57 protein-coding genes and 1 pseudogene are annotated in these 40,917 nt (G+C 69.7%); 47 read left to right on the top strand and 11 right to left on the bottom strand.

From position 1 onward, the window contains the following. Nucleotides 1-339: 339 nt before the first annotated feature. From ACFWY6_RS12775 to ACFWY6_RS12740, 8 genes are all read left to right on the top strand, one after another. Complete coding sequence (locus ACFWY6_RS12775; RefSeq protein WP_384688473.1) at nt 340-555, top strand: hypothetical protein; 216 nt, start codon at nt 340-342, stop codon at nt 553-555. A gap of 56 nt (nt 556-611) precedes the next feature. After that, nucleotides 612-1,076, top strand: a complete 465-nt coding sequence (locus ACFWY6_RS12770) for a hypothetical protein (RefSeq protein ID WP_384688470.1) — start codon at nt 612-614, stop codon at nt 1,074-1,076. Between the two features lie 39 nt (nt 1,077-1,115). Further along, nucleotides 1,116-1,649 (top strand): hypothetical protein, encoded by a 534-nt coding sequence (locus ACFWY6_RS12765; RefSeq protein ID WP_384688468.1) that lies wholly within the window; start codon nt 1,116-1,118, stop codon nt 1,647-1,649. Between the two features lie 88 nt (nt 1,650-1,737). Further along, nucleotides 1,738-2,091: a hypothetical protein gene (locus ACFWY6_RS12760; protein ID WP_384688465.1), complete on the top strand. Its 354-nt coding sequence runs from the start codon at nt 1,738-1,740 to the stop codon at nt 2,089-2,091. Then, the gene (locus ACFWY6_RS12755) at nt 2,088-2,363 is read left to right on the top strand and encodes a hypothetical protein (protein ID WP_384688462.1); all 276 of its coding nucleotides are present in this window, start codon (nt 2,088-2,090) and stop codon (nt 2,361-2,363) included. Before ACFWY6_RS12760 ends, ACFWY6_RS12755 begins: the two co-directional genes overlap by 4 nt. 90 nt (nt 2,364-2,453) lie before the next feature. Then, the gene (locus tag ACFWY6_RS12750) at nt 2,454-3,167 is read left to right on the top strand and encodes a hypothetical protein (RefSeq protein ID WP_384688460.1); all 714 of its coding nucleotides are present in this window, start codon (nt 2,454-2,456) and stop codon (nt 3,165-3,167) included. Nucleotides 3,168-3,401: 234 nt separating this feature from the next. Next, entirely contained in the window at nt 3,402-3,887 is a 486-nt protein-coding gene (locus ACFWY6_RS12745; protein ID WP_384688457.1) for a hypothetical protein, read from the top strand. A gap of 77 nt (nt 3,888-3,964) precedes the next feature. Then, entirely contained in the window at nt 3,965-4,108 is a 144-nt protein-coding gene (locus ACFWY6_RS12740) for an LPXTG cell wall anchor domain-containing protein (protein ID WP_384688475.1), read from the top strand. A 123-nt stretch (nt 4,109-4,231) separates the two neighbouring features. On the opposite strand, the gene ACFWY6_RS12735 is transcribed toward ACFWY6_RS12740, so the two are convergent. Beyond that, the gene (locus ACFWY6_RS12735; RefSeq protein ID WP_384688454.1) at nt 4,232-4,438 is read right to left on the bottom strand and encodes a hypothetical protein; all 207 of its coding nucleotides are present in this window, start codon (nt 4,436-4,438) and stop codon (nt 4,232-4,234) included. 127 nt (nt 4,439-4,565) lie between these two features. Here ACFWY6_RS12735 and ACFWY6_RS12730 point away from each other — a divergent pair, with 127 nt between their 5' ends. Further along, complete coding sequence (locus tag ACFWY6_RS12730; RefSeq protein ID WP_384688451.1) at nt 4,566-5,102, top strand: hypothetical protein; 537 nt, start codon at nt 4,566-4,568, stop codon at nt 5,100-5,102. 38 nt (nt 5,103-5,140) lie between these two features. Here ACFWY6_RS12730 and ACFWY6_RS12725 read toward each other — a convergent pair whose 3' ends face one another. Then, nucleotides 5,141-5,353 (bottom strand): hypothetical protein, encoded by a 213-nt coding sequence (locus ACFWY6_RS12725; protein ID WP_384688448.1) that lies wholly within the window; start codon nt 5,351-5,353, stop codon nt 5,141-5,143. 23 nt (nt 5,354-5,376) lie between these two features. Continuing rightward, complete coding sequence (locus ACFWY6_RS12720; protein ID WP_384688445.1) at nt 5,377-5,520, bottom strand: DUF6233 domain-containing protein; 144 nt, start codon at nt 5,518-5,520, stop codon at nt 5,377-5,379. A gap of 396 nt (nt 5,521-5,916) precedes the next feature. Here ACFWY6_RS12720 and ACFWY6_RS12715 point away from each other — a divergent pair, with 396 nt between their 5' ends. Further along, entirely contained in the window at nt 5,917-6,384 is a 468-nt protein-coding gene (locus tag ACFWY6_RS12715; protein ID WP_384688443.1) for a hypothetical protein, read from the top strand. Between the two features lie 6 nt (nt 6,385-6,390). On the opposite strand, the gene ACFWY6_RS12710 is transcribed toward ACFWY6_RS12715, so the two are convergent. The 3 genes from ACFWY6_RS12710 to ACFWY6_RS12700 all read right to left on the bottom strand — a co-directional run bounded on the left by ACFWY6_RS12710 (nt 6,391) and on the right by ACFWY6_RS12700 (nt 7,492). After that, entirely contained in the window at nt 6,391-6,630 is a 240-nt protein-coding gene (locus tag ACFWY6_RS12710; protein WP_384688440.1) for a hypothetical protein, read from the bottom strand. An 84-nt stretch (nt 6,631-6,714) separates the two neighbouring features. Beyond that, the gene (locus tag ACFWY6_RS12705) at nt 6,715-7,185 is read right to left on the bottom strand and encodes a hypothetical protein (RefSeq protein WP_384688437.1); all 471 of its coding nucleotides are present in this window, start codon (nt 7,183-7,185) and stop codon (nt 6,715-6,717) included. A 49-nt stretch (nt 7,186-7,234) separates the two neighbouring features. Then, the gene (locus tag ACFWY6_RS12700) at nt 7,235-7,492 is read right to left on the bottom strand and encodes a hypothetical protein (RefSeq protein WP_384688435.1); all 258 of its coding nucleotides are present in this window, start codon (nt 7,490-7,492) and stop codon (nt 7,235-7,237) included. A gap of 150 nt (nt 7,493-7,642) precedes the next feature. Here ACFWY6_RS12700 and ACFWY6_RS12695 point away from each other — a divergent pair, with 150 nt between their 5' ends. From ACFWY6_RS12695 to ACFWY6_RS12665, 7 genes are all read left to right on the top strand, one after another. Then, nucleotides 7,643-7,795, top strand: coding sequence for a hypothetical protein (locus ACFWY6_RS12695; RefSeq protein ID WP_384688433.1), 153 nt, complete (start codon nt 7,643-7,645; stop codon nt 7,793-7,795). Next, complete coding sequence (locus tag ACFWY6_RS12690) at nt 7,792-8,643, top strand: protein transporter Sec31 (protein ID WP_384688430.1); 852 nt, start codon at nt 7,792-7,794, stop codon at nt 8,641-8,643. Before ACFWY6_RS12695 ends, ACFWY6_RS12690 begins: the two co-directional genes overlap by 4 nt. Further along, nucleotides 8,643-8,813: a hypothetical protein gene (locus ACFWY6_RS12685; protein WP_384688427.1), complete on the top strand. Its 171-nt coding sequence runs from the start codon at nt 8,643-8,645 to the stop codon at nt 8,811-8,813. Before ACFWY6_RS12690 ends, ACFWY6_RS12685 begins: the two co-directional genes overlap by 1 nt. Beyond that, entirely contained in the window at nt 8,810-9,322 is a 513-nt protein-coding gene (locus tag ACFWY6_RS12680; RefSeq protein ID WP_384688424.1) for a hypothetical protein, read from the top strand. The genes ACFWY6_RS12685 and ACFWY6_RS12680 overlap by 4 nt, the downstream gene beginning before the upstream one ends. Beyond that, nucleotides 9,319-10,032, top strand: coding sequence for a hypothetical protein (locus ACFWY6_RS12675; RefSeq protein ID WP_384688422.1), 714 nt, complete (start codon nt 9,319-9,321; stop codon nt 10,030-10,032). Before ACFWY6_RS12680 ends, ACFWY6_RS12675 begins: the two co-directional genes overlap by 4 nt. 90 nt (nt 10,033-10,122) lie before the next feature. Beyond that, nucleotides 10,123-10,299 carry a hypothetical protein gene (locus tag ACFWY6_RS12670; protein WP_384688420.1) on the top strand — a complete coding sequence of 59 codons (177 nt, stop codon included), beginning with the start codon at nt 10,123-10,125 and terminating at the stop codon, nt 10,297-10,299. A 224-nt stretch (nt 10,300-10,523) separates the two neighbouring features. Further along, nucleotides 10,524-11,255 carry a DNA-methyltransferase gene (locus tag ACFWY6_RS12665; RefSeq protein WP_384688417.1) on the top strand — a complete coding sequence of 244 codons (732 nt, stop codon included), beginning with the start codon at nt 10,524-10,526 and terminating at the stop codon, nt 11,253-11,255. Nucleotides 11,256-11,468: 213 nt separating this feature from the next. Here ACFWY6_RS12665 and ACFWY6_RS12660 read toward each other — a convergent pair whose 3' ends face one another. Continuing rightward, nucleotides 11,469-12,098 (bottom strand): class I SAM-dependent methyltransferase, encoded by a 630-nt coding sequence (locus ACFWY6_RS12660; RefSeq protein ID WP_097230586.1) that lies wholly within the window; start codon nt 12,096-12,098, stop codon nt 11,469-11,471. Here ACFWY6_RS12660 and ACFWY6_RS12655 point away from each other — a divergent pair. The 24 genes and pseudogenes from ACFWY6_RS12655 to ACFWY6_RS12540 all read left to right on the top strand — a co-directional run bounded on the left by ACFWY6_RS12655 (nt 12,087) and on the right by ACFWY6_RS12540 (nt 31,605). Continuing rightward, a pseudogene (locus tag ACFWY6_RS12655) lies at nt 12,087-13,010 on the top strand (IS5 family transposase). The gene ACFWY6_RS12660 and the pseudogene ACFWY6_RS12655 overlap by 12 nt on opposite strands. 111 nt (nt 13,011-13,121) lie before the next feature. Continuing rightward, on the top strand, nt 13,122-13,589 hold the full coding sequence (locus tag ACFWY6_RS12650) for a DUF4429 domain-containing protein (RefSeq protein ID WP_384688412.1): 468 nt from the start codon (nt 13,122-13,124) through the stop codon (nt 13,587-13,589). A gap of 63 nt (nt 13,590-13,652) precedes the next feature. Continuing rightward, nucleotides 13,653-14,192, top strand: coding sequence for a helix-turn-helix domain-containing protein (locus tag ACFWY6_RS12645; protein WP_384688409.1), 540 nt, complete (start codon nt 13,653-13,655; stop codon nt 14,190-14,192). Continuing rightward, on the top strand, nt 14,179-15,456 hold the full coding sequence (locus ACFWY6_RS12640; RefSeq protein ID WP_384688407.1) for a PBSX family phage terminase large subunit: 1,278 nt from the start codon (nt 14,179-14,181) through the stop codon (nt 15,454-15,456). The genes ACFWY6_RS12645 and ACFWY6_RS12640 overlap by 14 nt, the downstream gene beginning before the upstream one ends. Beyond that, nucleotides 15,453-15,632: a hypothetical protein gene (locus tag ACFWY6_RS12635; RefSeq protein ID WP_384688404.1), complete on the top strand. Its 180-nt coding sequence runs from the start codon at nt 15,453-15,455 to the stop codon at nt 15,630-15,632. Before ACFWY6_RS12640 ends, ACFWY6_RS12635 begins: the two co-directional genes overlap by 4 nt. After that, nucleotides 15,613-17,190 carry a phage portal protein gene (locus tag ACFWY6_RS12630; RefSeq protein WP_384688401.1) on the top strand — a complete coding sequence of 526 codons (1,578 nt, stop codon included), beginning with the start codon at nt 15,613-15,615 and terminating at the stop codon, nt 17,188-17,190. The genes ACFWY6_RS12635 and ACFWY6_RS12630 overlap by 20 nt, the downstream gene beginning before the upstream one ends. Nucleotides 17,191-17,193: 3 nt before the next feature. Next, nucleotides 17,194-18,333: a phage minor capsid protein gene (locus ACFWY6_RS12625; protein WP_384688398.1), complete on the top strand. Its 1,140-nt coding sequence runs from the start codon at nt 17,194-17,196 to the stop codon at nt 18,331-18,333. A gap of 55 nt (nt 18,334-18,388) precedes the next feature. Then, nucleotides 18,389-19,087: a hypothetical protein gene (locus tag ACFWY6_RS12620; protein ID WP_384688395.1), complete on the top strand. Its 699-nt coding sequence runs from the start codon at nt 18,389-18,391 to the stop codon at nt 19,085-19,087. A 9-nt stretch (nt 19,088-19,096) separates the two neighbouring features. After that, nucleotides 19,097-20,299 carry a DUF5309 family protein gene (locus ACFWY6_RS12615; protein WP_384688392.1) on the top strand — a complete coding sequence of 401 codons (1,203 nt, stop codon included), beginning with the start codon at nt 19,097-19,099 and terminating at the stop codon, nt 20,297-20,299. Between the two features lies 1 nt (nt 20,300). Continuing rightward, the gene (locus ACFWY6_RS12610) at nt 20,301-20,594 is read left to right on the top strand and encodes a hypothetical protein (RefSeq protein WP_384688389.1); all 294 of its coding nucleotides are present in this window, start codon (nt 20,301-20,303) and stop codon (nt 20,592-20,594) included. Then, entirely contained in the window at nt 20,594-21,103 is a 510-nt protein-coding gene (locus ACFWY6_RS12605; RefSeq protein WP_384688386.1) for a hypothetical protein, read from the top strand. Before ACFWY6_RS12610 ends, ACFWY6_RS12605 begins: the two co-directional genes overlap by 1 nt. Before the next feature lie 8 nt (nt 21,104-21,111). Then, nucleotides 21,112-21,531 (top strand): hypothetical protein, encoded by a 420-nt coding sequence (locus tag ACFWY6_RS12600; RefSeq protein ID WP_384688383.1) that lies wholly within the window; start codon nt 21,112-21,114, stop codon nt 21,529-21,531. Further along, nucleotides 21,525-21,839, top strand: coding sequence for a hypothetical protein (locus ACFWY6_RS12595; protein WP_384688380.1), 315 nt, complete (start codon nt 21,525-21,527; stop codon nt 21,837-21,839). Before ACFWY6_RS12600 ends, ACFWY6_RS12595 begins: the two co-directional genes overlap by 7 nt. Continuing rightward, entirely contained in the window at nt 21,836-22,186 is a 351-nt protein-coding gene (locus tag ACFWY6_RS12590) for a minor capsid protein (protein WP_384688377.1), read from the top strand. The genes ACFWY6_RS12595 and ACFWY6_RS12590 overlap by 4 nt, the downstream gene beginning before the upstream one ends. Nucleotides 22,187-22,242: 56 nt before the next feature. After that, nucleotides 22,243-22,674 (top strand): minor capsid protein, encoded by a 432-nt coding sequence (locus tag ACFWY6_RS12585; protein ID WP_384688374.1) that lies wholly within the window; start codon nt 22,243-22,245, stop codon nt 22,672-22,674. 12 nt (nt 22,675-22,686) lie between these two features. Further along, entirely contained in the window at nt 22,687-23,157 is a 471-nt protein-coding gene (locus ACFWY6_RS12580; protein WP_384688371.1) for a phage tail tube protein, read from the top strand. Continuing rightward, nucleotides 23,157-23,657, top strand: a complete 501-nt coding sequence (locus ACFWY6_RS12575) for a hypothetical protein (RefSeq protein WP_384688368.1) — start codon at nt 23,157-23,159, stop codon at nt 23,655-23,657. Before ACFWY6_RS12580 ends, ACFWY6_RS12575 begins: the two co-directional genes overlap by 1 nt. A gap of 230 nt (nt 23,658-23,887) precedes the next feature. After that, nucleotides 23,888-25,966, top strand: a complete 2,079-nt coding sequence (locus ACFWY6_RS12570) for a hypothetical protein (RefSeq protein ID WP_384688365.1) — start codon at nt 23,888-23,890, stop codon at nt 25,964-25,966. A gap of 15 nt (nt 25,967-25,981) precedes the next feature. After that, nucleotides 25,982-29,314, top strand: coding sequence for a hypothetical protein (locus ACFWY6_RS12565; RefSeq protein WP_384688363.1), 3,333 nt, complete (start codon nt 25,982-25,984; stop codon nt 29,312-29,314). 12 nt (nt 29,315-29,326) lie between these two features. Then, nucleotides 29,327-29,848: a hypothetical protein gene (locus tag ACFWY6_RS12560; RefSeq protein WP_384688360.1), complete on the top strand. Its 522-nt coding sequence runs from the start codon at nt 29,327-29,329 to the stop codon at nt 29,846-29,848. Between the two features lie 125 nt (nt 29,849-29,973). Continuing rightward, on the top strand, nt 29,974-30,219 hold the full coding sequence (locus tag ACFWY6_RS12555) for a chaplin (protein WP_384688357.1): 246 nt from the start codon (nt 29,974-29,976) through the stop codon (nt 30,217-30,219). 121 nt (nt 30,220-30,340) lie between these two features. Beyond that, nucleotides 30,341-31,120 carry an N-acetylmuramoyl-L-alanine amidase gene (locus ACFWY6_RS12550; protein WP_384688354.1) on the top strand — a complete coding sequence of 260 codons (780 nt, stop codon included), beginning with the start codon at nt 30,341-30,343 and terminating at the stop codon, nt 31,118-31,120. 9 nt (nt 31,121-31,129) lie between these two features. Next, nucleotides 31,130-31,360: a holin gene (locus ACFWY6_RS12545; protein ID WP_384688352.1), complete on the top strand. Its 231-nt coding sequence runs from the start codon at nt 31,130-31,132 to the stop codon at nt 31,358-31,360. Next, nucleotides 31,357-31,605 carry a hypothetical protein gene (locus tag ACFWY6_RS12540; protein WP_384688349.1) on the top strand — a complete coding sequence of 83 codons (249 nt, stop codon included), beginning with the start codon at nt 31,357-31,359 and terminating at the stop codon, nt 31,603-31,605. Before ACFWY6_RS12545 ends, ACFWY6_RS12540 begins: the two co-directional genes overlap by 4 nt. Before the next feature lie 38 nt (nt 31,606-31,643). Here ACFWY6_RS12540 and ACFWY6_RS12535 read toward each other — a convergent pair whose 3' ends face one another. The 3 genes from ACFWY6_RS12535 to ACFWY6_RS12525 are packed head-to-tail and all read right to left on the bottom strand — an operon-like array spanning nt 31,644 to nt 33,290. Then, nucleotides 31,644-32,507: a helix-turn-helix domain-containing protein gene (locus tag ACFWY6_RS12535; protein WP_384688347.1), complete on the bottom strand. Its 864-nt coding sequence runs from the start codon at nt 32,505-32,507 to the stop codon at nt 31,644-31,646. A 23-nt stretch (nt 32,508-32,530) separates the two neighbouring features. Continuing rightward, nucleotides 32,531-33,058, bottom strand: coding sequence for a DUF6879 family protein (locus tag ACFWY6_RS12530; RefSeq protein ID WP_384688345.1), 528 nt, complete (start codon nt 33,056-33,058; stop codon nt 32,531-32,533). Further along, on the bottom strand, nt 33,030-33,290 hold the full coding sequence (locus ACFWY6_RS12525) for a hypothetical protein (protein ID WP_384688343.1): 261 nt from the start codon (nt 33,288-33,290) through the stop codon (nt 33,030-33,032). Before ACFWY6_RS12525 ends, ACFWY6_RS12530 begins: the two co-directional genes overlap by 29 nt. Nucleotides 33,291-33,876: 586 nt before the next feature. Between ACFWY6_RS12525 and ACFWY6_RS12520 the strand changes: the two genes are divergently transcribed. Both ACFWY6_RS12520 and ACFWY6_RS12515 read left to right on the top strand, forming a co-directional pair. Further along, a complete protein-coding gene (locus ACFWY6_RS12520) occupies nt 33,877-34,032 on the top strand; it encodes a hypothetical protein (protein ID WP_384688340.1) in 156 nt (51 codons plus the stop codon). A gap of 213 nt (nt 34,033-34,245) precedes the next feature. Beyond that, nucleotides 34,246-34,461: a hypothetical protein gene (locus tag ACFWY6_RS12515; RefSeq protein ID WP_384688337.1), complete on the top strand. Its 216-nt coding sequence runs from the start codon at nt 34,246-34,248 to the stop codon at nt 34,459-34,461. A gap of 561 nt (nt 34,462-35,022) precedes the next feature. Here ACFWY6_RS12515 and ACFWY6_RS12510 read toward each other — a convergent pair. After that, nucleotides 35,023-35,184 carry a hypothetical protein gene (locus ACFWY6_RS12510; protein ID WP_384688335.1) on the bottom strand — a complete coding sequence of 54 codons (162 nt, stop codon included), beginning with the start codon at nt 35,182-35,184 and terminating at the stop codon, nt 35,023-35,025. A gap of 6 nt (nt 35,185-35,190) precedes the next feature. Between ACFWY6_RS12510 and pepN the strand changes: the two genes are divergently transcribed. The 4 genes from pepN to ACFWY6_RS12490 form a co-directional block, all read left to right on the top strand. Further along, nucleotides 35,191-37,704, top strand: coding sequence for an aminopeptidase N (gene pepN / locus ACFWY6_RS12505; RefSeq protein WP_384688333.1), 2,514 nt, complete (start codon nt 35,191-35,193; stop codon nt 37,702-37,704). A 116-nt stretch (nt 37,705-37,820) separates the two neighbouring features. Beyond that, nucleotides 37,821-38,663: an SDR family oxidoreductase gene (locus tag ACFWY6_RS12500; RefSeq protein ID WP_384688330.1), complete on the top strand. Its 843-nt coding sequence runs from the start codon at nt 37,821-37,823 to the stop codon at nt 38,661-38,663. Between the two features lie 254 nt (nt 38,664-38,917). Continuing rightward, entirely contained in the window at nt 38,918-40,312 is a 1,395-nt protein-coding gene (locus ACFWY6_RS12495; RefSeq protein WP_384688328.1) for a pyridoxal phosphate-dependent decarboxylase family protein, read from the top strand. Further along, on the top strand, nt 40,309-40,917 hold a 609-nt coding region (locus ACFWY6_RS12490), incomplete at its 3' end, for a SidA/IucD/PvdA family monooxygenase (protein ID WP_384688326.1). The genes ACFWY6_RS12495 and ACFWY6_RS12490, both read left to right, overlap by 4 nt.

The following is a 40,917-nucleotide window of genomic DNA, read 5'->3' as shown; positions in this document are numbered from 1 at the left end:
CCTTGATCGTCAAACCGCACGGGGCCCCGCCCCCAATAGGGGTGCGGGGGACCGCCCCCCTTTTGGTTCGGGGGACCGCCCCCCGAACACCCCAGGGATAGCCATGGAACTACCCCAAGAGGTGGCCGAGGTTGTCGTTCAACCTCAGGTGGTTGGGGCTTCCGGACCTCAAAAGATCGACTCCGCCCAAGAGCAACCCCGAGCCGATCCGGCCGACGACGACGAGCAGCCCGCCGACTTCACACGCTGCGCCCGCTGCCACGAACGCATGATCCGCAGACCGGGCCGCGACACCCACACCCACTGCGAACCCCTCACCGACGCAGAGAGGACCGCATCGTGACGCCCCTGGAGCGCCTCTACGCCGAGCAATGGCCCACCGGCACGTTCGGCCACGCACAACCCGCCCCGAAACCCCCAGCACGCCCCATACGCCCCTGGAGCCCCGAAGAACAGGCCGAGCACGTCGCCCAACTCGCCGCAGCACTCGACGAGACCGAGAGCCGCGGCACCGGACAACCCGAATGCCACCTACACGCAGTCGACGCCGCCTGACCGCCGCGCACTCGGTTCCGGCCGGCCTCGCGCACACGAACCCAACGGAGATCACCGTGACCAAGCCCCTGCCCCACGACCCGTACATCACCGCTGTCGTCGAGACGCTCACCGCCGCAGGCCTGGAGCCCACCGAACACTGGACGTCCGACGCCGAGCTCGACCGCTTCCGCGACGACGAGTACGCCGGTGTCGCCGTGATGCTCGACGCCTGCCTCGTCTGGACCGGCGATCACCCTGCGGTCACCGATGCGGCGGCCCCGGACGGCCTCGTTCTCGTGTGGGAGCACCCGGCCGAGCAGTGGCAGTGGGCGCACAGCGAAGCGAACGGCCGCCTGGAGCGTGAGCCCGAGTTCCTCCCGCTGCACCGGTGGGCCGATCCGGCCGCGGTGGTCGACGTGGTGCGCATCCTGCTCGCCGGGCTTCCCGTCCCCGGTGGCGAAGAGCCCCGGCTGTGGCTGCACTTCGTCGGCGCCCGCGCAGCCGTCGATGCGTGGGCCGCGGCCGAGATCAGCGAGTGACCACCCACCCGACCATCCACCACGACCACGGAGTTGACCATGACCGCTGAACTTCCCACCCGCTTCCACCTCCAACGCCACCGCGACGTCTCCGGCATATCCGGGACCGGCATCGTCGCCCTCGGTGTCCGCTGGCCCGACGGGACGGCCTCCGTCCGCTGGCTCGGCGCCCGGCCGTCCATCGTGTTCTGGGACTCGATGGCCGATGCGGAGGCCGTGCACGGGCATGCGGGCGCCACCGAGATCGTGTGGGACCAGGAGCAGCCATCTGCATCCGTCCTCGGCGAGATCGCCGCTGAACGCGTCCGCCAAGACGCCAAGTTCGGCGAGCAGAACCACCCCGACGGCACCGGCACCGTGGAGCAGCAGAAGTACGCCGAGTCGGCCCGCCGCTGGTGCCAGACCGCGTTCGGATCGGGCTACGGCACATGGTCCGACGTGCTCGCCGAGGAGGTCGCCGAGGCCAACGCCGAGCGCGACCCGGCAAAGCTGCGCGCCGAACTCGTCCAAGTCGCCGCCGTCGCCGCGGCATGGATCGAAGCCATCGACCGACGCACCGGCAGACAGCCGTGACCCTCGTCATCGCGTACGTCGTCCTCGTCATGGCGGCCGCCGGCCTCCCCCTCGCCCACTGGACTCAACTCCCGCCCTGGAGACGCTCATGACCCGCCTCGCCCGCGCGCTGTGCAGCCTCCACGGCGCCGTACTCGCGTGGCTGGCCTACTGCGCCATGCAGTCCGCCCGCAACGGCGCCACATGGGCCGTGCTGCTGTTCGCTGCGGCCTCCCTGATGACCGTGATCGCGGTCATCCGCGAGACCGAACTCACGGACGAGCGGCGTACCGCCGCAGTCCGCGCCGAACGCGTCGCCCGCCTCCGCGCGCACGCCGAGGAGGACGTCGCCGCCCTCGCGCGCATCGAGCTCGCCGCCGCGTGCTGCGAGCCCTGGTGGACATCCGCCGGCACCGACCACGACCCCGCATGTCCCAACTCGCAGAGGAGCAGCGCCGCATGAGCGAGCCCCGCAAGACCGCCGACACGATCACTGACGACCTCCTCGACGCCCTGTACGCGCACGCCGAGCAGGCCGACGCTGTCACCGCCGAAACGAAGCGTCTGATGGAGCGCCGCACGGCAACGCTCCGCGAGCGCGCAGTGCGGGCCGAGGCCGCCATCGAGCGCGTGCGCGCTCTGCACCTCAAGTACGAGGACAGCGAGCACTGCCAACACGACGGCGAGCAATGGCCATGCCCCACCCTGGCCGCCCTCGACGAGCCCACCACCTGAACACACGCGAGAGGGCGCCCTCACAGTCTCCCCAGACCAGGACGCCCCCTAGGTGCTGATCACCGTACCGCTTGAGCACCAGGAGCAACGATGACCACCACCGCCACCAACCTCCGCAGCATCGCCCTGCACTGGGCAGACCTCCACGAAGCTGTAGGCGCCCCCGCACAGCACGGCGCGTTCGGCCTCGGCCTCCGCGGCTACCTCGCCGCTCTCGACCAACTCGACGCCGAGCAGGCCGAGTACGAGCGCCACCAGGCCGCACACCTCCGCTCCCTCGAGCGCTCCATCGACCAGCTCGGCGAGCGCCCCGCCCCCATACGGTTGTCCATCCTCGACACCATGCACACGGTGGAAGCGGCCCTCGTCGACTGCGCAGACCAGACAGCCGCCGCCGTGCAGCGCTCCCCGATGGGCTACGCGCCGCGGTCGTGGCCGGCGGCCGACCGGGCGCGCCGCGACCAACTCGCCCGCGCCGACGCGCTCGACCCGCGACGGTGGCGCTACCGCGGCCACCGCACGGCCCCGTACGCCGCTCTGTGGCTCCTGGGGCGAGTGCAGCACGCGGGAGGCCCGTTCACCGCCCTGAGCGAGGCGCAGCGTGCCCACATCGGAACCGTCGCGGCAGGCGCAGCCGAGCGCGTCGAGCGGGCCCTCGACATCGCGGCGCAGCGCCGCACCCTGGAGCAGCGCCATGATTGCGGCGGTGCAATCGACATCCACGGCGGCGAGGGACGGGCCCCGCTCGCGCACTGCACAGGGTGTGGGCGGATCTGGACGGAGAACGGGACGGTCGCGGCGTGAGCGAGCCGCCTGCTCCAGGTCGGTGGCGGGCGTGCCCAATAGCTCTACCCGCCCCGGGTATTTCCCGGACGGAATTTCGGGCTCTCTGGTTGTGCGGTCACGGGCATCTTTTTAGGTGACATGTCGCACCCTATTGACACCCTGAATGCGGTTGATCTTGCTCTCAATTAATGCGTAACGTACTTCCCAAGCGGAACTCGACCATCCGCTTTGAAAGTTAAATCAGGGGAACACATGCGCATACGTAAGGCTTCAGCCATCGGGGCGACCGCTCTGGTGGCGCTCTCTGGAATTGCAATGGCGCCCGCGGCGCACGCCAAGGGAAGCTCCATCAGCACCAAGGTTTATAAGTTCTACCCGGGCGGGGGTGCGGGGACTACCCGAACTGGAGAGATTGACTTCACCGTGACCACCGTTACCAAGGGTAGCGGGGCTATTGAACGCGTCACGGGCTCACTCTCCGGGCACAACAATGTCCAGGGGCAGGCGCTCGGAATCAAGATGGACTTCACGCAGCCGTACGTCGTCGCTGGTGACAGCAACCGGCAGCACCTCCGCGGCAAGGTGGTCCTCCAGTCATGCCTCGCCAAGCACCTCCCCGTCTGCGGCCCCTCCTCGACGGTAACCTTCGATGCTATCGTGAATCGGTACGGCCCGCAGAGTCCGGCAAAGGCCAAGTCTTCCAACACGAAGCTGTGGCCGATCTATAAGACCAAGTAGGGGCTTTTGAGGTGAATGCAGTGCAGCCGAGGAACATTTGGCCAAGTCTTTCGGGTGTGATTTTGGGTCTGCTTCTCATGGCGGTCGGCGTTGGGTACATCGCCGAGGAACCGCAGAAGTCGTCTTGGATTATCGCACTTGGCGTTGCGTTGCTCGTTGCGGGTGCATTTATCTTTCGGAAGTTCCTTCGGAAGATGCGAGACTTCCGCAACGCGCCTTGACGCCCCACGTACATGTATGACTGAGCCCGGCGACATATCGCCGGGCCCAGTCATGCTCGGCCTGCTTCGGGGAGTTGGTCTCACAGCAGGTGACTGCCCCCAGACATCTGATCTGCTGCCTGGTCAGCCGGTCCAGCCCACGTCGAGCACCGTGACGACATCGCCCGACACGCTGCACGTGACCCAGCTCGATGCCCCGAACGCCACGACCGCCCCGGTCGGCTGAGCATCCGGGGCGTCGGCCACGGAGTCGATGAGCGCGAGCAGCTCCCCGTGCACGTCATCCGGCAGCGCCCACAGTGCTTCGTCGGCCGCGCGTGCAAGATCCACCCTGCCCATAACGCCCCCTTGTGATCCACAGGAGCAGCACGGTACGGCCGATCGCCGGAGAGCGTGTGTGCCTGTGGATATCCCGATCTCGGAGACGGCGCCCGCTGAGACAGTCAGAATCCCCGAGATGGATGCAGGAATTGCAGGGCTCGTCGGTGCACTCTGCGGCGGCGTCATCGGCGCTGGCGGCGCCTGGGGGGCCGCCGTCATCGCCCTTAGAGGTGCTCGCTACCAGGCCGACAAGCAAGCCCGAAGCGCTCAGGAGCAATGGCTGCGACAGCTCCGCATTGACACTTACGCCCAGTTCGTCCGTGCCGCGCGGAGCGCCGCAGATCACGAGATGATGCTCTGGCTGTTAGGCGGCGCCGACTTGCCACGCCTGCACAGAGAGGTGGAACGCAACGGGGAACACCACGCTGCGTTAGCCAAGGCCGCGGCAGATCTGGAACTCATCGCCCCACGTGCCGCTTTGGAACTCGCCCAGCAACTCGTCACGACCATCAACATGCGTCTTGGAGTGGCAAAGCTCTGGGTGGAGGAGCACCCCAACGAACCCTACGAGACAGAACCGCCCCAGTTCGAACGCGAACGCGTGATCAGGAGCTTCGTCGCCGTAGCCCGGTTAGACCTCCAGGGGATCGGGGCCAATGTCTGGGTGAACTGAAAGAGCAAATACCCTTCCCCAAGTGCCAACCGCGACGCCTATGCCGCCTCGTAATGGTGCGCCCGCCCACCGCGCCAAAGCACCCACGCCGGATCGTCGAGCAACCCCTCCGCGTCCGGCAGCCCGGCGCGCCGCAGGAACTCGATGACGTCCGCGTCGGAGTGCGCGAGGCCGAGGATCTCCCCGCGCGCCGTCACCCGCCGGCCACCCGTACCGGACGGCGGATGAACGACTATCGGGGCGCTGCCCATGCCTCCAGCGTGCGCCGGGTCGCTCACTCCAGCACGCCGAGCTCAGTGTCGGGTCGGCAGTGCGGGCAGGCGTCGACGTGCTCGTACAGGGCGCGGCGCGCCTCGTCCTGAGTGACGCCGCGGCTGCGTTTGCCTGCCATGTGGCATCCGCCAACGTGGACATACACCGGGGCGCGTCCGCCGAGGCCCTGCTCGATGAGCCAGTCCGGGGCGGGCGGTCGGGCCTGCTCGGCTCGGCGTCGCGACGCTCCGCAGCCTCGATCGCCTCGTCGAGTCGGTCGACCCACATGGCGTGCCAGGTCCGCAGCGTGCGGAGGCGTGGCAGGTCCGGCGGCAAGTCGTTCACATGTTCGAGTCTAAGCCTCTGGCCTGCGGTAATCCCGCCGGATCATGCATACCTCGTCGAGCCAGCGCCGCCATGCCGGACTTCACCTGGGCACGGCCGCACGAAGAGGGCATTTGCGCGGCCGTCCGGGAGCAGTGGCGATCGGCGAGCTCACCCCAACTCGGCTAGCGCGGTTGCAGGTCTGCTCGCCACAGCCTTCCACCCCTACCGTCGACAAATGACGTGGTTACCCCTCTTCGGAACTCTTCTAGGTGCCGCCATCGCACTCAGCTCAGCCCTGCTCGTCGAGCGCTACCGAGAGCGCAGGGAAAACCGCGCCGAACGCCGCAAAACAAAGCACGAGGTGTACGCGCGCTACCTCACCGCCCATGCCGACATCCGCACGCAACTACGGGTCCTCTCCGTGGCCTCGAGCCTGACCGACGAAGAACGCGGGTACAGGGCATTCACTGCGTACGCCGTCTGCTACGCACCGCGCTACGAGCTCGCAGTGTTGGCCCCTCGGCAGGTGCTGACGCCAGCCAGGGCCTTTGACCGATGCGCTCGGGAGCTGCGAGACCTCGTCATTGAAGGCTCCAACATCCATACCCAAGGCGGGCAGCGCATGCAGGAGTACCTCGACGCACTGAAAGTCGTACAAACGGCGATGCGAACCGATCTGGGCGCAGACGAGGACACCGAATGAGGCCCACTACTCGACCGGGTCCTCCTCGGAGTGCCGGACAGCCTTCTTCACGGCCATCTCGACCTCGTGCCGCGGCTGGCCCGTCTCCGCGGCGCGCGCTGTGACGGCGGCCTGGAACTCCTCGGCCGCAGCCGCCCACGCGCGCCACTGCGCGGCGTACTCCTCGCCGTCGAGACCCGCGAGCGCGGCCCGCGCCTCCTCGGAGGATCGTTCCAGCATGATCAATTCGTCTGGGATGTCAGCCACGAACGGATCTTAGGCGGGCAGCAGAAGGCCCCTGCCTCGACCCGCGAGGCAGGGGCTCATGACGCACAGCGGACTCACTCGTCGCTACCAGACCCGGACAGCATCCCTCAGCGCGGTATGCGCATCCCGACTTCGCTCGCGGCCGGCCGCAAGCGCAGCTTCGACATCCTCACTGAAACGCTGCTCGCGAACAGGGCCGAGGGGGATGTCGCTCAGGTCGATGGCCGACCATGCTGCCTCTACCGCAGCGTCGGTGAGCGCGGGGTCGGTCGTCGCCAGCGCGAGGCGGTCGAAGGCCTTTGTGACAGCCGAGCGGGCGCGCATGGCGTCGGCCCGCCCTTCCCGCGTCAGGGGCTCGCCGTCGCGCAGGTCAGCGATCTGGATCCAGTAGAGCTCCCGGAACGCTAGGGCTGCGGCGAGGAGGTCGCTGGCAGCATCCGAGACGCGCTGGCGATGTTCGGCGGCGCGGGCGCGGCGGTCCGTCCAGTGGACGGTGAGGCTGGCCAGGGCGGTGCCAGCGAGGGTGCCGAGTACGGCGATCAGCGTGGACCACATGGGCCTCTCCTTCGGGAAGGGCGCACCGCGGGCACGAGGCTGTCCACCGCTACGCCTCCGAGGTCGGTTTCTTCAGGTCCGTGCGCTGCCCCTGCCGCGACTTCCTGCTGGCGAAGTACGGGCGCGCCTTGCGGTAATCGACCGCGCTCGACCGGCCGATCTGGACCACGGGCGGGAAGGCGGCGTCCTCCCGCGAGAGCTGGGAGATCCGCTGGTGCGTGATCCGCTCGACGACACCTTCACTGACCAGCCGTCGGGCCAACTCTCGGAACGACACCATGTCCGGCCCTCCCTCTTCGTTGGCCATGGGGCACCATCCTCTCGACTTCATTGCCATATGGCAAGGAAGTCGCTAGCGTTGTACGCGGTAACGGGAAAACCCCTCGGCCCATGTGGCGTTGGAGCGCCGGGCCAAGGGGTGGACCCTCTCTGACTGCGACGAAAGAGCAGGTCCGCCATGGAGCGTACCCAGCCGCCCGACCCCACAGAAGCGGCCCGCGTCGCCGAGCTCCAGGCCGACGCCGCCTCTGACTATGTCGAGGCCGAGGAGCGCCGCGACGCGCAGCACCACCGCGACGACGTGCACCCGTTCGACGGAGGCGCCCGGTGAAGACACGCACCGTCCGCCGCAAGGCCCTCGTCCCACACACCGTTGACGGGGAAACCGAGCTCGTCCTCGACGAGTACGACGTCGAGGTGCCCCTCCCGCCTCGCGACTGGGACAGCCTCGTTCGCCGCGGCATCACCGTCCTCGCCTGTGTGCTCGTCACGGTCTCGTTGATCTGGACGACCGCGAGCATCGGCGACCTGCTGTCCCTGGCCGTCATCGCTGCCGTCGCGTACGGCGCAGGGGTCGCCTTCGATGCCGCGTGGATCCTGTGCATGGCCGTCGAGTGGCTGCTGCGCTACGACCCCGATCGCGCGGCGCTGCCCCGTCGGGCCGGGCACATGGCGCTCCTGGTGTCCATGGCTGCCGTGTACGCCCATGGGCAGCTCACCGGGGAGTGGGTGGTCGGCGCGGCCGGTGCCGCCGTCTCGTTGCTCGCCAAGGGTGGTTGGACGATCGCCATGCGCGCCCACGCCCGCCCGCTCGACCCGCGCACCGCACAGTGGGTCGCCAAGCGCCGCGCCGCGGTAGACGGCAAACTCGCCATGATCCCCGTACGTCGCGAGCTCGTGCGCGGGGAGGCCCTCGTCGAGGCCGAGCGGCAGGCGCGGACCGCAGAATCCGGCGGATCCGCGGATCCGGACCGTCCGGAGGAATCCGCGGACCGTCCGGATCCGTCCGGCGCAGGAGGCGGCCGCCGCTCCCTGACCACGAAGGACGCAGTCCGGATCGTGTGGGATCGCGGAATCCGCGAGACGGATCCGGCCGTCCGCGAGATCGCCAAGCTCGTCGGCCGCCCCGTCTCCCCCGACACCGTGGATCGCTACCTCCGAGAGCTCCGGGCGGCGTGATGCTCCTCGCCCTGATCATCTTCCCGATGCTCGCGATCCTCGCCCTACTCGGGCTCATCGCCTGCGCCCCCGAACACGACCTCGGCCGCTACGTCCTGCCCGCCGTACGCACCGTCGCCCTACTCGCCGCCGCCACCGTGTTCGTCACGGCCCTCTGGAGCCACTCATGACCTACGTGACGTTCGGCGGTGTCACCGTCGGCATCTGCATCCTCATCACCACCCTCATCCGATGGTGGCCCGGCTCCAAAACCCTCCGCAGCGACCCCCTGCGGCAGGCCGGCGGACTCCTGCCGTTCCTCATGGCCTGGGCCTACGGCGTTCTGGTCACCCTCGGCGTCGGCGGCCTCATCGGCTGGATTGCCGACACCGCCCTGTGGATCACGAACTGGCTCGGCGACGCGGCGCTGATCTGGGGCGTGGGAGGCCAGTCAGGGCAGCGCTTGTCCGGCGCCAACTACATCCCTCTCACACAGGCTGGCGGCGGCGTTGTGCTCATCCTCACCGTCGCGATCATCGTCACCGTCAAGAAGTCGGACAAGTACGGCCGCGACTTGAAGATGGGCGCCTGGTGCGGCATCTGCCTCGGCACCAGCGCGGGCGTGGCCGGACTCGCTGCCGTCCCGATCGCGCAAGCCGCGAACTGGCTTGGTGACACCGGATATGGGGCCGTGCGATGAGCGACGACGCCACGACACAGAGGACCGAGGCCGAGGCCGGGCCGGACGAGGCGCCGCCTAGCCGGATCGCTGGAGCCCTGGTGACGCTCGTCCTCGCGGGGGTCGCGGTGCTCGTCTTGCGGTTGATCGTGACGGCGTTCCCGTACGCCGCGTACTTCGTGGCCGGGGTCATCACCTGCACGGTGTGGCAGCGGGCCCGCGCGTGGCTCGCGAAGCGGCGGAGTGGCGACGTCGAGGAGTCCGCGGAGGAGGAGTTGCCGGATGTCGGCGAGGCGCTCCGCACGCTCGGCGAGGGCGGCAATCACGTGCTGCTGACCGCGCTCCGGAAGGAGCTCGGCGTGGCTGACACGAAGGCTGTGCGCGCGCTCCTGAAGGCGGAGAAGATCCGCGTCCGCTCCGGTGTGCGCACCCCCGCGGGCAATGGTCCGGGCGTACATCACGAGGACATCCCGCCCGCTCCCCCCGAGCCGAACGAGGAGCACGGCGAGGGTTGTTGTTGCAGGTCAGCCAACAACACCAACGCCAACAACGACGAGGCGGACCCCTCTCAGAAGGGGGTGAGTGTAGAGGCCATCGGACAAGCCGGGACGCTGATCCGCGACCCCGCAGAGACCCAGCAGCGCCGAACGCAGCTCACGACGGGGGGCCTCGTAGACCGGTTCTTCGACGCCGCCGAGGAGGCGCACCAGAAGAAGACCGGCAAGAGCTGACCACCCATAAGCCCCGGAGCGGTCGCCCGCCTGGCAGCAGACCGACCGCCCCGGTTTCCCATCCCGATCACACGAGACAGGAGCACCACCATGGCACGAGACACCGCCGGTCCCGAGACCCAAGCCCTGCGCGCGATGACAGACGGCCTCTCCAGCAACCCCGCCGACTGGACGTCCGAGGAACGCGGAGCATTCACCCAGCAGTCCGACGCAGCCATGCGTGAGCAGTCGGAGGCCGAGACCCGGCAGTTGGGGCGCGGGCACTGATCTAGGAGCACACTGAACATGAGGCCCCGCCGCGCATCCCCCGTCGCGGCGGGGCCTCCCCACGTCCGGTAGTTGCAAGTAGCAATGATCCATCGCACACTGATCAGCAGCCCTGGCATGCCCAGAACCCGAAGGCCCCGTTTCCGCGGGGCCTTTCGCATTCCCGGCCACCCTCGCACCGACTCGCTCGCCACCAGCGCACGCGACCTAGCGGAAGGCCCACCATGCCCGACTGGACCCTGCACACCGGAGACGCCCTCACTACACTCCCCGGCCTCAACACCCCCGTGGATGCGGTCATCTGTGACCCTCCGTACAACAGCGGCGGCCGCACCATGAGCGAACGCACCAGCCGCACCGCTCGCGAGAAGTACCTCACCGAAGGCGGCCGGAATCACGGCTTTGACCTCGGCGACTTCACCGGCGAGAACCGCGATCAGCGCTCCTACACGGCCTGGCTGTCCCTGATCCTCGCCGAGTGCCACCGCCTCACCAGACCCGGCGGCGCCGCCCTCATCTTCGCCGATTGGCGCCAACTCCCCGCCACCACCGACGCTCTGCAGGCCGCCGGCTACACCTGGCGCGGCATCGCCGTCTGGCAGAAGCCCATCGCCCGCCCTCAGCCCGGCCGCTTCAGGCAGGATTCCGAGTTCATCGTCTGGGGCAGCAACGGTGCCATGGTCCCCGGCAACGACCCGGTGTACCTGCCCGGTCACTTCACCGGCAGCCAGCCCCGCGGCAACCAACGAAGGCACGTCACGCAGAAGCCGGTTGGGGTCATGCAACAGCTGGTCCGCATCGTGCCACGCGGCGGAACCGTCCTCGACCCGTTCGCCGGGTCGGGCACCACTGGCGCCGCGGCCCTCCTCGAGGGGCGCGGCTTCATCGGCATCGAGCAGTCCGCACAGTACGCCGAGATCGCCCGTTCGCGGCTCACAGAGGGAGCGGCTGCCTGACAGGCGGCGTCGTGTCCCGCCGCGCATCGGCGTCACTACCCAGGCAGTTGCACTCCGGCCGATCATGTCCCACACTGGGCCGCAGATCCGGCATGCCCGGAAACAACAGGCCCGCCTAGGGCCTGTCTGACAATTCCCGTCGGATCATCGAGCGTCCGCCGAGCTGGCAGTCCGGAGGTGCGCCGACACCTGGCGGGTATTGCCGGGCAGGGCCTACGAACGGCGGGCCAGCAGGTGGGCGTCGAGGAAGCCCCGTTCGGAGGCCGGATCGTGGAGCAGCCGGGCGAAGGGAACGAGTCCGGCATCGGCCAGCAGTTCAGCGAGGCGATCCGCCGGCCAGCTGTAAGCAGGCGCCACCTTGTGGTCGAACCGGACCGGTTCTTGTTCGTCGGTCCCGAAGAAGGAGACCAGGAGCAGGCCATCCGGCGCCAGGACGCGTGCCTGCTCGGCGAGCAGCTCCGGCAGTTCTCCCGGAGGGGTGTGGATCATCGAGTAGTGGGCCAGTACGCCGCCGAGCGCGGCGTCCTCGATCGGCAGGGATTCCATCCGCGCCTCCTGGAAGCGCAGCGCCGGATGGGCCTGCCGGGCGTGGTCGATCATGCCGGGGGCGAGGTCGAGTCCGAAGGCGTCCAGGCCCAGTTCGTGCAGCATGGCCGTCAGATGTCCGGGCCCGCACCCGACGTCCGCTGCCCGCGGGTTGCCCGTCGCGCGCACCAGTTCGGCGAAGGTGCCGATCATGGTCCGGGAGAAAGGCTGTGTCTCCAGCCGGTTTGCGAACAGCGATGCGTACAGCTCGACGACTCCGTCGTAGGCCGCCCTGGTCTCGTCCTGATGATTCACCACGGGCAGGACTCTATAGCCGGTCTGATAATTGATCTTGTGGCAGGTCGAGGTGAGTTGACGGATGCGGCATGGGGGCGGATAGAGCCCCTTTTGCCCCAGGTGGACGGACGGGGCCGTCCGTGGCGTGATCACCGGCAGGTGGTCCACGGCGTGCTGTGGCGGCTACGGACCGGGGCTCCTTGGCGCGACCTGCCCGAGCGGTATGGGCCGTGGCAGACCGTCTACGAGCGGTTCGCCCGCTGGGAGGCCGATGGCACGTGGGCGAAGCTGCTGGAGCACGTCCAGGTCCATGATGACGCGGGGGGCCGGGTGGAGTGGATCGTCGCCGTTGACTCCACGATCAACCGGGCCCACCAGCACGCCGCGGGCGCCCGTAAAAGGGGGACGCAGACAGGGACGAACTGGAAGATCCGGGCCGCTCGCAGGCGCATCAGGCACTCGGTCGGTCCCGGGGCGGGCTGACCACCAAGGTCCATCTCGCCGTCGACGGCCGGGGACTGCCGCTGTCGATCGTGCTCACACCCGGAAACGTCAACGACGCCACCGCGTTCGCCGATGTCCTCGACGGGGTCCGCACCCCGCGCGTCGGCACGGGCCGCCCGCGCACGACACCGGACCGTGTGCTGGGTGACAAGGCCTACTCCAGCAGGGCCATCCGTCATCTGCTGAGGCGTCGGGGCATCGCCGCCACGATCCCCGAGCGCCGCGACCAGGTGCAACCGTCGACGCAGGGGGCGCTTCGGTGGCCGGCCCCCCGCCTTTGACAGGGAGATCTATCGCGACCGCAACGTGGTCGAACGATGCTTCGCTCGCCTCAAGCAGTTCCGTGCGATCGCAACCAGGTTCGACAAGCTCGCGGACCGCTACCGCGCGGGAGTCGTCCTGGCCTCCCTGATCCTCTGGCTCCGTTAAGCGGCCAGGTGATCATTTGTCAGACAGGCTCTAGTGCGGGCCATTTTCGCTCCAGTCGCTAGAGGCCACTGTGCGTGTCAGGATGCCGATAGGGGCAATCGAGGCGACGGCATGATTGAAGTCAGCGGCAAGGGCGGACAGATTCAGTTCGACGGCGAGTACGTCACCGTCTCCCGCAAGGGATTCATCGCGCGGACGACCCATGGCAAGGGTGAGAAGCGACTCCACGTCTCACAGATCTCCGCCGTCCAGTGGAAGCCCGCCGGCCCTCTGGTGAACGGGTTCATTCAGTTCACTGTTCCCGGCGGGATCGAGCGACGCGGGCAGTTCGGTAGCCAGTCGATGAACGCGGCCCAAGATGAGAACTCCGTCATGTTCACGAAGAAGCAGCAGCCGGAGTTCGAGAAGCTGCGCGCGGCGATAGATGCCGCGATCACAGCCCAGCATGGGCCGCAACTGTTGACTGCTGCGCCCAGCTCGCTCGCCGACGAGCTGGCCAAGCTCGCACAGCTTCGGGACCAAGGGGTTCTGAGCTCTGAGGAGTTCGAGCGGCAGAAGGCAAAGCTCCTAGGTCACTAGCCCACCCCGCATCAACCCGGCCCAACCGTAGGTGGCCGGGTCTTCACATGCCCGGAGGTGTCCGTGCCCAACCAATACGGCAACCCGGTCACCGACAAGGACCGCGAGGCAGTCCGCCGCCTCCACGCGCAAGGCCTCGGCCGCAACGCCATCGCACGCGAGATCGGCCGCGCCACACGCACCGTGAGCGTCCTCGCCGCGGAGATGCACCTCACCTTCGACACCACGCTGACCGAGGACGCCACCCGCTCCCGGATCGCCCAACTCGCCGAGAAGCGCGCCATCCTCGCCGACGCCCTCACCGACGACGCCCTCCGCCTCACCGAACAACTGTGGGCGCCGGCCGTTGTGTTCAGCTTCGGCGGCAAGGACAACACCTACGCCGAGCGGCACGTCGCCGAGCCGCCCGCGCACGACAAGAAGGCGCTCATGTCCGCCGCCGCCACGGCGGCCGCGCAGTCCCTGCGCCTCGTTCCGCCGACAGACGACTCCGGGGCAGAGGACGCCCGATCGATGCTCGGCAAGCTGTTCCAGGGGCTCGCGGAGGTGGTCAAGGAGGGCGAGGCGGAGCAGCGCGAGGAGGCGGAAGGTGAGTCTCCTTGATGCGCTGCCGCTGTCTCGCAAGCAGATCGTTTCGATCGTCCAGGCCGAGGCGCGTATCAACGTGTGGGAGGGCTCGGTTCGGTCCGGCAAGACCATCGCGTCTCTGTTGCGCTGGCTGATCTACGTGGCGGACGCCCCGCGTGGCGGCGAGTTGGTCATGGTCGGGCGGACGCGGGACTCGCTGTTCCGGAACATCATCGGTCCGCTGATGAACCCCGACCTGTTCGGGCCGCTTGCTCAGCTGGTGTCGTACAACAACGGCGCGCCGATCGCGTACATCCTGGGCCGCCCGGTGCACGTCATCGGCGCGAACGACGCCAAGGCCGAGCCGAAGGTGCGCGGCATGACCTGCGCGGGCGCCTACGTGGATGAACTCACCACGCTGCCCCGGACGTTCTTTGATCAGCTGGTGGCGCGTTGCTCGGTCAAGGGCTCCAAGATCTTCTCGACAACGAACCCCGACAACCCCGGCCACTGGGTCCGCCGCGAGTACCTCAAGCGGGCCGAGGCCGTACGCCTGCGCTCTTGGCACTTCGTCCTCGACGACAACCCGTACTTGGACCCGGACTACGTCGCCGCCCTCAAGGCCACCTACACCGGCCTGTTCTACCGGCGGAACATCCTGGGCCACTGGGTCCAGGCCGAGGGCGCCATCTACGACTCGTTCGACGAGGAGCGGCACGTCGTCACCGACGTCCCACACATCGCCCGCTGGCTGTGCGACGCCATCGACTACGGCACCACCAACCCCTACGCCGACCTCCTGCTCGGCCTCGGCGTCGACAACCGGCTCTATGTCACCTCCGAATACCGGTGGGACTCCCGCGCCGAGCGCCGCAAGATGACCGACGCCGAGTACAGCCATGCCCGCCGGCGCTGGCTCGCCTCCGTCGCGCAGCCGCAGACCAACGTCCTGGGTGTGCAGCCTGAATGGACCGTCGTCGACCCGTCGGCGGCCTCGTACATCGAGCAGCTGCACCGGGACGGCGTCTCGGGGGTGACCCCGGCAGAGAACACCGTCCTGGACGGCATCCGCACCGTTGGCTCCCTCTTCGCGGGCGACCGGCTACGCGTCCACGCCTCCGCGCGCGGACTGATCGAAGAGTTGCCCGGCTACTCCTGGGACGACGAGGCGGCCGAGAAGGGCGAGGACAAGCCCATCAAGCTCGATGACCACTCATGCGACGCACTCCGGTACGGCGTGCGCACGACCGAGGCCCTGTGGCGGCCACACATCCCGACTCTCCTGGAGGTGGCCGCGTGAAGGTCGAGGTGATCCTTCGAACCAAGGGCCAGCCCGAGGCCGTTGTGGGTGAGGCCGAGGGCGACACGTGGCCGGAGATACGCAGGGAGCTCCCGAAACTCATGCGCAACCTGGCTGACGAATTCGAGAACACGATGGACGACCAGGAGGTGCCCGATGTCGCTTCCGACGTCTGACACCCCGTGGCCGCCCACTGACACCGTCGTCCAGGCCGCGCTCGCCGACTGGGACGCCTGGTACTCCGCCGACCCCGACCGGCTCGAAAACCGCTACCAGGGCCGCGGCTACCGCGAGACCGTCGACCGGCCCGCGCAGTACCGCGGCGGCCTCGTCGGGAAGATGGCGCGCTGGTTCTGGGGCAACCCCACCTCGCCCGGTGAGAAGCGCACCAAGCTGCACGTGCCGCTCGCCGGGGACATCGCCCGCACGAGCAGCGAGCTGCTGTTCTCCGAGCCGCCCAAGCTGCTCAGCGAACACACGGCGACCCAGGCGCGGCTCGACGAGCTGATGGGCACCGGCCTCCAACCGACCCTGGTGGAGGCCGGCGAAGTCTGCGCAGCGCTCGGCGGCGCCTACCTGCGTGTGGTCTGGGACGAGGAAGTCTCGGATCGGCCCTGGATCGACACCGTGGCCGCGGACCGCGCGATCCCGGAGTTCGCGTACGGGCGGCTGCGCGCGGTCACCTTCTGGACCGTGGTCGAGGCCGACGACTCCCGCCGCGTCCTGCGGCACCTGGAGCGGCACGAGAAGGGCCGCATCCTCCACGGCCTGTACGAGGGCTCCCTCACCGCGCTCGGCCACCCGGTCCCGCTTACCGAGCACCCCTCAACGGCGGGGCTCGCCACCGAGGTGGACGCCGAGGGCGGTATCGACACCGGAGCCCCCGACCACCTCACCGCCGCGTACGTGCCCAACGTCCGCCCCGCGCGCGCCTGGAGGCACATCCCCACGGCCTCGTACTGGGGACAGTCCGACTACCAGGGCATCGAGGGCCTCATGGATGCCCTCGACGAGACGTACTCCTCGTGGATGCGGGATGTCCAGAACGGCAAGGGCCGCATCGTCGTCCCTCAGACGATGCTCGACTCCCTCGGGCCCGGTCAGGGCGCCGCATGGGACGAGGAACGCCGCATCTACACCGGCCTCAACATGCTCACGCGCCCTGGCGACCCCGACCCGCTGACCGTCGTGCAGTTCGAGATCCGCGTCCAGGAGCACCGCGACACCTGCGCCGAGCTCGTCGAGCAGGCCGTCCGGCAGGCCGGATACTCCGCCTCGACCTTCGGGGAGAGCGGCGACGGAGCCGCGGTCACTGCTACGGAGATCCGCGCCCGCGAGCGGCGCAGCATGAGCACCCGCGGGCGTAAGGCCCTCTACTGGGGGCCCGGCATCGGCGACATTGCCACGGCGCTCCTCGCCGTCGAGGCCGGGCCGCGTTTCCGCGTGCCTGGCCTTGACCTGGAGCCGCCGAAGGTGGAGTTCCAGGACTCCATCAGCGAGGGCTCCACCGAGCTCGCCACCACGGCCGAGCTGCTGCGCCGCGCCGATGCCGCCTCGGACGAGACGCTCGTGCAGCTGGTGCATCCCGACTGGGACGAGTCACAGGTGAAGGCCGAAGTTGACCGCCTTTCGAAGTCGAGGGAGGTGGCCGACCCGTTCCTGACCGGTGCGGAGGACCCGCTCGGCGGGCCGCCACCGCCGCCCGGTACGCCCGAGGAGGACGGGGAGGCGTAGGCCATGCCCGTATCGCCGGCCATGGCCGAGGATCTCGCCGCCGCCATCCGCACCCTGTACGACGACGCCGAGCTGACGCTGATCGACAAGCTGCGGCAAGCCCTCGACGACGGCCTTGAGTCGCCGCTGTGGGCGGAGATCAAACTCCGCTCCATCGGTGACCTCCGGGCGGCGGTCGAGGAGGTCACGCAGGCGCTCCAGACCGACGCGGACGGCGCGGTCGCGGCAGCCCTGGCCACCGCGTACGGGCGCGGCAGGCAAGCCGCCGTCGCCGAGCTCGGCGCGCTGGACATCGGCCGCGAGCTCCAGGCCCGCACGCAGCTGACGGGCGCCCCCGCGGTCGACCGGCTCGCCGCCTCCTGGGCCAACGACACGCGCCCCCTGTACGCCCGGATCACCCGCGCCGTCCTCGACTTCTTCCGTGACACCGTCACCCGCGTCTCCGCGAGCACCCTGCTCGGCACGATGACCCGACGCCAGGCCAGCCAGCAGGCGCTGAACCGCTTCGCCCGCCGCGGCGTGACCGGCTTCACCGACTCGGCCGGCCGGAACTGGGAGCTCGGCGCGTACGCGGAGATGGCCGTCCGCTCTGTCACCGCGCGGGCGGCGATCGAGGGGCACACCGATGCGCTCGCGGAGATCGGCGTAGGGCTCGTCATCGTGTCCGATGCACCGCTGGAGTGTCCGCTGTGCGCGCAATGGGAGGGCGAGGTGCTCACCCTGTCCGGCCCGCCGGGGCCGCAGTCGCTGCGCCTCGACCACGCGATCCAGCCGGAGCGGCTGTTCGCGCCCACGCGCACAGTCGTCGTGCACGTCGCTGGATCCCTCCTCGAGGCGCGCGCGGCAGGGCTGTTCCACCCGAACTGCCGACACAGCTTGAGTGCCTACCTGCCCGGCGTCACGAAGCGCCCGCAGGTCCCGCCGCATCCGCAGGGTGCGACGTATGAAGACACGCAGCAGCAGCGGTACTACGAGCGCCAGGTGCGCGCGTGGAAGCGGCGGGCTGCGGCGGGTATGGACGAGGGCGCGCGCCGCACGGCGACCGCCAAGGTCCGTGCCTATCAGGCCCGTATTCGTGCTCTCACGGATGAGAAGGGCCTTGCACGGAAGCGGCAGCGCGAGCAGGTCGGCGCGGCCCGCTGATACCCCGCTCGGAGCGCCGCACGGCGGCCGGGCACCCCGAAAAGGGAGTACACCCATGCAGCACCCTTTCAAGCACCCGCGCGCCACACACAGCGCGTACACGATCCTCGGCTTCCGCACGGACGGCCGACCGATCCATCCCATCGCGGGTGGCAGCGGCGAGGGCGAAGGCGGATCCGGTGGAACCCCGCCCGCGCCGCCCGCCGGTGACCCGCCCGCACCGCCGACGCCGACACCTCCGGCCCCCACGCCCCCCGAGGGCGGTGGCGAGCCGGACTGGAAGGCCGAGGCCCGCAAGTGGGAGGACCGCGCCAAGGCCAACCAGAAGGCGCAGGACGAGCTCGAAGCGCTCAAGGCCGCGGCCATGAGCGACCAGGAGAAGGCTGTCGCCGAGGCGGAGAAGAAGGGCCGCACGGCCGCCGCCTCCGAGTACGGCACCAAGCTCGCAGGCGCGGAGTTCCGTGCTGCGGTCGCCGCCGCGGGCATCGATCTCGGCGAGGCCGCCGAGCTCATCGACGTGTCCCGTTTCGTCGCCGACGACGGCGAGGTGAACGTCACGGCCATCAAGTCCGCCGTCACCAAGCTGTCCAAGCTCGCCCCCCGCGGCGCCGGACGCTCCGGCGCAGACATGGGCGGCGCCGGCGGCTCAGGCGATCAGAACGCCTCCCTGGACAAGCAGATCCAAGAGGCCACCGCACGACGCGACTTCGCGACCGTGATTCGACTCAAGCGGCAGAAGGCCGCGACCACGTAAGGAGGACCCATGGCCGGCATCACCGGGATGGGCGACACGTTCAACCTTCCCAACTACGCGGGCGAGCTGTTCGCCCTGACCCCGGAGGACACCCCGCTCCTGTCCGCGATCGGCGGCCTGACCGGCGGCGGCATGACGACCGGCCAGGAATTCGAGTGGCAGACCTACGACCTGCGCGACCCCTCGCAGCGCACCCGTGTGGAGGGGGCGACCGCGCCGACCGCCGAAGAGCGGGCGCGGGCGAACGTGCGCAACGTCGTCCAGATCCACCAGGAGAAGGTCAGCGTCTCGTACACCAAGCAGGCCGCCATCGGCGCGCTCGCTACCCCCGGCTCGGCCCCGTTCCGGGGCGTGGACGGCGCGAACCCGGTGACCAACGAGTTGGACTGGCAGGTCGCGCAGGCGCTGAAGTCCATCGCGCTGGACGTGAACTACTCGTTCATCAACGGCACGTACGCCAACCCGACGACCAATGCGACCGCGCGTAAGTCCCGCGGTCTGCTCGCAGCGATCACCACGAACCGCATCGCGAAGGGCGTCACCACGACCGGCGCGAGCTCGGCGACGGACACCATCACGGCGACCGCGCACGGCCTCGTGGACGGTGACCGCATCGTGTTCACCAACACGAGCACCGCCACCGGGATCGTGGCCGGCCGCGCGTACTACGTCGACCAGATCGACGTGAACACCTTCAAGGTGTCCTCGACGGCCGGGGGCGCACCGATCACCCTGGGCACGGCGACCGGCATCGCGTACACGAAGCCGTGGACGACGGACCTCACCCCGGATCACGTCTCGGACCTGCTTCAGCTGGCCTACGACAACGGCGGCATCAGCGAGCAGGCCACCGCGACCCTGATCGCGAACTCCGCGCAGAAGCGCGCCGTGTCGCGGGCCTTCGCCAACGCGTACGGCAAGTTCCAGGAGACGAGCCGGACCGTGGGCGGTGTCAACGTGACCACGATCGTCACGGACTTCGGCACGCTGAACCTGATGCTGGACCGGCACATGCCGCAGGACTCACTGTGTGTCGCCTCGCTGGAGCAGCTGCGCCCGGTGTTCCTCAACGTGCCGGGCAAGGGCGTCATGTTCGAGGAGCCGCTCGCCAAGACCGGCGCCTCGGACGAGGTCCAGCTGTACGGCGAGGTGGGCCTCGAGTACGGCAATGAGCGCGCCCACGGCGTCCTCACCGGTCTGAAGGTGGCCTGATATGGCGATCTACGAGCGAGGCTCTGGCGGACACATCGCCGAGCGCGTGCGGCCGGTGCCGGGCAGCGAGGAGGCCGACTCCCTCGCGGCGCTGGCCGAGGACCCGGCGTCCGGCTGGCTCTGCGTCGAGCCGGACACCGAGCCCGAGCCCGTCGTGCTGGAGCGGCCGGCTAAGTCCGCGTCGAAGGCGGACTGGAAGGCGTACGCGATCAGTCAGGGCATGGACGAGGAGGCCGCCGACGCGGCCACTCGCGACGAGCTCGCCGCGCGGTACGCGGACGGAGGTGACTCCTGATGGGTCTCTCCGCATCCCTGTCCGTGGCCGCGACGGTCAGCCAGACCAAGGCACTTGACCTGACCACGGTGGCCGATCCGCTGATGTTCCGGCGGGCCGTGAACCTGACCGACGGCACCGCGGCGGGCAAGGCCGACAAGGTGTTCCACGACCGGCGCACGCTGGCCGCGTCCGCGACCGAGGATCTCGACCTCGCGGGCGTGCTCCTGGACGCCTTCGGCGCCGCGATCACCTTCGTGCGCGTGAAGGGCCTGTTCATCTCCGCGGCGGCGGCGAACTCCAACAACGTGGTCGTCGGCAACGCGACGAGCAACGGCTGGGCCACCCTCCTCAATGCAACGGGAACGCTCACGCTGCGGCCGGGCGCCTCCGTCGGGGCGATAGCGGGGCCTGCGGACGCCACGGCGTACGCGGTCACCGCCGCCACCGGGGACCTGCTGAAGATCGCCAACTCCGGGGCAGGCAGCGCGGTCACGTACGACATCGTCATCGTCGGCGCGAGCGCGTAGGGGGTGCCATGGCCCGGATCTACGCGACCTCGGCGCAGTACGAGACGTACACCGGGCAGACGGCGCCCGCGGACATCACGGCCCGGCTCGGCCGCGCTTCGCGGTTCTTGGACTCCGAGGTGTTCCGGCTGTGCTGGTACGAGGCGGACGTCGACGGCTATCCCACGAACCCGTTTGTGATGACCGCCTTCGCCGATGCGGTCTGTGCACAGGTGCAGTGGTGGGTGGAGAGCGGCGACGAGCTGGGCACGGCCGGGCAGTGGGGCTCGGTGAAGATCGGGTCTGTGGCGCTGTCCGGTCCCAGCTCGTCGTCCGGCTCCGGCGGCTCCTCGACGGGCCGCAGGGTCGCCGATGCCGCCCTCGAAGCGCTCCGCTCGCCGGACCTGACACCGGACCTCTTCCGTCTCGGCGAGGTGGTTACGTGCTGATCCCCGGCTTCCTGCTCGGCCATGAGGTGATCGTGGAGGCGTGGCAGGGAGAGGGCCCGTACGGGCCGTCGTACGCCGACCCCGTCACGGTCGAGTGCTTCCTCGACGAGAAGACCCGCATGGTCCGCAACCCTGCGGGCGAGGAGGTCACCTCCTCCTCGACCATCTACGCCCGCCCGGACGCGGTGTGTCCGGCGAGCTCCCGCGTCACCCTGCCCTCGGGCCGGATCACCACCGCCATCGGCTCGTACCAGCGCGACGGCGGCCGCCTCCCCACCCCCGATCACCTGGAGGTGCAACTCCAGTGACCCAGTACGCGCGCATGAACTGGCAGGGCGGACGGCTGTGGGGCGCCCGCGGCCGGCGCCTGGCCTCTGAAGGGCTGCAACGCGCCCTAGAGCACACCCTCGGCGAGGCCAACAAGCTCGTCCCCCTCGACGAGGGCACCCTCCGCCGATCGGGCCGGGTCGACGTGGACGGGCTGAACGGCGCGATCTCCTACGACACCGTGTACGCGGTCCGCCAACACGAAGAACTGACCTGGAAGCACCTGCCGGGCAGGCAGGCCAAGTACCTGGAGCAGCCGATGAACTCGGAGCGCGAGGTCATGCTCCGGCTGATGGCCGTGCCCCTTCGCCGCTGGCTGCGCGGCTGACCACCCACCCCTAACCCCCGGCTGTGCGGGGGTTTTCGCATGTCCGGAGGTGATCGGTGGGCTACACGAACGCGCTCCTGGAAGGCCTCGCCTCACTGATTGCGGAGGCTGGGCTCGCCGTCTACCGGCCGGACGGCATTTACACCGCGGCGGAGATCGGCATCACCTTCTCGGTCCTGCCGGATGCCTCGGACGGTGCCATCTGTCTGACCTCGTACCCGGTCGAGGACACCGACCTCACGGACGCGGTCACCGGCGTTCAGATACGGATGCGCCGGGGCCGTGATCCGCGCCTCGTCGAGCAGCTCGCCGACGACTTGTTCGACGTGCTCCACAACCGCCGGGGCTTGGTCCTTGGCGGGGTTCAAGTCGCCCTGATCTGGCGCCAGTCACAGGCCCCCATGGGCCAGGACGTCCACGGGCGTCAGGAGATCTCGGCGAACTACTACGCGCGCACGACGCGCCCCTCACCCCACCTCTACGAATAGGGAGGCTGCGTCATGTCGACGCCGACCGAGACCGCTCTTGCGCGCCGCTGGCGCCTGGAGATCAACATGGGCACCGAGGCGGTGCCGGACTGGCAACTGTGCCCCGCCGTCACGGAATTCAGCTGGACGGCCGAGCCGAACCACGAGGACGACACCTCGTACGACACCGATGGCTGGGGGGAGAACACCAAGACGGGCCAGGACTGGGAAGTCGAGGTCACGTTCAACCGCAAGGCGACCCCCGACTCGACTGCCTACAGCGTGGTGCACGAGAAGATCCGCCTTGCGTTCTTCGCGTACGGCGAGCCGTCCAAGGTGCACCTGCGGTTCTTCGACCGCAACGGTCTGCCCGAGGCGTACGTGGGCAAGGGTCTGCCGAACTGGGAGCCGCAGGGCGGCGAGGCCCGTGACCTGGACCAGGTGCAGGTCACCTTCACCGGCACGGGCCCACTCACCCCGATCACGAACCCGGTGACCGCCTGATGGCGGGCGGCTTCAAGGTCCTGGACGAGTTCCTCGGTGACTCCCTCGACCTGCCGATCAAGTGCAAGGACGGCACCGTCCGCACCTTCCACATCCCCGCCTGCTCCGCCGAGGACGGGCTGCGTGTGCAGTCCCTGGTGGAGTCCGGTGCCCGGATGGCCACCGACGGCACCCCGATGGACACCGAAGTCCTGGACGACGCCGCCGAGATGGACCTCTACCGCATCGCCCTCGGCTCGGCCCACGACGACCTGTTCGCCAACTTGGACTGGCCGCGGTTCAAGCACGTCGCGATGACCGCCGTTCTGTGGATCACGGCGGGCATCGACACCGCCGAGCAGTACTGGAACGCGGACGGCGACCCTTCTCAACTGGCCCCGAATCGGGCGGCACGACGGGCCTCATCGGCTGCGGCGAAGTCGACCCCGCGACGGGGCTCCACGAGTGGTACGAGCACCCCGCGGGCTACCAGCCGCGCCCGCAAGGCCGCCAAGACCTGACCTGGGCGGGCCTCCTCGACGAGTGGCCGCTGATCGAGGCCGATCTCCACGAGGTCTACGGCATCGACCTCTCCGAGCCGGGCCTCATGCATGCCCGCTCCTGGCGGTGGCTCAAGACACGCATCCTCGGCCTGCTCTCCGCCGAGTCCCGGCTGAGCAGGCGCTTCGCCCCGCCTGAGCCCAAGTCGCGGCGCGCCCCTCGAACCTGATTTCCCCGAGGGGGTGCACCCATGGCCCTCAACCTCGGCGAGCTGGTCGCAGGTCTGCGTGCGGATGATGCTCCGTTCACGCGGAGCCTTTCGCGCGCCGAGCTCCGCATGCGCGGGCTTACCCGCGACGTCAACGGTCAGTTGAGGGACCTGAACGGCCGGTTCGTGCGGGATGGCGACGGCATGGGCCGCAGCCTGGCGTACGGGATCGGGCGCGGCGCCCGCGGGGCTGTGTCCGCGCTGCGTCGGGTGGCCCCGGCGGTGGCCGCGATCGGGGTGGGTCTGCCGGCCGTGGCGGCGACGTCGGCGGCGCTCGGCGGTCTCGCCGCGGGCGCGGTCGCGGCCGGGTTGGCGATGAAGGCGTTCAGCCTCGCGGCGGGGCCGCAGATGGAGAGCGTCCAGGAGGTCTCCAAGCTCGCCGAGGATGCACAAAAGGCGGTCGCCGCGGGGGCCGAGGATGCGGCCGAGAAGCAGAAGGCGTACAAGGATGCCCTTTCCCAGATGCCGCCCGCGACGCAGGCCACCGCGCGGGCCTTCGTCGGCCTGAAGTCGGACTACAAGACGTGGTCCAACGAGATGTCCGCGACGACGATGCCCGTCTTCACCAAGGGCATCGAGATCCTGCGGGACCTGATCCCGACGCTGACGCCGTTCGTGCAGGCGGCGGCGGGCGCCTTCGGGGACTTCCTCGACGAGGTGGCCGTCGGCGTCAAGAGCGCGGGGTTCAAGGCGTGGGCAGCCGACATGAGTTCGGCGGCAGGGCCCGCGCTGCGGGACTTCCTCGCCGTGATCAAGAACTTGGCGGTTGGCTTCGGCGGGCTGCTCCAAGCCTTCCTGCCGGTGTCGGACGGGATGACCGGCGGACTCGTGCAGATGACGCAGGCGTTCGCCGACTGGGGCACCTCCCTGAAGGACTCCGAAGGGTTCGCCGAGTTCCTGGAGATGGCCAGCGAGGGCGGCAGCGCACTGGGCACGCTGGCGGGCGCCGCGATCGATCTCCTGGTGGCGCTCGCTCCGTTGATCGGCCTGACCGCTCAGCTGGCTACCTGGCTGGCCCGCATCATCAGCGCCACGCCGACACCGGTCCTGACCGCGCTCGCCGTGGTGCTCGGCACGGTCACGGTGGCCATGAAGGCGTGGGCCATCGCTCAGACGTTGGTGGCGGTCCGCAACCGCATCTGGACCGCGACCCAGTGGCAGCTGAACGCGGCGATGTTCGCCTCCCCGATCTTCTGGGTGGTCGCGGCTATCGCGGGGCTCATCGCGATCATCGTTCTGATCGCGACCAAGACGACGTGGTTCCAGACCGCTTGGTCGGCGACCTGGAACTTCATCAAGTCGTTCACGTCCGGAGCCGTCGCCACGATCGGCTCCATCCTCAACTGGTTCGCCTCCCTGCCCGGCAAACTCTCCGGCTGGTTCGGCGCGGCGAAGAACGCCGCGGTCCGCCAGTTCACGGCCCTGGTGTCGTGGCTGCGCGGCCTGCCGGGCCGGGCCGGATCGGCGCTGGACGGACTCGTCGGGAGCCTGCGCCGGGCCGCGGTGAACGGCTTCAACGCGTTCAAGAACGCGGCCGCCTCGCGGGCGTCCTCGTTCATTTCGTGGGTGCGCGGCCTACCGGGCCGCATCTCCCGCGCGATCGGCTCCCTGGCGGGGCTGCTCGTGTCCAAGGGCAAGGACGTCGTGCGCGGCCTGTGGAACGGCATCAAGTCCATGGGCGCCTGGCTGAAGAAGACGTTGATCGGCTGGGCCAAGGCGCTGATCCCCGGACCGATCGCGAAGGCGCTGGGCATCTCCTCACCATCCAAGGTCATGGCGAAGTCCGTGGGCCGCTGGATTCCGGCGGGCATCGTCTCCGGTATCGAGTCCGGACAGGGCGCCGTCGACCGCACCATGGCCGGCCTCGTCTCCACCCCCACCCCCGGCCAGATGGCCATGTCCGCAACGGGCAGGGCCGCAGGCTCCCGGAAAGGTTCCGGGGCGGGCGGGGTGACCACGATCCGCATCGAGTTGGCGGGGCCGGAAGACGTGAAGCGACTGATCCGGAAGATCGTGAAGGTCGACGGCCGCGGCAACGTGCAGACCGCGTTCGGTATCTGACAGGAGGTCCTCGTCGTGGCGTTCCCGGAGACCCCGCTCGGCGCCCGCGGTGAGGTGCAGATCGGCGGCGTGTGGACCGACATCACCCCGGATCTGTACCTGCGCGAGCCGATCACCTACAGCTGCGGTCTGCCCGAGCAGGGTGTGCGGGCGGACCCCGGCAGCGTGCGCCTCCAGATCAACAACCGGGACGGCAAGTACTCCACGCGCAACCCGCTCAGCCCGTACTTCGGGTTGCTGGGCCGCAACACTCCGCTGCGGGTGCACGTGCCCGGACCGACCCGCCTCGTCGTCCCCCAGGCATCCATCGGGCGGGCACGCGCCGCGGATGCCCCCAGCTTGGACATCACGGGGGACATCGATGTGCGGATCGAGGCCTCGGCCACGTGGGCGGGGCCGTTCGCCAACGGCGCCTTCGAGCTGTGCGGCAAGTACGACACCAGCACCCCGCAGCGCTCGTGGGCGCTTCTGGTGGAGAGCAGCGGCGTGCTTCAGTTCCGGTGGTCGCCGGACGGGACGACGCTGCCCATCGCCCGCTCCACCGAGCCGGTGGCCGCCGGGCCGGGCAGGCGCCTGGCGGTGCGCGCGGCCCTCGACGTCAACAACGGGGCAGGCGGGTGGACCGTGCGGTTCTACGTCGCCGAGCACATCGGCGGCCCCTGGTCGTTGCTCGGCGAGCCCGTCACCGGGAGCGGTGTCACCTCGATTCTCGTGGGGACGGCGCCGCTCGAGGTCGGGGATGTCGGAGCGGTCGGGTTCGCGAGCGTCGAGCGGGAGATCTGGGCGTTCGAGGTGCGCAACGGCATCGACGGGCCCCTCGTCGCCGCACCGGACTTCACCGTCCAGGCCTCGGCTACGGGGTCGTTCACCGATGCGGCCGGGGTGCTGTGGCAGGTGGAGAACCAGGCACGCATCAGCGACCGGCACATCCGCTTCGCCGTGGAGATCAGCGAGTGGCCGCCGCGCTGGACGCCCTCGGGCGCTGATGTGTGGGTGCCCATCGAGGCGGCCGGGGTGCTGCGCCGCATGGGGCAGGGCGCCAAGGCCCTGGATTCCACGCTGCGCCGCCGCATCCCCAGCTATCAGCCGCTGGCGTACTGGCCGATGGAGGATGGCCGCGAAGCCACGCAGGCTTCCAGCCCGATCGCCGGGGTGAGCCCGCTGCGCCTCACCCGCGCCAACTGGGCCGCCACCGACACCCTGCCCAGCAGTGGGGCCCTGCCCACGCTGGCCTCCAGTGGCGGCAGCCTACCGATGATGGACGGCCGGGTCCCCGCGTCTGCCGGGCCGCTGTCCGGCTGGAGTGTCCAGTTCGTCTACCGGCTCGACAGCGTGCCCGCGGACCTGCGCACCTTCCTGCGGATCCGCTCCACCGGCACGGTCGCCGAGTGGTACATCCAGCAGCAGAACAACGGGGCCCGCATCCTGGGCCGCAACGACGACGGCAACGCGGTCGTCTCGCAGGACATCGGCACGACCAACGACCTGTTCAACCAGTGGATGCGGGTCGAGTTCCGGGCCACACAGAACGGCTCCACGGTCGAGTGGGTCATTCGGTGGACCGACGTCGGCGGCGACGCCGGGTCGTTCTCCGGAACCTTCACCGGCACCATCGGACGGCCCACCGCCGTGGCCTCGCCACCGGACGGCTACTCGCCGCTGCTGGACGGCATGGCGATCGGGCACATCAGCGTCTGGCCCACCGCGACCACCGCCGCCTACGACGGGGCGATCGACGCGTGGACGGGCGAGAGCGCCATCAACCGCATGGTCCGCCTCAGCGGGGAGGAGTCCATCGCCCTGGCCCTGGCCGGGGACCAGGCGAGCAGCGAAGCGGTGGGCGCGCAACTGCCAGCCGCGCTGCTGGACCTGCTCGCCGAGGCAGCCGAGGCAGACGGCGGAATCCTGTACGAGGACCGGGCCCGCGCCGCGCTGCGCTACCGCGCACGGACCACGCTCTACAACCAAAGCCCCGCCCTCACCCTCACCTACGCGGGCGAGGTGGCGCCGCCGCTGGAACCGGTCGACGACGACCAGCACGTCCGCAACGACGTCACCGTCACCCGCAACGGCGGCAGTTCAGCGCGCGTCGTCAAGGAGAGCGGCCCGCTGTCCATCCAGGCACCCCCGGCAGGGGTCGGGCGCTACGACGAGGCGCTCACCCTGTCCCTGGCCCGCGACCATCAGGCCGAGCCCATCGCTGCCTGGCGCGTGCACCTGGGCACCGTGGATGAGGCCCGCTACCCGACCGTGCGCATCCGCCTGCACAAGGCGCCCCACCTGATCCCGGCCGTCCTCGCGCTCGGGATCGGCGACAAGATCCGCATCACCGACCTGCCGCCGTGGCTGCCGCCCGGTCCGGTCGACCTGATCGTGACCGGGTACAGCGAGACGTTCGGGATCCGTACCTGGGACATCGAGTTCACCTGCGATCCGGCCGGGCCCTGGACGGTCGGCGTGACCGACGACGTGCTCCTCGGCCGGGTCGACACCGACGGCAGCCACCTCGCCGCCGCCCTCGACGCCACGGCCACCAGCGTGCCCGTGCACACCGAGGGCCCGTCCTGGGTGACGGCCGGGGGCGAGTTTCCGTTCGACGTGCGGTTCGGTGGGGAGGTCGCCACGGTCACCGGTATCACCAACACCGCCGACAGCTTCACCCGCACCCTGGCCAACACCTGGGGTACCGCGTCTTCGGGGGAGGCGTGGGCGGAGGTCAGCGGCGCCGCGTCGGATCGTTCGGTGGACGGCACCCGCGGCATCATCACCCTCGGCGCCGTCCCCTCGACGCTGCGCTTCCAGACCCTCACCGGGCCGATCGGGGACTGTGAGGTCCGAGTGCGGATGGCGGTCTCGCAGTTGGCCACGGGCGCCTCGATGGTGCCCGCGGTCCTGCTGCGCCACGTCGATACCGCGAACTACTACCGGACGCGGATCCACTTCGCCACCGGCGGCGGCATGTTCGCCTCCATCACCCGCGACACCACGCAGATCGGCGACACCGCGCAACTCCCCTACAGCTACACCGCCGGCGCCCAGTTCGAGATGCGCGTGAAGCTGACCGGGCAGCTGATCCAGATGCGGGTGTGGCCCACCGGCACGGCCGAGCCCGCCGTGTGGCACCACGCGGAGACCATCGTCACCAACCCGATCGCCGCGGGTGCGGTGGGCCTGTCGGCATCGGCGTTCGCGGGCATGACCAACGTCAACCCCCAGCTGCTCTACGACGAGTTCGTCCTCGTCAACCCGCAGCGCTTCACCCTCGCCCGCAGCATCAACGGCATCGTCAAAGCCCACACCGCAAGTACCGATCTCCGGCTCGCGCAGCCCACGATCGTCGCACTCTGAGAAGGAGGCAGCATGGCGTACGCCCTGTGGCAGCCCGGCCAGCGCATCACCGCCGCACGGCTCAACGCCATGGCCGGACTCTGGCAGCCCTACACCCCGGTGTGGACGGCCGATTCGGGCACAACGACGCTCGGCGACGGAACACTCCTGGGCCGCTATCAGGTCGTGGGTCCCACGGTGAACATCGCGATGCGGTTCACGTGGGGTGCCACCTCGGCGCAGTCCGTCACTGACGCCAATTGGTCGTTCTCCCTGCCGGTTGCTCCGTACACCGCCGACGGCAACACCTGGCAGCCGCTGGAGGCCTGGATCTTCGACACCTCCGCCTCGGCGCGCTGGCAGGCCTCGGCCTACGTCAACGCCAGCACGCAGACCCTGACCGCGATCGTCGTCAACGGCGACGGCGGGTTCATGGACAGCCAGGAGATGCCCTCACAGACCGCCAGCAGCACGACCACCGTGCAGCCCGGCAACACCGCCTGGGCCGTCGGCGACCGCCTCAACATCTGGGGCTCCTACGAAGCCGCCTCCTAACTGCGGCCGGGGTCCCACGAACGAACGGCTCGATTCCGGCAGACGGCCCCTGATCGTTTTATCCGAATGTCGGACTGGTGAGGCCTGGTACCCGGAAGACCCGTTCCCTCACCAGGAGGCACCCCATGCGCATGCGCACGATCTTCGCCACAGCCGCCCTCGTCACGGCCACCGTCATCGGCGGAGCCGGCGCGGCCGCCGCCGATCCCTTCCCCGGCGCCCATGCCGTTGGCGCCACGCAGTACTCACCCGGCCGCGTCAGCGGCAACGTCCAGGTGCCCATCAACCCGGGTGCCAATGCGTGTGGGAACACAGTCAGCGCTATCGGACTCTTCGAACCTGGATCTGACCGCTTCTGCTTCAACAAGTGAAACGCCCCGCCAGGACACTCCTTCTGTCCTCATAACCAGACCGTTCCGCCTCACCGCCGAACGGCTCCCCGCCCCCGTCGCGTGCCGGATGCGACGGGGTTTCCTCATGTCTGGAGACCCCATGGCCCCACCACTGTCCGCAGGATCGTTCCTCGACGCCCTCCGCGACGAGGGCGTCACCGTCGTCGAGGTCGGCGCCTGGGAACACCGCAACCGCAACCACAAGGGCCCATGGGGACCCGTGCACGGCGTGATGATCCACCACACCGTCACCAAGGGGAGCGCGGCCACGGTGAAGGTCTGCCGCGACGGCCATGCCTCCCTGCCGGGCCCGCTGTGCCACGGCGTCATCACCAAGGACGGCCGCGTCCACCTCGTCGGATACGGCCGCGCCAACCACGCCGGCCTCGGCGACGACGACGTGCTCCGCGCGGTCATCGCCGAGAAGGCACCGCCCGCGGACAACGAGGCGAACACCGACGGCAACCGGCACTTCTACGGCTACGAGTGCGAGAACCTCGGCGATGGCCGCGACCCGTGGCCCAAGGCACAGGTCGAGGCGATCGTGCGGGCCTCGGCCGCGCTCTGCCGCCGCCACGGCTGGACCGCCGCCTCCGTGATCCGGCACCTCGACTGGCAGCCCGGCAAGGTCGACCCCCGCGGTCCCGGCCTCGACTGGGCCGACATCCACAAGCGCGTGACCGAGCGGCTCAAGCACCCCGCTTCGTGGTCACCGGGTGGGACGTCGACGTACACCGTCCGCAGGGGCGACACCCTCTGGTCCATCGCCGCGGCGAAGCTCGGCGACCGCAACCGCTGGGACGACATCGCCGACCTCAACCACCTGAAGGACGCCGACGAAATCGCGATCGGCCAGAAGCTCAAGCTCCCCAAGAAGTGAGGTAGACCCATGATGACTTCCGCCTTCTGGAGGGCGACGGCCGAGCGCGTCGTGCGGACCTTCGCGCAGTCGCTCGCCGCAGTGCTCACCGCCGGCGCAACGGACCTCCTGTCCGTGCCGTGGGAGAGCGCGCTCGGCACCGCTGGGCTCGCGGCAGTGCTCGCGCTTCTCACCGCCGTGGCGACGAGCGGCGGCGTGGAGGGGCCGGGACTGACTGAGACGGTGAGGGTGCGCAAGTGACGGCGCAGGACCCCGGCGTCTTCATCAGCTCGGCGCAGATGTACCAGGAGATGAGATCTCTGCACGATGCCGTAACGCGGGTGGATTCCAAGCTCGATGGGCTCGCCGGGCAGGCCGCGAACATTCAGGACCACGAGACTCGCATCCGCGCCCTTGAACGCGGGCGGTGGCCGCTGCCAACTATCGCCACCCTCGCCGGTGTGGCTGGCGCGGTGACGGGTGCAATCTCGCTACTTGCCCGATGAACAGCCCCCTCTCGCCTTCGGGCGGGAGGGGGCTTTCGTCATGTCCCCGTGCGGTCCAATGCGTCAAGGGCCTTCACGATCAGGGCCCGCGCGTCGGCCCCGTACACAGCCATGCTCCGCAACTGCTCGAACGCCTTCAGGTACAGGGCGATCTCGCTGGGTTGTGTGATCTGGACGCGCGCGGAAATCAGCTCCACAGAGACGAGCTTGTCGTTGTACACGTGGAACAACTCCTGCGGCCACAGGACCCGTTGCGCTGTCGCCTCCGGGATGACACCGAGCGACACCGCGGGTAGTGCGCCAACGGTCAGCAGGCGCCCGAGCTGCGCGGCCATCGCTTCGACGTCGCCGAGTTGGTAGCGGAGGACCGCCTCCTCGATGAGCAGGACGAAGCGGCGCCCGGATTCGTTAATGATCTTTGAGCGGTCGAGCCGAGCGGCCGCTGCCTGCTCGGCGTCGTCGACGATGTCGAGGAGGCGAGCGTTCGCGCTGAGCAGTGCTCGCGCATAGCCCTCCGTCTGGAGCAGGCCGGGGACAAGCGTGGGCGAATAGATGCGGAACAGTGTGGTCTGGCGGAAGAGCTTCACGTAGCTGCCCTGGAGGCGGCGCAGACCGTCGCGTACCTGACGTCGCCATTCAAGGTACTGGCTCTCGGCATCGCGGGACTGCGCGATGATGTCCGCTGTTTGCTCGTCGGCGCCGCATGCCCTGCACCAGAGTTGGATGTCCTGCGGTGAGGGCGGAGTCTTGGCGTTCTCAATGCGGGACGTTTTCGGGTGGGTCCACCCGCAGCGCTGGGCCAGCTCGGTCCCGGTCAGGCCTGCGTCATCGCGGAGTTCACGAAGACGCTTCGCGACGCGTTCACGCGCGGCCTGTGCCGAGGATGACGGGGATGTGCTCATGAACTGGCCGGGCGCCTCTCCTGCTAACTGATCTTGTATTCGTCGTGCGGGATTGCTCGCGCCCACACCGTCTCGAAGGCATCGGCGCACAGTTTGGTCACCGTGGGATCGGCGCTGATCTCGCCCCCACCAGATGCGCCGTCACCGGTGAAGTGGTTCCAGCGGACCAGCTTGCTGTCGATCAGCCAGAAGTCGTTGCCGGGGAGGGCGATGTCCGAGGCGCGCCGTCGGGCCAGCCAGCGAACTCGCTCACCCGCGCTCAGGTTGACCGGCGTACCGGCGTGTTCGTAGCGGATGTAGTCGCTGACCGGCTCGGACACGATGCGAGCACGACGCACGGTCACACCGCGGGCAACAGTCCGACGGATCAGTTCTACCCACGGCGACCAGTACGGCGAACCGGGGTCGACGTCTCGCCGGCCGGTTGCCTTCCAGCGGGCGAAGTCGTCAGCTTCACCACCGACTCCGTAGGCATCGCGCATCTCTAGGTGGACTGCCGTTCGCTGCGCACCGTCGAGGAGTTCAGCGAAGGTCGGCACGTTCTGCGGCATCGCAGGCCTCCCTCAGGATCGACACCATCCGGGCCGGGATACGGATTACGGCTTCATGGTCGGGGATCCCTTTCGCGTGTCCGGGGATCTCCGTGCTCGCGCATTCAGTTTCCAGATCGGGGCCGGCCTTCCATCCCTGCAAGACCAGTTCGTGCTTGTCCTCGTCTACCCACACGGTGGGGCTTTCGCCTGTTCCCGTGTTGGGATCGATTCCGACGAACCGTAATTTCATTGCTGCCTCCGACGCTCTTGGTGTGCACAGATGTACACCACCGTCACCCTCTCGGCGCACGTGGTCAAGACTGCCAAGTGGCCACCATCTAGCGGGAATACATCAGCGTGTACATCGGTGCACATTGATGGAAGTGGTGCACATCACCTCCCTAGCGTCGTGACCAGCGACAGCTCACCACTCTGCCCATGCACACGCCGCACGAGAGCTGGGCGGACCACTCCAGCGGAGGCATGCAGATGCCCATCACCAGAGACGCCGGACCTTCGGGGCAAAGCCAGGCCCAGCTAGCAGCTCATCCGGCGCCGCCTGTCGACAGGCTGTCCGTGGCGCAGACATGTGGCCGGGCCTGCGTGTGGTGCGCCGTTGTGCTCACCACAGAGACGGCCGTTGAGCTCGGCCAGCGCTCTGCCCGCAGGTTCGCCACCGACTTCGTCTGGTTCCCCCGAGCCTGCCCCTCCTGCGCTCATTCCCGCGCCTACGGGGCACTTCTCGACCACACCCAGACTTGTGAGCAGTGCGCCGACGAGGCCGCCCGCTGCACCGACGGCAGCGCGCTGCGGCAAGCAGTGAAGGAAGCCCGGCGATGAGCGAACGCGTCCCGATCCCCGGCATCTGCCACATCCGTAAGCAGGGAACTGACATCCGCTGCACCCTCCCGCCGCAGCACGACGGCGAGCACCGGAACTACTACCAGCGCATCGACTGGCCGCGCCGCCCCGACGAGACGCAAGCCAGCTGAGACCCCGTCCGTGGACTCGTCGGACAAGCCACGGCTCGGGAAGGGGGCGGCCGCTCTGATTTGTGCGCGGAGAGCGGCCGCCCACCCCTGCTCATCCAATCCATCGCGTGGAGAACCATGACCAACTCAGCGGGTCCGCCAGGGGGCAACCACCCCCGCGCAAGCCCCGAGGTATTGCCCGTACCGTGCGTTCCCTGCCTGCGCGTGCTGCTCATGGGACAGCCCGACGAGCCGCACGACTGCGAGCTGTCGACCGCGGTCACCATCGACGGCAACCGTCTCGCCGTTGGCCCACCCGAGGACTGGTGTCCGTGCTCCTGCCAGAACGTGGCGGCCGAGGAGAGCGAAGCACTGCAGGCAGCACGGGCCGAGGCTCGCGGAGTGCCGACGCCCGCACGCCCACGCGCCGAGCTGCCCCAAGAGGAATGACCCGAGGCTCCCCGCCGCCAGCTTGGAGAGGCCGCGCGGCGGGCGAGAGGGTGGCCACCCGCTCCACTGCCTCAGGGTGGCCACCCGCAGTCAGCAGCAGACGCGCCCCCAGCGCGTACGCCGATCAGGCCCCGACCGGAACCCCGATCCGGTCGGGGCCGTTCTGTGTGGAAGTCGTGGGCGTGGTGGCATATGCCGCCTGGGTGGAGGTACGGTCACGGGAATAGAACAAGCATTCGCTATGTCGGGTTAAGCCCCCGATGGCGTCGCTCTGTTACACATGAAGATCAGCCTTTACACAAGAACGTGTCGGGTCGTCCCACTGTGGTGCCCCCCTCTGTGGCGGCCCGGCACTCGACTGCCCCCGGCTCCATGCCCTTGGAGCCGGGGGTGGTCTCGTTTTGTCGGGGCGACCTGCGGAAACGCGAAGATCGTTTGGGAGGTATTTAGGAGACGAGGGGGCGTAGTGGCCCTGTTCCCGGAAGTAGTGAGGGTGTACTGAGAGTGCGGAGTTCAGTGAATCGTGCGCCCAAAGTCGCACGTCATCAAGGGGATTGACCCTCACGACCAGGGTGGTTGCAGGGCCAAGGTCATACCGTTGAACTTCATCATCGCGGAGGTCATCCGCCACCACGAGACCATCGCCAAGTCCTCGTGACGGCGGGGCGGCCCGGCACCGATCTTCGGGCGGCCCGCACCGTTGTCGGCGGCATCGGGCAGCATGGACCCATGTCCGTACTGACGCGCGACGAAGCGCAGACCCGAGCCCAGCTCATCGACGTCCACCGGTACACGGTCGAGCTCGATCTGACCGTGGGGGACGAGACCTTCGACTCCCGCACGGTCATCCGCTTCAGCGCGCTCGCGCACGACGGGGCCACCGTGGACACCTTCGTCGAGCTCAAGCCCGCCGAGCTGCGCTCCGTCACCCTCGACGGGCGGCCCCTCGACCCGGCGGGCCTGGACGAGAACCGTCTGGCGCTCACCGGGCTCACCGGGGGCGAGCACGAACTGCGCGTCGACGCGGCCATGCGCTACTCCCGCACCGGCGAGGGCATGCACCGCTTCACCGACCCCACGGACGGCGAGACGTACACGTACACGCAGCTGTTCATGGAGGACGTGCAGCGCGTCTTCGCCGCCTTCGACCAGCCCGACCTGAAGTCCGTGTTCGAGCTGACCGTCACCGCCCCCGAGGGCTGGACGGTCCTCGCCAACGGCGTCACCGAGCATGTGGGCGGCGGCACCTGGCGGGCCGCGGCCACCCCGCTGATCTCCACGTACCTCGTCGCCGTCGCCGCAGGACCCTGGCACTCGGTGCGCACCGAGCACCGCGGGCTGCCCTTCGGCATCCACTGCCGCCGCTCGCTCGCGCCCTTCATGGACGCCGACGCCGACGAGCTCTTCGACATCACGCGCGCGTGCTACGACCGCTACCACGAGAAGTTCGAGGAGCCCTACCCCTTCGACTCCTACGACCAGGCGTTCGTCCCCGAGTTCAACGCGGGCGCGATGGAGAACCCCGGACTCGTCACCTTCCGCGACGAGTTCATCTACCGCTCCGCCGTCACCGACACCGAGCGGCAGACCCGCGCCATGGTCATCGCCCACGAGATGGCCCACATGTGGTTCGGCGACCTCGTCACCCTGCGCTGGTGGGACGACATCTGGCTCAACGAGTCCTTCGCCGAGTACATGGGCTTCCAGACCACCGCCGAGGCCACCCGCTTCAGCGACACCTGGACCGACTTCGGGGTCACCCGCAAGGCCTGGGGGTACGACGCCGACCAGCGCCCCTCCACGCACCCCGTCGCGCCCGACCCGGACGCCGTGCCCGACACCGCGTCCGCGATGCTCAACTTCGACGGCATCTCGTACGCCAAGGGCGCATCCGCCCTGCGCCAGCTCGTCGCCTGGCTCGGCGAGAAGGACTTCCTGGCCGGCATCAACACCCACATCGCACGGCACAAGTTCGGCAACGCGACGCTCAAGGACTTCATCGAATCCCTGGCCCACAACACCGACCGCGACGTGCACGGCTGGGCCGACGCCTGGCTGCGCACCACCGGCGTCGACACGCTCACCTCGACGGTCGGGCACGACGCCCGCGAGTGGACCCTCACCGTCGACCGCGACGGCAGCCGCCCGCACCGCATCGCCGTCGGGGTGTACGACCGCGACCTCACCGACGGACGCGGCCTCGTGCTGCGCGAGCGGTACGAGACGGACGTCCCGCACTCCGGGTCCGAGCAGCCGCGCGACGGCGGGCGCCCCGTCCTGATCGTCCCCAACGACCAGGACCTCAGCTACGCCAAGATCCGCCTCGACGAGGTCTCCCAGGAGACGGCGCTGCGCGGCCTGTCCGGCGTTCCCGACGCCCTCACCCGCGCCGTCCTGTGGAACAGCCTGCGCGACCTGGTCCGCGACGGTGAACTCGCGGGCGCCGCCTATGTGCGGGCCGCCCGCGAGCATCTGCCCGAGGAGACCGACCTCGCCGTCGTCCAGGGCGTCCTCACCTTCGCCACCGCCCAGATCGCGGGCCGCTACCTCCCGGCGGAGGAGCGGTCCATCGCGCTCACCACCCTCACCGAGCTGTGCCGCGACCTGATCCGGCGCACCGAGGACGGCTCGCACGCGGGCCTGCGGCTCACCGCCGTACGCGGCTTCATCGACGTGGCGACGCGGCCCGACCCGCTCCAGGAGTGGCTCGCCGAAGGCACCGTGCCCGGCGGCCCCGAACTCGACCCCGAGCTGCGCTGGCGCGCCCTGACCCGCCTCGCCGTCCTCGGCGCCGTCGACGAGTCCGCGATCGCCGCCGAGCTGGAGCGCGACCCCAGCGCCGCCGGACAGGAAGGCGCGGCACGGGCCCGCGCGGCGCTGCCGGAGCCGGAGGCCAAGCGGCGGGCGTGGGAGGCGATGTTCGCCACCGACGACCTCTCCAACTACCTCCTGACCGCGACCGCCCAGGGCTTCTGGCACCCCGAACAGGCCGATCTCGTACGGGAGTACGTCCCGCGCTACTTCGAGGACGCGGTCGCCGTCGCCGCCCGCCGCGGCCCCGCCATCGCCGACGTCGCGGGACGCTGGGCCTTCCCCGCCTCCGCGGTGGACCCCGAGACCCTCCGCCTGGGCGAGGCATGCCTGCGCGACGCCGCCCCGATCCCGGCGCTGCGCCGCAAGCTGGCCGACCAACTCGACGATCTGGCACGGGCGTTGAAGGTCCGGGAAGTCACGACGCCCTGAACGGGCCGCGGGGACTAGGTCCGCGGACCTACACGGACTGGTCCCCGCCGCCGATCCGGCGCCCCGGTGCGTCCCCCTAGGGTCGAAATCCCAGCACAAGATCCCTAGGAGCCTCCGTGATCGTCGTCACCGGTGCCACCGGAAACGTGGGCCGCGCCCTCGTCACCCAGCTCACCACCGGCGGGACCCCGGTCCGCGCCCTCACCCGTGACCCGGCGCGGGCCGGGCTCCCGCCGTCCGCCGACGTGGCGCGCTTCGACCCCGCCGCCGAACCCGCCGTGCTCGCCCCGCTGTTCGAGGGCGCGTCCGCGCTGTTCCTGCACCTGTCGGCCGTCGGCGAGTACGCCGAAGCGGTGCTCGCGGCGGCCCGCAAGGGCGGCGTGGAGCATGTCGTCATGCTGTCGTCGGGCATCATCGAGGACGGCGCCGACACGTCCCACCCCATCTACGTCGCCCACGCGGACCTGGAGGATCAGGTCCGCGCGAGCGGCCTCGCCGGGACCTTCCTGCGGCCCAACGCCTTCGCCACCAACAGCTTCCAGTGGGCGCCGCAGATCCGCTCCGGCGACACCGTCCGCGGCCCCTTCGCCGGAGCCGTGACCGCGCCGATCCACGAGGCCGACATCGCCGCCGTCGCCGCGCGCGCCTTCGCCGACAACAGCCACCGGGGCGCCGTCCACCGCCTCACGGGACCCGCGGCGGTGACGACCGAGGAACAGATCGACAGCATCGGCCGTGCCGTCGGCCGCGACCTGCGCTTCGTCGAGGTGCCGCCGGAGGAGGCGGGCCAGGACCTGTTCCCGCACGTCCCACCGGAGATGCTCCCGGCCCTCCTGGCATCCTTCGCCGCATCCGTCGGAGCCGAGGCGGAGGTGACCACGACGGTCGAGACGGTGACGGGTAAGGCGGCGCGAACGTTCGAAGAGTGGGCACAGGACCACAAGAACGACTTCAGCTAGGCCGCCGGGGGCGCCCTCCCGCAGGGGGCGCCCCAAAGGGGCGCGGGGAACTGCGCGACCAGCCACAACGGACCCGCAGACGAAACCGCACCCCCCCGGCCCCCCGCGGAGCACCTAGCATCCCGTCCAGTCCCAACACCCTTTCTCCGCACGGCAGTACCACTTTCGGGTTCCTATCGTCCGCTCCCCGGGCGTGCCGCGCCCACGGCGTACAGGCTGGTTGCCCCGCCCGCGCGCACCCGAAGGACGTCCCCATGAGCACTCCGCCGCCCCTAGCCGGAGGCGTCCAGGGTCCCGCCGCGCTGCGGCCGCTGCTCGCCGTCACCCTGGACGCCCTGCGCGACGGGGCGCTCGCACGCGGCGGCCCGCTGCCGGCCGGCGGACCCACCGCCGTCGCCCTGCGGGTGCGCGAGGCCACCGGTGACGTGCTGCCCGCGCGCGGCGAAGGCGCCGAAGCGGCCCTGCGCGCACTGGTGCAGGCCGTCGCCGAAGGGGCCGCCGACCCCGCCGACGCACTGTGCGCCGCCCATCTGCACTGCCCGCCCCTCGCGCTCGCCGTCGCCGCCGACCTCGCCGCGTCCGCGCTCAACCCGTCCATGGACTCCTGGGACCAGGCCCCCGCGGCCTCCGCGATCGAGGTCCAGGTCACCCGCGCCCTCGCGGCAGAGGTGTACGGCACGGATCCCACGGGCGACGCCCTGGTCACCACCGGCGGCACCGAGTCCAACCAGCTCGCGCTGCTCCTCGCCCGCGAACACACCATCGCCCACGGCCCGGTGCACCTCCTCGTCGGCGAGAACGCCCACCACTCGCTGCCCCGCGCCGCCTGGCTCCTCGGCATGCCCGAACCCGCCGTCGTCCCGGCGCCCTCGGGCACCCTCGACCCCGTCGCGCTCGACGAGGCGCTCAGCCAGCTCACCGGCCCGCCGGGATCGGTCCTCGTCGCCGCAACCGCGGGCACCACCGACGCCGGGCTCATCGACCCCATCGACCAGATCGCCGACCTCTGCGCCGCCCACGGCGCCCGGCTGCACATCGACGCCGCGTACGGCGGCGGGCTCCTCTTCAGCGACGTACGAAGAGAACTCCTGCGCGGCATCGACCGGGCCGACAGCGTCACCCTCGACATGCACAAGCTCGGCTGGCAGCCCGTCGCCGCCGGGCTGCTCCTGGTCCGCGACCCGCGCGACCTCGGCATCCTCGGCCACGACGCCGACTACCTGAACGCCGACGACGACACCGAAGCCGGCCTCCCCGACCTCCTCGGCCGCTCCCTGCGCACCACCCGCAGGCCCGACGTGCTCAAGATCGCCGTCACCCTGAAGGCCCTCGGGCGGGACGGCATCGGCGCTCTCGTCGACCAAGTGTGCGTGCGGGCCGATGAGTTCGCCGACCTTGTCGCCGCGCACCCCGGCTTCGAGCTGTACGACCGGCCCGCCATCAGCACCGTCCTGTTCCGGCCCGCCGGCGCCGACGACAAGCAGATCGCGCACGCCCGGCGGCATCTGCTCGGCGAAGGCAGCGCCGTGCTCGGCCGGGCCTGGCTCGAAGGGCGCCGCTGGCTCAAGGCCACCCTGCTCAATCCGTACACCCGGCCCGGCGAACTCGCCGAGATCCTGAAGCTCGTGGAAGGAACCACCCCGCGATGACCGGCCAGAACGCGCAGCCCACCCCACCGCTCACCACACCCGGCGAACCCCGGGACCTGGTCGGCATCGGCATCGGCCCCTTCAACCTCTCGCTCGCCGCCCTCGCCCAGCCGCTGGCGGGTTTCGACGCAGCCTTCTACGAACAGCGGCCCGGCTTCCACTGGCACCCGGGGCTCCTCATCGACGGCGCGAGCCTCCAAGTCCCCTTCCTGGCCGACCTGGTGACCCTCGCCGACCCGGCGAACCCCTGGTCCTTCCTCAGCTACCTCAAGACCCGTGAGCGGCTCTTCCCGTTCTACTTCGCCGAGCGGTTCCACATCCAGCGCGCCGAGTACGACGCCTACTGCCGCTGGGCCAGCGAGAACCTGCCGGGGCTGCACTTCGGCCACCAGGTCGACGCGGTGCGCTGGAACACCGAACGGGCCGTCTTCGAGGTCGACTTCACCCAGCTGGACGCGGAGGGAGAGGCCGAGGCGCTCGGCCGGACGTACACGAGGAACGTCGCCGTCGGCGTCGGCACCGCGCCGTACGTCCCCGAGCCGCTCAAGCCCCTCGCGGACGCCCCCGCCGTGCCGGTGATCCACTCCTCGGACTATCTCCTGCAC

Origin of the sequence: Streptomyces sp. NPDC059037 (assembly GCF_042740015.1) — a bacterium.
GTDB lineage: Bacteria > Actinomycetota > Actinomycetes > Streptomycetales > Streptomycetaceae > Streptomyces.
Note: the sequence above shows the minus strand (reverse complement) of the source record. Positions and strands in the feature narration are given on the sequence as shown.

Coding starts and splice junctions, on each gene's coding strand:
- ACFWY6_RS12725 (WP_384688448.1), bottom strand. CDS start 5,353: ATGGGCAGCGCCCCGATAGTCGTTCATCCGCCGTCCGGTACGGGTGGC.
- ACFWY6_RS12615 (WP_384688392.1), top strand. CDS start 19,097: ATGGCCGGCATCACCGGGATGGGCGACACGTTCAACCTTCCCAACTAC.
- ACFWY6_RS12765 (WP_384688468.1), top strand. CDS start 1,116: ATGACCGCTGAACTTCCCACCCGCTTCCACCTCCAACGCCACCGCGAC.
- ACFWY6_RS12515 (WP_384688337.1), top strand. CDS start 34,246: ATGGGACAGCCCGACGAGCCGCACGACTGCGAGCTGTCGACCGCGGTC.
- ACFWY6_RS12555 (WP_384688357.1), top strand. CDS start 29,974: ATGCGCATGCGCACGATCTTCGCCACAGCCGCCCTCGTCACGGCCACC.
- ACFWY6_RS12570 (WP_384688365.1), top strand. CDS start 23,888: ATGGCCCTCAACCTCGGCGAGCTGGTCGCAGGTCTGCGTGCGGATGAT.
- ACFWY6_RS12755 (WP_384688462.1), top strand. CDS start 2,088: ATGAGCGAGCCCCGCAAGACCGCCGACACGATCACTGACGACCTCCTC.
- ACFWY6_RS12625 (WP_384688398.1), top strand. CDS start 17,194: ATGCCCGTATCGCCGGCCATGGCCGAGGATCTCGCCGCCGCCATCCGC.
- ACFWY6_RS12620 (WP_384688395.1), top strand. CDS start 18,389: ATGCAGCACCCTTTCAAGCACCCGCGCGCCACACACAGCGCGTACACG.
- ACFWY6_RS12705 (WP_384688437.1), bottom strand. CDS start 7,185: ATGTGGTCCACGCTGATCGCCGTACTCGGCACCCTCGCTGGCACCGCC.
- ACFWY6_RS12650 (WP_384688412.1), top strand. CDS start 13,122: ATGATTGAAGTCAGCGGCAAGGGCGGACAGATTCAGTTCGACGGCGAG.
- ACFWY6_RS12495 (WP_384688328.1), top strand. CDS start 38,918: ATGAGCACTCCGCCGCCCCTAGCCGGAGGCGTCCAGGGTCCCGCCGCG.
- ACFWY6_RS12605 (WP_384688386.1), top strand. CDS start 20,594: ATGGGTCTCTCCGCATCCCTGTCCGTGGCCGCGACGGTCAGCCAGACC.
- ACFWY6_RS12695 (WP_384688433.1), top strand. CDS start 7,643: ATGGAGCGTACCCAGCCGCCCGACCCCACAGAAGCGGCCCGCGTCGCC.
- ACFWY6_RS12580 (WP_384688371.1), top strand. CDS start 22,687: ATGTCGACGCCGACCGAGACCGCTCTTGCGCGCCGCTGGCGCCTGGAG.
- ACFWY6_RS12730 (WP_384688451.1), top strand. CDS start 4,566: ATGGATGCAGGAATTGCAGGGCTCGTCGGTGCACTCTGCGGCGGCGTC.
- ACFWY6_RS12610 (WP_384688389.1), top strand. CDS start 20,301: ATGGCGATCTACGAGCGAGGCTCTGGCGGACACATCGCCGAGCGCGTG.
- ACFWY6_RS12715 (WP_384688443.1), top strand. CDS start 5,917: ATGACGTGGTTACCCCTCTTCGGAACTCTTCTAGGTGCCGCCATCGCA.
- ACFWY6_RS12630 (WP_384688401.1), top strand. CDS start 15,613: ATGTCGCTTCCGACGTCTGACACCCCGTGGCCGCCCACTGACACCGTC.
- ACFWY6_RS12680 (WP_384688424.1), top strand. CDS start 8,810: ATGACCTACGTGACGTTCGGCGGTGTCACCGTCGGCATCTGCATCCTC.
- ACFWY6_RS12685 (WP_384688427.1), top strand. CDS start 8,643: ATGCTCCTCGCCCTGATCATCTTCCCGATGCTCGCGATCCTCGCCCTA.
- ACFWY6_RS12510 (WP_384688335.1), bottom strand. CDS start 35,184: ATGCTGCCCGATGCCGCCGACAACGGTGCGGGCCGCCCGAAGATCGGT.
- ACFWY6_RS12560 (WP_384688360.1), top strand. CDS start 29,327: ATGGCGTACGCCCTGTGGCAGCCCGGCCAGCGCATCACCGCCGCACGG.
- ACFWY6_RS12675 (WP_384688422.1), top strand. CDS start 9,319: ATGAGCGACGACGCCACGACACAGAGGACCGAGGCCGAGGCCGGGCCG.
- ACFWY6_RS12525 (WP_384688343.1), bottom strand. CDS start 33,290: ATGAAATTACGGTTCGTCGGAATCGATCCCAACACGGGAACAGGCGAA.
- ACFWY6_RS12520 (WP_384688340.1), top strand. CDS start 33,877: ATGAGCGAACGCGTCCCGATCCCCGGCATCTGCCACATCCGTAAGCAG.
- ACFWY6_RS12745 (WP_384688457.1), top strand. CDS start 3,402: ATGCGCATACGTAAGGCTTCAGCCATCGGGGCGACCGCTCTGGTGGCG.
- ACFWY6_RS12760 (WP_384688465.1), top strand. CDS start 1,738: ATGACCCGCCTCGCCCGCGCGCTGTGCAGCCTCCACGGCGCCGTACTC.
- ACFWY6_RS12545 (WP_384688352.1), top strand. CDS start 31,130: ATGATGACTTCCGCCTTCTGGAGGGCGACGGCCGAGCGCGTCGTGCGG.
- ACFWY6_RS12530 (WP_384688345.1), bottom strand. CDS start 33,058: ATGCCGCAGAACGTGCCGACCTTCGCTGAACTCCTCGACGGTGCGCAG.
- ACFWY6_RS12670 (WP_384688420.1), top strand. CDS start 10,123: ATGGCACGAGACACCGCCGGTCCCGAGACCCAAGCCCTGCGCGCGATG.
- ACFWY6_RS12665 (WP_384688417.1), top strand. CDS start 10,524: ATGCCCGACTGGACCCTGCACACCGGAGACGCCCTCACTACACTCCCC.
- ACFWY6_RS12750 (WP_384688460.1), top strand. CDS start 2,454: ATGACCACCACCGCCACCAACCTCCGCAGCATCGCCCTGCACTGGGCA.
- ACFWY6_RS12600 (WP_384688383.1), top strand. CDS start 21,112: ATGGCCCGGATCTACGCGACCTCGGCGCAGTACGAGACGTACACCGGG.
- ACFWY6_RS12550 (WP_384688354.1), top strand. CDS start 30,341: ATGGCCCCACCACTGTCCGCAGGATCGTTCCTCGACGCCCTCCGCGAC.
- ACFWY6_RS12700 (WP_384688435.1), bottom strand. CDS start 7,492: ATGGCCAACGAAGAGGGAGGGCCGGACATGGTGTCGTTCCGAGAGTTG.
- pepN (WP_384688333.1), top strand. CDS start 35,191: ATGTCCGTACTGACGCGCGACGAAGCGCAGACCCGAGCCCAGCTCATC.
- ACFWY6_RS12740 (WP_384688475.1), top strand. CDS start 3,965: ATGGCGGTCGGCGTTGGGTACATCGCCGAGGAACCGCAGAAGTCGTCT.
- ACFWY6_RS12535 (WP_384688347.1), bottom strand. CDS start 32,507: ATGAGCACATCCCCGTCATCCTCGGCACAGGCCGCGCGTGAACGCGTC.
- ACFWY6_RS12575 (WP_384688368.1), top strand. CDS start 23,157: ATGGCGGGCGGCTTCAAGGTCCTGGACGAGTTCCTCGGTGACTCCCTC.